This window comes from Bacillus sp. ISL-46, from assembly GCF_018613205.1.
This window is the reverse complement of record NZ_JAGGQR010000013.1, coordinates 57,672-115,342: the sequence shown is the minus strand read 5'-3', so window position 1 is coordinate 115,342 and position 57,671 is coordinate 57,672. Positions and strand designations below refer to the sequence as shown.

Below are 57,671 nucleotides of genomic sequence, written 5' to 3'. Positions count from 1 at the left end.
TAAAAAATTATTATAGAATGGAAGATCTATATTGGGCTCGAATATTTTACTGATTGGACAGTATGCTTTTGAGATTTATTATTGGTTAATCTTAATATCTATTTTCAGTTCCTGGTTTCCTCAGTTTCAAGCAACAAAGATTGGTATCTGGATTGCCAAGCTTGTCGAACCATATTTAGGATTATTCAGAAGGTTTATCCCCCCTCTTGGTCCGATTGACTTTTCACCGATCATCGCATTATTTGCCTTTAGATTTATCAGGCAATTTGCTTTAGAAGGTCTCCGTCAATCATTGAATGTCATCGGGGCATAAAAGCTATTAAAAAAAGGAGTTGCGCTGCAGCTCCTTTTTTCTATATCATCAATATCTCCCTGATATCCTCTTCAGTAAGAGTTGACATGACTTTCTCATCAGAATCGATTATTTCTTCTATGAGATGTCGCTTTTTATCTTGCAGTTCATTCATTTTTTCCTCGATTGTCCCTCGGGCAACCAGCTTGATTACCTGGACGATATTTTTCTGACCCATCCTGTGGGCACGATCGGCTGCTTGTTCCTCGACAGCCGGGTTCCACCACGTGTCATATAAAATGACGGTATCCGCACTCATCAAATTAAGACCTGTTCCTCCTGCTTTCAAAGAAATGAGGAACAAATCCCGTTCACCGCGATTAAAGCGCTCGCAGATTTCGACTCGTTCTTCAGATGGAGTCTGTCCATCCAGGTAAAAATAAGGCAATCCTTTCGCAGTTAACGCTCGGCCGATAAGATCAAGCATTTTCGTAAACTGTGAAAAAATTAATACTCTTCTTCCAGAAAGCTTGGATTCGTCAACAATCTGCAAGAGTTGTTCGAATTTCGCTGAATTCCCTTGATACCCATCGACAAACAAGACTGGATGACAGCAAATCTGCCGCAAACGAGTCAAACCCGCTAGGATTTTGATTCTATTTTTTCGAATCGTGTCCTTGTCCAGATGCTTTAATGTGTCATGCCTAAGTTTCGCCAAGTAGGCTGCATACAGCTTTTTTTGTTCTGGGAGCAGTTCTACAGACTCCAGCGACTCCATTTTTTCAGGAAGTTCGGCAAGGACATCCTCCTTCAACCTGCGCAGTAAAAAAGGACGGATTCTCCGTGCAATGTTTTTCCTTGAAAGCTTACTATATTCCTTTAGCCCAAGGAACAGTTCAGGAAAGACAACATGAAAAATTGACCACAGCTCTTCCACGGAATTTTCCACGGGTGTCCCCGTAAGTGCAAAGCGATGATTGGCCTGTAACATCTTTGCTGCACGGGCTGTTTGCGTCAACGGATTTTTAAAGGCTTGCGCTTCATCAAAAAACACCGTATGAAAGGATTGCTTCTCAAACCAACTGATCTCGCGGCGCAGTAACGGGTAGGAGATGATCATTACATCGACATCCTTCCCTTCCTTCAGAAGCTTGGTTCGCTCAGCTTTTGTTCCATCAATGACAGCGGCCTTAACCTGGGGAGCAAATTTCCTGATTTCACTTAGCCAGTTATACGTCAAGGATGACGGACAAACAACGAGGGCTGGCTGGTTATTTTTACGGATATCGGACTGAACTGACATAATAAAAGCGATGCTTTGAATCGTTTTTCCAAGTCCCATATCATCGGCCAGTATCCCGCCGAAGCCGTAGTATGCCAGAGTCTTCATCCATTTAAACCCATGCTTTTGATAATCTTTAAGGATGGGCTCTAAACTCGTTGGCACCTCAAACTCCAACCGGCCTGGATTGTGAAGGTGATCAAGGAACTGCCGAAAGGATTCCTCTAACTTAAACGCATGACTAACCTCAACCGTATCAAGAAGTTGAAGACTCTGCTCAATTGGTAAATCCAAACCACTGGCGAGATCCTTATTCTTGGCTAGTGGTGAGTAAAGAAAACGCTGAATTTCATCGAATTCTCTCGTCTGAAGCGAGAGCAGCGACCCATTAGGCATACGATAATATTTCCGTTTTTCCTCTAGTGCTGACAATACCTCACGTATTTGTCTTTCAGGAATGCCGTCCATTTCAAATTTAAATTCAAGCCAATTGGTTCGTTCTTTTTTGATCCTCACCCTAACCTGCGGGCGAAAATTCCCTCTAGAAATCCGATTTCTTACAGCCGTAGTCGCATAAATTCGGACCAGCTTTTGGAGCTTTGGAATGACATAGGTCAGAAAGTCATACTCCAGTTCTTCATTATGAAGAAAATATCCACCATCTGTCTTGGCAAACGAGCTATCCTCAAAGAGCTGGAGGATTTCATCTTCCTTTTCTACATCACGGATTACTAAAGAGCCAGATGGGAGATCTCTACTTTCCAATGGATTAATGATCCAATTTTCGTAATGAAATTCGAGTCCAGCTAGCAAGCGGTTTTTGACACGATCCAAGTAGAGTTTGGCCACGAGTGGTGTATTCATCAATTGCTTCGTGATCGTTTCTGCAATCGTAACCTGCCCTAGTTTTTTTAACCCTGGCGCAACCTTTTCCAGAAAAAAGCGGATTTGCTCTTGCGGAATGGGAATTTGATTGGTTCCTGAGGCATCCAACATCTTTTTCAGATCCGATAGGCGTTTATAGTCCTGATCTTCTAGTTGTTTTACTTTCCCTTCGTATAAAACGGAATGATAGGCACTTAAGAAAATCATCCGATGCAAGTTTTTAACCTTCAGTTGATAACCGTTTCCTTCCGCTTTTGTAAAATCAAACTGTAATGGCAGCGATTCGGCTGATAAGTGCAGACCTTGAAAGGTATGTCCCTCAGATTTCACCTTCACATAGGGAATTTTTATGAGGAACGGAAGCAGCCGTTCCCAAGAGGATGATGGAATGAACAGCATCTGATGTTGATTGGTGTCAGGCACCACATCCACATAAACCTTTTCATCCCGTAGTACTTGGATGAGCTGCTCCAAAATGGCATTGGTTTCTTTTTGAAAGCAATGGAGATTTGGATCGTATTGGAATGAGCTCGAAAGTGAGTAAGTCTTTCCCGTACTTACCCGCTCCAAAAACATTCGGATATTTTCCACCTCAGTTGACGCGACGGTCATTTCGATAGCGAATAGGTATCTTCCTTTGCCAACCTCCATGGGTTTACAGGTAAACTCGATATCAAGCACATTTCTTTTCTCAAAATGGAGTTGATGACCGCTTGAGCGGACAGGCTGATCCGTAAAAAGTGTCAGTAACCCTTCCGTCAGATCCTGATTAGTGGAATTGGAAACCATCGGGATGGTTCCTTTCTGTTGGTGCTCGTAAACTGCCAATAAAACGGCCGCAATATGCTGACAATCCTTTGTAAACGAGGCAAGCTTTGGGCAGCTGCATTCCGTTAAAATATCATCGTTGCCACTCGCTTCGATTGTCACATGGAAGTCTTCCTCACCTGTTACCGTAGCTTGACAACGGTCAGGTCGATATTGTTCAAATGTGACTTTATTCGTTTGATAAAAATAATCTCCTCGTTTGAAGGAGACAGTGCCACACATTTCTTTGATGAGTTTTTGATTTAATGGGATGTTCACGTGTCCTGCTCCTTCCTGAGTTTCTGCACCAATTAAGATATAGAACATTATAGCATACGTACTATTTTTTATAATTTACTTCAACATAGTAGTAGGAAGGAATGATAAGATGGTTGAAGTAAAAAAAGCGTCTGCTATTCATTTCTGAATGGCAGACGCTTGAAATATTAAAAGCCTACGCTCATCGTATCCGGATGGGACCCAGCACGGCTATCTTGATTCAATCCATCAATTTTGTCCATATCCTCAGTGGATAATTCGAAATCAAAAATATCCGCATTTTCAATAATGCGATGTTCTTTGATTGATTTTGGAATCGTAACCACTCCATGCTGTAAATCCCAGCGCAAGATGACTTGAGCAACAGATTTATTATATTTATGCGCAAGATCTTCTAGAACCGGTTCACTAAGAAGCTTCCCTTGTTTTAAAGGCGACCATGCTTCCAGTTGAATTCCTTCATTTTTACAATAGGCAAGAAGCTCTTTTTGGGTTAAGTGCGGATGGAACTCCACCTGATTTACCATCGGTTTAATCTCTGCAGAACTGATTAAATCTTCTAAATGGTGAACTTGGAAGTTACTTACGCCAATCGCACGCACACGCCCCTCTTTGTAAAGTTTTTCAAACGCCTTCCATGTTTCTTTATATTTTTCTTTACCTGGCCAGTGAATTAAATAAAGATCTAAGTAATCAAGTCCAAGTTTAGTAAGACTTGTTTCAAATGCCTTTAACGTTGATTCATATCCCTGTTCGGAATTCCAAAGCTTTGTCGTAATAAACAAATCCTCACGGGGAACGCCAGAACCCTTAATCGCCTGGCCTACACCTTCTTCATTCCCATAAATAGCGGCTGTATCAATGCTTATGTATCCGTTTTTGATAGCAGCTTTTACAGACTGAATAACCTCTTCCCCTTCGGTTACTTTAAAAACGCCTAATCCCACCCATGGCATCTTTACTCCATTGCTTAATGTTGTCGTATCTTTCAAATTTGTCGGCATCATTTATTCCTCCTTTAATTTGGTCGTTGTTATAATAATCACATAATTATTGAAAAAATTCCATTCTAAGGAATTGCTTTATTAATATGTAGCAACGTGTCGTTCATTTTGGTAAAATCATGTAAAAACGTTTGGAGGGATCCTCATGATTACCTATCCGCATTTAAAAAAAGGAGCAACCATCGGAGTAACCGCACCCTCTTCAGGGGTGCCGCCACAATTACATGAAATACTTAAACTTGCATGCAGCCGAATGGAACAACGAGGATTCAAGGTAAACTGTGGGGAAACAGCTTGGACTCAAAACAAGGCAAAATCAGCCCCAGCTCTAAAACGTGCGGCTGAATTTAATACCATGATGTGTGACAATGAAATTGACATCCTTATTCCGCCGTGGGGCGGCGAATTATTGATCGAGACTCTCAAACATATTGACTTTGAAAATATAAAAAATAAGTGGGTATTAGGATACTCAGATATTAGTGGATTATTACTAGCCATTACCTTAAAGACAGGTATTGCTACGGCGCACGGGACAAATATTGTAGATTTACGTGGGGAATTTATGGATGAAACGACAGCCATGTGGCAGTCGGTCTTGTCGACAAACAAAGGAGAATCTGTGATTCAACCTTCCTCTGAAAAGTATCAAAAGGAATGGCAGCATACCAATCCTTCTCCCTGTGTTTTTCATTTAACCGAACAAACCGCTTGGAATACTGTCGGGAACCGACCGGTTAGGATACAAGGTCGATTACTTGGCGGATGTATAGACATTATCAGACATCTTATTGGGACGCCCTTCGGTGATGTAGAAAAGTTTAGAAAACAACATATCAACGGTGAGCCCGTCATTTGGTATCTTGAGAATTGTGGAATGAATACGGCTGATTTGCGAAGATCATTGGTTCAAATGAGGTTAGCTGGGTGGTTTGAAAACTGTTCAGGATTGATGTTTGGCCGGAGTGATGCTAATAGGTCTGTGGAAAACTATACGGTGGAGGATGTCTATCAAGACCTTGCCGCTGAGCTTGATATCCCAATTATTTATGATATTGACTGCGGGCACCTCCCACCACAAATCACCTTCATCAATGGTGCTTATGGTGAGGTGGAAGTCTCTGAAAGGAAAGGAACCGTCTTACAATTTTTCCGGCCTTAATTTATTTGTGCCGAAAAAGCAGGGCTCTTAAGTCAAGTTTAGCCCAATCAAAAGTAAGCCATATTCTAAGGAAAAACTCAAATTAGGAGGATTACATGTTTTTATCCTATCCCATTTTAGCCGCCCTTTTAGGAATGTTTATTGCCCAATTTGTAAAAATTCCGATACACTATTTTGCTTCAGGAGAATTAAGATGGAACTTGATGTTTAGCACTGGCGGAATGCCTAGTTCTCATACAGCTACAATTATTTCATTAACTACTGCTATCGGTTTAACTTCAGGACTCCATTCTAATGAATTTGCGATTTCTGTGATCGTTTCACTAATTGTCATGCATGATGCTACCGGGGTTCGAAGACATGCAGGCTATCATGCAGAGGTTTTAAATACATTGTTAGTTGATTTCAATCTTTTAATTGATACCTTAAAAAACCCGAAGTTAAAGAAAACAGAGTCTAGAGAAAAGCTGAAAGAATTATTAGGTCATCAACCGGCAGAAGTATTTTTTGGATTGATCACAGGAATCATTGTTGGTGTGCTAACCTATCAGTTCTATCCGTTTAACTAGTCGTTTTGGAGTGTGCTCTAGGTTAAATTTGGCTGTTGCCATGACAGCCAAATTTTGCCGCTACTCTATCAACCTACAAGCATGGAAATTATATAATCACTGCCGCTTACGATAAGAACGCTTTGCCCCAATCCACTCATTATACCAGTGATAACCCTCAAGACATTATTACTCATCCTATATTTCCTTTTCTGTGTCCAACCATCAAGAACCATCGGGACATTTAAAAGGAGTCCGAGCCATAATGACAAATGTATACCCGCAATCAGCAAAAACGGGAAAAATAAATAGCCTAGCAAGATACCCGTACATCTTGCACATAAGGGGAGAGTATACCCCTTAATCGTAATACTCCGAGACTTCATCCGATGACAAGGAATGATATCTAGCAATCTCATTTTATTAATTACAATCCGGTCCACAATCACAATCCGGCCCACAATCCCCATCAAAGTCCGGAATACAATCACAGTCTGGAGTCCAATCGTATTTCTTTTTTCGATGTTTCTTTTTTCCATAATAAATCAAAATAAACAGCAACAGTAGTATTCCGGCACCAATAGCAATGGCCCCGACTGTTACTGTACCTTTTACCAATAAAGTGGTACCCACGACAAAACAAATAATCATCGCCGTTAATAATAGAAAAAACATCCCCATCACCTTTGTCATTTGGACTTAACTTTTATCATTTAATCTATTCCTGACTCCTTATCCATCCACTCAACTTTATAGAATTCTATCATTCTATTTCGCCTTTGAAGAGGGTCTTTCCTTCTTCCATTTAACTTGGTATTGCAAATGAGAAAAACCGCCAAAGACTGGTGTAAGCTTGAAGGTTTTTTGATGTTTAAGCTTCGATGGGTCCTAATGACCCTGTTTCAACTTTTCCAAAAATGGTTCTTTTTTCTTTATTAATTCACTTGCGAATCCCCAAACTAAAAATAAAATCGTAATCGATGTAGCTATTTTACTAAAAAAGTCAGGCCTCATTTCTTGCTATAAATTATTGAGTTCATTGATTTCTTTCTTTTAAAATATCCTGAATGATTTCCATATGGAATGCAGCCCATGCCTTTTCTCGAAAATGAAGGATGACACTTAAAGTTAAAATCATTAAATATGCAACCCCAAATATCGCCCAAAGTATGCTTCCATCTTTGAAAAGGAAGTCCATTAATGGTTTGGAAAATAGAAACAAGAGCCATGGGACAGAAGAAACAAAAATCGGTATAATCCCAGATCCATTCTTTTCCTTGATCATTCGATAATTAATTAATTGCAACATGCTGCTATCAAGTGATTGATACAGTCTTTGAACCTCTTCAATTTCTATGTATTCCCTCATATGTTTGGTGGATTCACCGTTGTTTATGGCTTTGTTAAGCCGAAGGTAAACTTTATGCGCATCGCCTCGAAATGAAAACATATCTTCTTACCTTCCCTATTTTTTATATTATTTTTCGCGACTGACAGGATAGTATGTAAAAATAGAGAAATGAATTATTTTTGCTTGTAACAAATTAGTTGTTAAAAAGACTTATAATTACAAATAGATGTAAGGAGGATGATTTTATGAATTACAAAATTATTGAAAGAGACAGTTTCCAAGTTATCGGAATCAAGCGGGAGTTATCATGTGTAAATGGTGAAAACTTAATTGAGATCCCCAAAATGTGGGCTGATGTTCATGCAGATGGAACCAACGATTTATTATTCCAATTGAATAATGGGGAAATTAATGGGGTGCTTGGAGTATGTGTCGATAAACGAGACACGCAGCAGCAATTAATGGATTACTGGATTGCAACGGAACATAACGGTGACACGCCAGAAGGTTTATTGAATCTCGTGATTCCAGCTTCAAAGTGGGGCGTATTTGAAGTTTACGGCCCAATGCCGAGGCAATCCAGAAAGTATGGAAACAAATATACTCTGAATGGTTTCCGTCAAGTCATTACAAGCATGCAGGCACACCTGATTTAGAAGTCTATTCCGCCGGAGATCCTTGGGGCCCTGATTACTACTCAGAAATCTGGATTCCATTAAAATAACAATTTTTTATTGTTAATCTTTTAACTAAACGTTTGGTTTTTCCAAGCAACGTCTATCAAGGGGTTCAGCGTTTTAATCAAACGTTTGGTTAGTTTTTTAGGTCGAATACCTCTATTAAAATTAATGAACGATTAGCATCTAGTTCATATTTTATTAATAATATAGCGTTAAAGTACATATTAGAGCGGATGGCATGTGTGGCCATCATGGTATTTGGCGTAGGCGGAGCCGATACTCAGGAAGAGCATCAGATCATAATGAAGCCTTTCTAAAAAACTAACTGATTGTTATAAGCAGTAACCTATGCTTTATAATAAGGCGGAATTCGCAGCCACTCATGCCGATCCAAATAATGTTTTACCGTTAAGCCAGCAGTAGTCTTCTTCAAAATAATTTTTGAAAAAATTAAACCAACATCTGCCCGAATAGATTCAGTAAGTCCTTTAGCAGCATAATTAACCCCCATAGCAAGATTATAGGACATTAAATTAGCCATTTCTTCATCATCTAATTTAGCACCCTCGGGTATACTCTTAAAATCTCCCACGGGTTTTTCCGGTGTCGATTGAGGAAAGGGAACCCCTTCTTTCATGAGAAACTCTTTAAGCTCGTCTCTAATCGGGATATGTACGGTTTCTCTTACATCCTTTAAAATTTGTTTTAATTCCGGATCTTGGGCAAGATTGTAACCGATTTCCTCATTACGCATTGTTGTTTCAGTGCCTAAAAGAAAAAACCATAGATTGGAAACCTCCATTACATTTAATGGTCTTTTCTCGCCGTCCATAAATGGTTCAAATACATCTTGAATTAATTCCAATAATTTCATGTTTTGAAGATCCCACCAAACTTTGATTTGTATGATGGTAGGATTTCCAATCATACTAATTAAAATACTTATTAAATAGTTTTTCTGCTGTACGGGTAGCTAATGCCTGTGTCGTAAGGGTAGGATTGACTCCGCCTAAACTATTAAAATGGACGCTGTTGTCAGCGATATATAACCGTTTCACTTGAAATGACTCGCAATTCTGATCAACGACGAAGCCGATTCGCATCGTACTTTCCAAGTGAATCATCATTCCTGCCGGCCAATTTGACCATATAATTTTTTTTGCCCCCGCTTTTCGTAACAAGTCTGCTCCTATTTTAACCAGCTCACTTCGTTTCCCGCTAGATTGTTGGGCAGGCTGATACGTCACAACAGGGACAGGTCCATTTTCATCACTAATTACCGGATCGAGAGTAATTCCATTTCGCTGATCTACTTTATCATCGGTACTTACTAAAACATTTAAGGTTCTACGGTAGGCGTCCATTGATTCTTTTAAATCATAACCGAAAAGACGCCCCTTGATATCCCAAGGATCGTCCATTCTAGGCGAGTGTAGGAAAGAGTATCCAGACTCACTCACCCCATAAAAAGAAGCTGTTAATCCCGGACTCATCCCAACCGACTGCAGTGCCCCAAGTCCGGGATAGTCGATCCTTGCTCCGCATGTATTTCCCACAAAGGGATTAATATCTGAAGTTCCCAATATAGGAATCAAATATACCGGATAACCAATCCATATAATGATTAACCAATCCTCTTCCTACCCATGGATTGTCAGGCAGTCCTGAATTTAACCAAAGTCTTGGGGTTTCAATGCATCCGGACGCCATCACAACGATTTCTGCCCTTAGATCCTCCTGCTCCCCCGTCCAGGTGTCCCTTATTTTTACTCCAACCGCATGCAGCCCTTTAGCAACGTTATTTTCTGTTAATATTTTTATAGCAAAGGCATTGGGTCTTATACAGACATTTCCTGTCTTTAAAGCAAGCGGAACATAACTGACATTAGTAGATCGTTTTGCAATTTTATCCACAGATGGGCCATGCGGACAACCGTTAATACAATGTCCCGAAAGAGTACAGCCTTCCATCCAGGATAGTTGCTCTACGGAGAGGTTTGGATTTGTGATGTTATCATTGGGAGGCAAAATGGCATTAGGCTGCGGCCTATATCCTGGAACGGTCACATCCAGTGTAGGAATCAAGTTCCACCCAGCATTTTTCGCACCATAATAAAATAAATCCTCCTTTGCCGTAGTAGCCGCAAAGTTCACCGGTAATGTCGCTTCAACCTTTTCATAATAGGGAATAAGTTCCCGATAAGATAGGGGCCAGACATTATCTATTGCGGCTGGATATGCTCGGGGGCAATTAGCCGTATAAGTCTGGGTGGTCCCTCCAACACCGGAGCATTGCCAAATAATGCCCTTCTGGTTAGCATTCCGAAACCATTGGGGGCGACTGCGATCCGCCGGGCCCCACCGATATCTTCCTGAAACTAAATCATTCATATTCATTTCATACTTGTTCAACAATTGTTTATATAGCATTATATCCAAATCAGCTGGTGTCGAACTGGATTCGGCTCCGGGCTGTGCATTTGGATGGGGCCACTTTTTGTTCCCGTACCAGGGGCCTGCTTCTAAAACCAAAACCTTTAATCCCATTTCCCCGAGCTCTTTTGCTATTACGGCTCCGCCGCCGCCTGCACCAATTACAATCACGTCCTGATTGGCCATTAGTCATCCACCTTCTTGTGTTGAATGGTTGCTAAGAATCCGCGAAAATCACGATATCCAAAAGACGGACCAGGGTAAAGAGTATGGAACCATCCATATGGAAAATATTCCACTCTTCTGGACTTAGGAGACAATAGTCGTGTTGTTCCGTAAGCTGTCCATTCCGAATAATGCCCAAACATAGGGAGTTCATTTAGGACATCCATCATATTTCGAACAAGTCCCGGATTATTTTTGTAAGGAATAGGCAAGTTTTCAAGATTAATTCCAAGCCGTTCTATCAGGGTAATAGCCCTTAACCTGTCGATCGGCGCAAGTGCTGAGAATGCACCGCCGCCAGGAAATGTATTTACATTAAGAGGATAAAGAATCTCCCCCGTCTGGATTAATTGAGCAGCACCCACGTCCAGCAATTCAGCAGTAGCTTTCGACATCGAACTACTCTCTGCAAAATTTAGTTGCGCTTTTACCGGGAGTGCAATCGAATGATCCAATATCCAAATGACATATTCATACACATGTAATTCCAGTGCCCCGGCCACTTGAAACGTTCCTAACGAATCTTTATATCTAAAATGGGGTGGAATGATAGCTTGAACTAGTGACTGGAAAGTGGATCGAATATAACGATTTATGGTTCGCTCACTTTCACTCGGTTCCGTTATTTTCCACCCCCTCTTAAAAGATTGAAGAATGATTACTAACCCTTCCTAATAATATTTATGTATTGGTTTTTCTATGTCAGGAAGTTTAACTATAGGTATGAACAACCCATCCAAATCAATACTTTCATGTGAAAATGGGGAGAACTTAACCGAGATAGCAAAAATGTACGCTGATGTTCATACCTCTATTAAAATTAATGAACGATTAACATCTAGTTCATATTTTATTAATAATTTAGCGTTATAGTACATATTAGAGGGGATAGCACGCGTGGCTATCATGGTATTTGGCGTAGGTGGAGCCGGTACCTTAGGAAGAGCACTAGTTAAACAGTAGCTCCCTTAAATATGTAAATCTTTTACTCACTTGTTTGATACATATGAAAACCCAACAGGAGTGCACCTCTTTAAGAAGGAGGTGTACTGTTTTTTATTGCCTGTTTCCATAATTAACGTTGGTATAACTCATTAAAAATGATATTTTATGTAAAATTACACTTACGTATTTGTATATTTTTGATTATTTAACGACTTTTCGCTTCAATGGGCGAATTTTTGAGTTCAATGGGCGAATTTTAGGTTTCAATGAGCGAATCCAGCTTGGGGTATCACTTGGATCGCTGCAGGTGGTGGTAACCAAAATAAATACTGCAAAAAGCTCGGGGACATATTGTCCTCAAGCTTTCATTATTTACCGATAAATTCCTGTGTCCAGTAATTACCTTGTGATACATAACCAACACCGATATAGTTGTAATTCGGGCTAAGGATATTCTTACGGTGACCTTCACTATTCATCCAAGCCTTGACTACTTCTTCAGGAGTTCGCTGTCCCATCGCAATGTTTTCACCTGCATATCGGTAGGTGATGTCGTATTTTTTCATCATATCAAACGGTGAACCGTATGTCGGGCTAGTATGGCTGAAGTAACCATTTGCAGACATATCACGGGATTTTTCATGGGCCATTTTGCTAAGTGTTACATCCACTTTAAGTGCTGGTAAACCATTTTTTGCCCGTTCTTGATTGGTTAGATCAACTACTTTTTGTTCATAAGCACTTAACGAACTTGTAGTTGGTGTTGAACTTGGTGGTGTCGCAGTTACCGGTTGTTGCTGCACAGGTTGTGGTGTCGCAGTTTGAGCAGGCTCCTGTGTTGGTACGGTTTGATTTGGTTGAGCCTGAACAGGCTGCTTTACTGTATTTTGTGAAAATGTAAATCCTAAACTAGCAAGATATTTTTCGACTACACTATTAATCTCATCCATATTTGACCCTTGGAATACATATACCTTTTCTTGCAGGGAAGGGCTAGTAGTGGCAGCATGGGCTTTATTTAATACCGGATTTGGCATCATTAACGCTGCCGCAGCTGCTACAGTTAGAATTGCTTTTTTCTTCATCATCGTTTCTTCCTCCTGTTTTGACAATTTGCCGATCTTTCGCAAATTCATCGTAACATATGGTTTTCGTCATATTTAAGGAAGGATTTTACAGGAATAAAATACAATTGGTTCTTTCGATAGCTTCAAATCTAATAATCTACTGATACTCCAAGTCTCTCGAGTCCATTATAAAAATTGAATTTTCTTCTTATCATTAACTAGATATCGGAAAAATTACCAATAATTATATAGTGAAATAGAGTTGACAACTCTTTAAACAACCACCTTTTTTAACAAATATTTCAGACAAGTATCGTATTTTACATTTATTATTTATGGCTAATCACTGGGGTAATTGCTTCATTACCAGTTAATACACTCACCATATTATCGGCAGCTAAATGAGCCATACTCATTCTTGTTTTCACACTGGCACTTCCAATGTGAGGCAGTGTAACCACATTCGGCAGGGATAATAATGGATGATCAATTGGAACTGGCTCCTGTTCGAACACATCCAGCCCAGCAGCCCAAATTCCCCCATTCTTCAATGATTGAAATAAAGCATCCTCATCGACAAGACCACCTCTAGCCGTATTGATCAAGATGGCATTTCTTTTCATTAGGGACAATTCTTCTTTTCCAATTAGGTGGTGTACCTCGGCGCTATAAGGCAGCAGAAGGCAGACAAAATCAGATTGCTGCAACAAATCCTTCATTTCCCTGTAGTGAATCCCCAGCTTTTCTTCTTTTTCCGACTTCCGTGTCCGGTTATAATAGAGAACATTCATATCAAAGCCCTTTGCCCGCTTGACGAGTGCTTCTCCAATTCTTCCTAATCCAATAATCCCTAAGGTTGCACCATAAATATCTTGTCCAGTCATCTGCATAAGGGACCATGCTCCCCATTCACCACTGCGCAGTAAATCAGATGACTCCACGACTCTACGTGCTGTCGCCATTAATAGCCCAAACGTTAAATCAGCCGTCGTTTCGGTTAACACACCAGGGGTGTTGGTTACGACGATTCCTTTCCTAGCAGCACCCAGGATATCGATATTATTATAGCCTACCGCTATGTTACTAATGACCTTTAACTGTTTGGCTTTACTTAGGACCTCTTCATCTATCTTTTCTGTTAGAAGACAGATAAGCCCATCCACATCTTCTATTTCTTTCAGTAAAACATCCCTTGGAACAGGGACATGTTCCTCGTGCCACATTCTCACCTGAAAATGATTTGAAAGTTTATCGATCATATCATCGGGGAGCTTTCTTGTAATATATACTGTTCTTTTCAAATCGTCCTCCACCTTTCCACCTGGCGAAATAGCCATACAATTTTACGATGTAAACTTTTCTAAGAAATGTTCAATAGCAATCGAGGATGTCCCTAATGCGGGAGCATTTTTTCCTAAGGAAGACAATAATAACTCATGACTGTTATTAAGTTTGTCATTACTTCTTGATAAAATAGAATTTCGAATCGAATTCAAAACCATAGGCAGAGCTTCAACAATGTCGTTTCGGATAATGACCGCTTGCGGATTAAATGTATTTAAGATACTTGTTAATCCAATCCCAAGGTAGAAGCCGAAATTTTGTAATGCCATTAATATATCCGGATCATTTTGGTTTGCTAGATTAATTAGTTCCTGATAGGAAGTGATGGTATCGTTATTCTGAAAAGTATGTAGTAATGCTTTTTCAGAGGCGTATAATTCCCAGCACCCTCGGTTTCCACAACTGCATTTAAGACCATTAAAATCGATAGTTAGATGGCCCATTTCTCCGGCAAACCCATTAACCCCTCGATATAAATCATTATTAATAACAATTCCGATCCCGATTCCAGTACCCACGCTAACGTAGATTATGTTTTCATAATTTTTAGCTGCCCCAAATACTTTTTCTCCATATGCACCTGCATTGGCTTCATTTTCAATAAAAACTGGTACCTGAAATTCCTGCTCAATGAGCGATTTTAAGTCAAGTTCATAATTCCATTGGATATTTGGAGTGAAAATAACCTTTTGCTCGGTATTGACAAGGCCTGGTACACATAAACCAATGCCGATTAACCCGTAAGGAGAATCTGGGATTTGATTAGTAAGGTCTTTAATCATCGAAAATAAAACATCCTTGTTCGTATCAAGCGAAGGTTTCTCTAGATGGTGATATTGATCTAGGACAATATTTCCTTTTAGGTCCGTTAAAATACCATTTATAGAATCAACACCTATATCGATTCCGATTGAATATCCGGCATTTTTATTAAAAACTAACATGACAGGCTTTCTCCCGCCGCTTGATTGCCCTTGTCCAATTTCAAAAATAAGGTTCTTTTCAATTAACGTATTTACTTGGGAAGAAACAGTGGATTTATTTAATCCGGTTATTTCAGATAATCTTGCCCTTGAAATCGGCGAGTTGGAAACGATTTCATTTAACAGTACCTTTTGATTCATTTTCTTCACTAACATTTGATCTGCAATAATCACAAGCTTACACCCCGTTTGTATAATGTATAAATTAAGTCTCGTTGATAATCGGTCGTTTTATTCCATTATAAATCAACAATTTACGAAAATATACAAAAAATCTTAAAAAAACTATTGATTAAAGCGCTTTAATTTTATAAGATGTAATCATGTTAGTTTATCCAAACAACAAACTAACATGAATATACATCTAATGAAGCTACATAGTTTTGAATTTCATTTTATTTCAGGAGGGAAAAAACATGACTCAAACACAGACGAATACTTATTTTGGAAGCGTAAACAAGGTGGCATATGAAGGAAAGGATTCTAAAAATCCATTAGCATTCAGGTATTACAACCCTGAGGAAGTCATTGACGGAAAAAAAATGAAAGACATTTTACGTTTTTCAGTGGCTTACTGGCATACCTTTACTGCAGATGGATCCGATCCATTTGGCGCCGCTACAATGGAAAGACCTTGGAACCACTTCACTGGAATGGATTTGGCTAAAGCTAGAGTAGAAGCTTCCTTTGAACTTTTTGAAAAGCTTGGTGTCCCATTTTTTGCTTTCCATGATCGTGATGTTGCGCCTGAAGGCAGAACATTAAGCGAAACAAATAAAAATTTAGATATCATTGTCGAAATGATTAAAGATTACATGAAAACAAGTAACACAAAACTATTATGGAACACAGCTAATATGTTTACAAATCCTCGCTTCGTCCATGGTGCAGCTACTTCTTGCAATGCTGATGTATTTGCCTATGCAGCAGCACAAGTGAAAAAAGGTTTAGAAACAGCCAAACTGCTTGACGCAGAAAACTATGTATTCTGGGGCGGCCGTGAAGGTTATGAAACATTATTAAATACCGACTTAAAACTTGAACTGGATAACTTAGCAAGATTTATGCATATGGCCGTTGATTATGCGAAGGAAATCGGCTATACAGGTCAATTCCTAATTGAGCCAAAACCAAAAGAGCCTACCACCCACCAATATGATACTGATGCAGCGACTACGATTGCCTTCTTAAGACAATACGGGTTAGAAGATTACTTTAAATTAAACCTGGAAGCAAACCATGCTACACTTGCTGGACATACATTCGAACATGAATTGCGTGTGGCAAGAACAAGCGGCCTTCTTGGTTCCGTTGATGCAAACCAAGGAAATCCTTTACTTGGCTGGGATACCGATGAATTCCCAACCGATTTATATTCTACAACCCTGGCAATGTATGAAATTCTACAAAACGGTGGTCTTGGCCGCGGCGGCTTAAACTTTGATGCCAAGGTAAGAAGAACTTCCTTTGAAGCAGAGGATCTAGTACATGCGCATGTAGCTGGAATGGATGCCTTTGCACGAGGTTTGAAAGTAGCTCATAAATTAATCGAGGATCGCGTTTTTGAAAATGTAATTGCGGACCGTTACAGCAGCTATACGAATGGAATTGGCCTCGATATTGTTCAAGGCAGAGCTAACTTCCACACACTTGAGACATATGCGCTAAACAATGACACGATTAAAAATGTATCTGGTAAAACCGAGCGCTTGAAAGCTTTGTTAAACCAATACCTATTAGAAGTCTAAAATGTGTAGTCCCTAATGCTTGTTAATAGACCCTTCAACTAAAGAAATCCCAAAGTGGTTGCGGGTCTATTTTTTGAGAAATATTTTAACAGAAGCAATTCCCTAGTTTTCCATTCCATAATAAAAGGAGGATAAAGACGGATTTTAGGATATGACTTTTTATCATTCTTCAGCAACTTGATAGCGCTTTTATGAACAATATACATAAAGAATGGTAGAATCTTAATTACCTAAAAATGTCTTTAAACATAACGATGGAGCAAAAAAAGAACTCGCTTTATCTTTTTGGAATTACGCTGGTTGCTGCCATTGGCGGCTTGCTTTTCGGATATGATACAGCCGTTATTTCTGGTGCGGAGGAATCATTACAAATCTATCTAATCGATAGCCTGCATTTAGGAGCATTCATTCATGGGGCGACCATTTCAAGTGCACTGATTGGTTGTATTATTGGCGGTTTCATTTCAGGTGTTTTTGCCTCGAGGTTTGGGCGGAAGAATTCTCTCATTATTGCTTCGATCTTCTTCCTTGTATCCTCCCTAGGGGCTGCCTATCCTGAGTTTCTATTTTTCGAAAAAGGAGAACCAACGATCGGTTTGTTAATCGCCTTTAACCTTTATCGGATTTTAGGGGGGATTGGTGTTGGTTTGGCTTCAGCCGTTTGCCCGATGTATATTGGCGAAGTGGCTCCTGCGAATGTGCGCGGCCGTTTAGTATCCTTTAACCAGTTTATGATTATTCTGGGGATGCTCGTTGCTTATTTCGTTAACTTTTCGATTTCAAGCGGAGAAAGTCAAGCATGGGTAAATGATATTGGCTGGAGATACATGTTCGCATCGTGTGGTGTACCAGCATTATTGTTTGGGTTATTCTTACTGATGGTACCTGAAACACCTCGTTATTTATCTTTGAAAAATCAAGATGATAAAGCACTTGCAATTCTTGCAAAAATTAATGGTTCTACCGCGGCAAAATCAATTTTGCAACAGATCAAACAAACGGTAGATGCTTCTTCTGAAAAACTATTTACTTACGGAAAAGCTGTTATCGTGATTGGAATCTTGCTTTCTGTGTTTCAACAGTTTGTAGGAATTAATGTTGCCCTGTATTACGCACCACGGATTTTTGAAAGCATGGGAGCAGGAAAAGATGCTTCGATGTTACAGACAACAGTTATGGGCTTAATCAACGTTGTTTTTACCCTTGTAGCGATTATGACTGTTGATAAATGGGGCCGTAAACCATTATTAATCATAGGTTCTGTTGGAATGGCGATCGGGATGTTTGGTGTTTCTAGTTTGGCCTATTTCGATGTCATCGGAGTGAGTACTTTAATTTTCATTATCGTTTATACTGCTTCCTTTATGATGTCTTGGGGTCCAATTTGCTGGGTATTGATTTCTGAAATCTTTCCGAATAATATACGTGGGCGCGCTGTTGCGATTGCGGTCGCGGCGCAATGGGCAGCGAACTATCTTATTTCCTCTACGTATCCAATGATGATGGAATATAGTGGCGCTGTAACCTATGGTTTTTACGGATTAATGAGTGTTCTTTCTGCCATTTTTGTTTGGAAGTTTGTACCTGAAACCAAAGGCAAGACATTGGAGGAAATGGAAGGAACTTGGAAAAAAACCGCATGATAACTGTCTCCAATAAGGGCTTTTGGAGACAGTTTTAATGTAAAGTCTGGTGTTTTGTCTCCAATGGAGGCTGTTAAAGACAGTTTTGGTTAAATTCCGGTAATTTTGTCCTCAAGAGGATTTTTTCAATCATCAAAGTAAGTTTACTAATATACAACTCTATAAAAAGTGAGGAGATCAATATGAAATATGTAATTGGGGTAGATTTAGGGACAAGCTCTGTGAAAGTTCTTCTCGTTGACCAAGAAGGCACCGTCAATTATTCGGTTTCAAAAGACTATCCGTTAATCCAGCAGCAGCCAGGATATAGTGAACAAAATCCCGAAGATTGGGTAGAACAAACAATTGCAGCATTACAGCAGTTAGTAACTGAATCAAACATAAAGCCCGACGATATTGAGGGTCTTAGTTTTTCCGGACAAATGCATGGGTTAGTCTTACTGGACGAAAAGCATCAAGTAATCAGAAACGCCATTTTATGGAACGACACTAGAACCACCCCGCAATGCAAGAAAATTGATCAGCAATTAGGCGGTAAACTGCTTGAAGTTACAAAAAACCCTGCTCTAGAAGGCTTTACCTTACCAAAGATTCTTTGGGTAAAAGAGAATGAATCCGAAAACCTAGAAAAAACAAACGTATTTTTACTTCCAAAAGATTACCTCCGCTATCGTTTAACAGGAAAAATACATATGGATTACTCAGATGCTGCAGGTACGCTGATGTTAGACGTTGTCAACAAATCATGGAGTGCCGATATTCTTCGCACATTTGAAATCTCTGCTGCCATATGTCCTCCATTAGTGGAAACTGAAGACTTCGTCGGAACGATCTTGCCAGAGATTGCGGAGCTCACTGGTTTATCTTCATCGACTAAGGTGTTCGCAGGTGGAGCAGACAATGCTTGTGGTGCGATTGGAGCAGGTATTTTATCCGAAGGAACGGCCCTTTGCAGTATCGGAACATCAGGTGTGTTCCTTTCATATGAGAACGATAAAAACAAAAATTACGGCGGTAAAGTTCATCTTTTCAATCATGGACAAAAAGACTCCTACTATACCATGGGTGTCACGCTTGCAGCTGGCTATAGTTTGACATGGTTTAAGGAAACCTTTGCCAAGGATCAATCCTTTGACAGTCTATTAGATGAAGCTGCCGGTTCGACCATCGGTGCAAATGGTCTAGTCTTTACTCCTTTCTTAGTAGGTGAACGCACACCCTATGCGGATGCAAAAATAAGAGGAACATTTACTGGAATTGACGGCTCCCACAACAAAGGTGACTTTACTCGAGCGGTCATTGAAGGGATTGTTTTCTCGATTAATGAGAGTGTCGAAATCTTCCGCAATTATGGTAAAACCATTGATACTGTTATTTCTATAGGCGGCGGTGCGAAGAGTGAATTATGGCTGCAAATACAAGCTGATATCTTTAACGCAAGAGTCGTGAAGCTACAAAACGAACAAGGCCCAGGTATGGGGGCAGCGATGATTGCGGCAGCTGGATTGAATTGGTTCACCTCTCTTCAAGAATGTGCAGAGGTCTTCATTAAAGCCGATAAGGTATATGAACCAAAACCAGAAAACGTTCAGCGCTATAAGGAATTCTATCAAGTGTACAAAGATATATATCCGCATACTGTTGCGATTAATCATCAATTATTTGTTCTTCGAAAAGGGAATTAAAGAGGGATTATGATGAAGCTAACTGAAACTGTTTTTGGTACATTGCATGGAAGAAAGGTAAAATCTTATACCATTACAAATGCGAATAGAATGGAATTAACCTGTATTGACTATGGATGTATTATTACGGAAATTAATGTTCCAGATAGTCAAGGGAATTTAGAGAATGTTGTGTTAGGTTTTGACACTTTGCAAGAGTATATCGATCACTCCCCTTATTTCGGTTGTGTGATTGGCAGGAATGCCGGCCGGATGAAAAATGCGTCCTTCGAAATAGATGGAGAGTGCTATAACTTGTCCAAAAATGATGGAGAAAACAATCTTCATGGCGGACCGAATGGTTTTCATAACGTTATTTGGGATTCTAGAATTGAAAACAAAGAAAATGAAATCAATATTATTTTTTCCTATACAAGCCCAGATATGGATGAAGGCTTTCCTGGCAATCTACACGTTACCGTCACTTATACCTTCAATGAAGATAATGAGTTATTGATTACCTATCAGGCTGTTTCTGATAAAAAAACAATCGTCAATTTAACCAATCATTCTTATTTTAATTTAAGCGGTAATTTAAAAAGAACTATTCTTGATCATGAGTTAAAGTTAAAAAGCGATGCATTCTTAGAACTAAATGCCTCTCTTCTTCCATCTGGCAAGGTTATCCCTGTGGATGGGACAGTATTTGATTTTAGAGAAGGTCAAAAGGTAGCTCAAGGAATTGAATCTCACCATCCGCAAACGGATATAGTTGGTGGCGGGTTTGACCACCCCTTCCTCCTTAGTGCTCAGAATCATAAGCAAATCAGTTTATATGATCGGGAAAGCGGACGGAAACTAGAAATTGAGACAGATGAGCCCGCTGTTGTCTTTTATACTGGCAATATGTTAGGGAATGATTTTTCGATCAGAGGAAAACAAGCGGAAAAGCATTTAGGCTTATGTCTTGAAACACAGAAACCACCTGGTGACCACAATTTCCCTTCCTTAATAGTAGAAAAAGATCAAGTTTACACATCCAAGACAAAATACATTTTTCATTGTATAGGAAATTATAAAATTATTAATGGTGAATAACTTGAAATAGTTCCCTGAATCCAGCTCCAGCTCCAACCGCCAATTAAAATGCGGACAGTGCCTGACACTGTTCACATTTTATAATATCGAGAAGAATGGCAGGATGATCATACAAATGGTGAGGAAAAAAACAGCCACTGCACTCATCTTTTGTTTTCCCTTCCATAAGGAGACTGCAAACCCAATAGTGTATATAGTAATACTAAAAAGACTAACGTAAATAAATAGGCCCATCCTTATTCCCTACCTTTTCGTTGGTTTTGCTTGTTTCCCATAATCAATAATTTCAATACTCGGGTGCACCCTTATGTCCGCATTTAGGTACGATTTTCGCCAATTGAATTTTTTAAATTCCTGAATGGTTCCAAAATACCTTCGAGAATACATGGATAAGGTATATGGTGCACCTTTTAATTTAGTTTGGGATTTTTTAAATAACCTTTCATTTACTTTTTTGAAATGATTAGCTATTTGTTTTTTGATTATTTGCTGATTTTTTTTCTCTGCATAGTTGGTCATTGATGGGTTTGACATAATTTCAATCTTTAATGGTATCGTTATATCAATCTTTAGCCTAGCACCCTTCACGTTCATTTTTACTTTATTACTTTTTATTTTTAAGACTCTAGCTGCGAATTGCTTATGATTATTCAAAAAAGGATCTGGTATATCCATCAATATATCTTTGATGTCCGTTGTATCATCAAGAATATTAACTGTGCGTGTTTCTTGACCGTTTAATTTCCCTATCATCACTCCATTCCTGAAGACTGCGGACCCAATAAATTGTGTATCATCAAGTTCCCCTGATGCATCCACTTGTCCTGCCATGTATTCATCTTCACTTTTTATTTTAGGATTCTTTGCCCTTTCGGCTGTTGTGTACATCCCCAAAAAGTGGTCAGTCTCTCTTTCCAATGTGGTAAAAAAGCGGAATAGAGTAGAATCTGGAATGAAACCATTTTCAATCCCGTGATCGACCATGAATTGAAAGTACTTATGTGGCCTTGTTTCCATTTTTGGACGATTATTTACAAAATACTCACTTGCCTTTTCTTTCGATACTGCTAAATAACTACTCAAGCGAATCTCTTTATCTTTTACGACGTCGTAAAAGATTGTAATAAAATTTTTGTCTTTTGCAAATTCCTCGGAAACCACAATAATCTTTAATAGTTCATAACTAATATTACGGGAGATGATGGCATTGCCTGTCGCTTTTGCCGCAATGAAATCATTGGCATCAAACGAGACAATTTCTCGCGGCTTTTCTGTTGAACCGCCGCCCCCTTGCATAGTCCCTACTTCGGGATTGGCAAGTAACATGGTGACTTTGATTTTTCCGTCTTGTTTGGAGTGATCTAATCCTAGTCCGATCACATAGGCTTTATCTTCAAGTTCCTGACGATCCCAACAGCCTGTTAATGTGCTAACAATGACTAGAAGCAATAATAATTTACATACTGTTCCTGTTTTTTGCATGTTTAAATTCTCCTTTTACCAATGCGACCAACCATAAAATGATTGGAATGGTGATAAACGCAGGTCCAGAAGCATATGAAATAATCGGTTTAATACCAAGACTGACATCAATAGGTGATTCCGGAATGGATCCAACCAATAAATAAAGCGTCGCAAGTGATGGAATCAGGAATTCAAAGTCTTTAATTTTAAATAGATGACCAAACATAAGGGCATTGATGTACAAAAATGCTGTGAAACGAATAAATGCCGCCAGTAACCATATGACGAAAAAGATGATTTCGATATTCGGAATAAAAGTTCCCAGTGAAATAAAACGAATGGCTGTGTGGAATGGATAACCAATTCCTTGTAAGGCTGTATCAAACAAACAGATGTAAACCATAATAGCGACACTCAATTGGAAGCTGACATAAACTAAGGCAATCCATGTTCCTTTTCGAAATTCTTTGCTTGATTTGATGTAAGGTATAATCATGGCAAACAGAAAAAGTTCAGAAAAAAGGGATAGATTAAGTGTGCCTTGCTTCAGAATTTCTAGTTTTCCAGGACCCCAAATAGGGAAAAGGGGTTGCATACTGCTTTCTTGAGTACTTAAAAATAAGGCAAGATACAAGGAAATGACTGCATAAAAAATGATAAGATAGGCAACCGAACCGATATGCTGAATTCCTTTTTTCGCCCCATAGGTACAAACGGCCATTAACAGGGCATAGATAATTACATTAGGTGTTGTTGGAAAATAAAACGTCTTAATGATATTTGTATATGTTCTTGAATCGAACGAAATCGCAAATGAGTTGATGACAAATATCAGAAGGCAAACAAAAAACCCAATATATCGTCCGAGTAATTTTTGAATAACCGAAAACAGATTTTTGTCTTGAAACAATGACATAGTCTTTATTAATAAAAAGAGCGGGATAAAAGCGATTCCAGCTGTTATGATTGGGATCATCCATGCTGCGTTTTGGACCTGATTATACAGTTTAGCAGGTGTGTCTTCACTTGCTTTCGAACCCACCATTAAAATAGCGATGGACACATATTCACGAATACCAAGTTTTCCAGGTTGCTGCTTCATATGATTTTTTATCCCTTTCTTTGTTTGACCATATCCTTTGGTTTTACATACCCTGGGCGAAACCTTTCTTTAAAGGGAACATGACGGATAAGTAAGTCCTTTGACGAGGAGGAATGTGGCGTCATGGGTGCAAAGTAAGGAGTGCCAAATGAGTTTAATGAAACTAAATAAAAGAGTCCAAGGATAAATAAAGAAGCGGCTCCATAAATACCGAGAAAGCCAGCTGCAAAGATAAACAAAAAGCGAGTGATCCGGATAGCAAAATTCATGCTCACATCACTGATAATAAAAGAGCTTAAGCCACTTAAGGCAATAACTATGATTACAATTGGACTAATAATATTGGCTTGAACAGCGGCTTGGCCTAAAATTAATGCACCTACAATCCCAATCGTTGGGCCAATTGGGGATGGCACCCGTAATCCGGCTTCTCGAATAAGTTCAAAAGCAATTTCCATCATTAAGATTTCAATAATAGATGGAAAAGGGACTCGTTCCCTAGTTCCAGCAATGGCCATTAATAAATCAGGCGGGATCATCCCTACATGATAATTTGTAATCGCAATATAAATAGGAGAGGCAAAAACGGCGACAAATAACGCTTGAAATCGCAAAATCCTGATAAAGTTACCATATGGTGTACGTAGGTAATGATCTTCAGGTGAATGGAACAATGCCCAAAAGGTACAAGGCAGTACAAGACAGCTTGGTGAATTTGACATTAACAAAATAACGTGACCTTCTTCAATGAATGAAGCTGCCCGGTCAGGTCGTTCCGTATATAATATCGTTGGAAATAAGGACCTCGGTCGTTCCTCTATGTATTGCTCTAAAATACTTAAATCGAGAATCCTATCGGTATCGAGCGAAGATAACTTATCTTTTATGGTTTGAAGTAGTTCATCATTTGCCAGGTCCTTTTGATAGACAAGAAATACATCGTTTCTTGATCGCTTTGTAATTATCTTAGTTTCCACGATAAGATTTTCATTTTTAATCTTTTTACGGATTAAGGCAATATTGTCAACTACCTTTTCGTTAAAAGCTTCTTTTGCTCCTTTTACAATCACTTCATTATCTGATTTTTCAATGGAACGTCCTCGAGTTTTCGTGGTTTCAAATAGGTAGCATTGAGAATCGCCTTCCACAAAGAGTGCTGTGATTCCACCACAAATGAATTCAGTAATTTCTTCAATATTGGTGGACGTCTTTGCCATTGGGTATGAAACAATATCTGGAATCTTTACTGAAGGTTGCTCGTTTCCCAATAATTTTTCCAATATGCTTTCTTTAATATGCTCTAAGTCGACCATTGTACTGATGAAAATGATAAAGGCACGGCGATTTAGGGCACGGATGGTAAACTCGCGAACTTTGATATCCGTATTTTTAGGAAAGCTGAAAATGGACTTAAATGTCGCTAAATTTTGATCAAAATGGCTGCTGATATCTTGTTTTTTTAAATCAATCTCCTGTGAATTGGACTTTTCCTGAAATTGTGGTTCCGTATTAAATGTCTTGAATAGTGACTTTAAGACCTTTTTTCTCATTATAAAACCACCCCCAATTTTTATTTAGTTTTCCAGTTTTAGGGGTCTTTATGTACGAATGGCAGGAACAACCTTACTTTGTTTTCACAGTTGTTCAGAAGGTAAAATAGGAGGGTCTAGTTTGATTTTTCGATTTAGAGATATTTTTGAAATGACAGAAGAGAATTCTGCCAACCTTTTGATTTCATTTGCGGGTAATTCCATAGAAACACCGTTAAAGGCAGTTGTATATTTGTGTCTTACGGTATAGGGTACTTGGTGGTTATCTAATAACTCGTGAAGTTCCTTTTGAAACGTTTGATGACTTTCTTCTACCTGCTCCTTCGCTTCCTCTATTGTTAATGCAATCCCCTTTGCTTCCGCTTCAATAACAGCTACTTTCGCTGGTTTTGTTTTAAATTCAATGATAATCGAAGTGGTTTGTTTGCTTGAGAGGTCAATGGCAGGATCTACATGAACTGAAGGGGTCATCGTTTCTTCCATCACCTTTCCTTTATCTAAAGTAAAATTATTCTCAAAACTACTTGCCTGACATTCACTCATAATAGTCAGGACGGCAACTGCCAAAATGGCTCCACTATAACACTTCATCATAATCTTTGCGTCTCCTTTTTAAACTGAAAGGAATTTTACCCTATAGTATTCACCCACCCTGTCGCAAAAAATAACTGCCTATCACTCAGATCAAGAGACAGGCAGCTTTCGTTTAATAATATTTATATTACCCCGTAACCTTACTTGGGTAGGTGATTTTGATCATAAGGAAGGTGTGGCACTTTTTTAGGAGTATAGTTAATGACATCTGAAGAATATATCTCGATGGTTAACTTGTTTCCTTCTGTTTTTGATTGTATTAGAATTGGTTGATTGTATTTATTTTTAAAAACAAAATCTGGTCCATTCCAACTTACGGTGGCATCCCGCCCAGGTGGAATGTATGTTACCTTTCTGCTGTGTGAGGAACGCTGAGTAACTTCTAATCCGGCATTATCTACTGCATTAAATAGGGTAGATGATACCTGACAGATTCCACCGCCAATATCTTTTGCTAATTCTCCTCTTAGGATCACTGGTGCAGGCAAGTATCCTTTTCCTGCTGTTCTTTTTCCAACAACTTTATTAAAGGAAAATATTTCACCTGGGAAAAGAACAAAATTGTTAATAGCCTCTGTTGCAAGATAAATGTTATTGGTTCGTCCTTTGTTAGACGTGTTGAAGGATGTTACATATTTTCCGATTTTTTCATTTTGAATATTTCCAAGTAATTCACTGTCAACTCTAGGATAAATGGCAAGTAAGGGGACCTCTATTTTAGATGAACCATTGTTAAAATAATAAGAAAAAACTTTTTCTGTGAACCTCTGACGATATAAGCGGTAACCAACATGTTCGGGTATAATTTTTCCGGACTCATCTTTCATTGCATTTTTAGGCATTTTAGAAACATGTTTGTCAATTTGATCCATACATTTTTTTAACTTTTCTGTATTAATAATAGGAACTCCAGGTAAGTTCATCGATAAATCAGTACAATTAACAACCGATAAAGGGTGCCCGTTGTTAGTGATTAATAAACTGTCTGGCATATTCACTTGTTGAGATAAAAATAATAGCCCAAATAACCATGTAAAATTCATTTCCAGGATGCCTCCTTTCATTTAATATGAATTGAAACCATCCATTTCATACAATTTACGTTATTCAAGTTTATAACAAAGTAAGGTATGATTTTAAGGTGCTCCTGCTGCAACAGCAGTTGAACGATCAGTCATTTGGTATTTAAGTGAAAACCTCGAATTAAGCGTTGCCAAAAAAGGGCAAACTCCCACTACTACACCGTAATGGAAGTCTGATCCCATCTGGTTTTTTTGGTTATTTCCACTTCAGCAAGAAATAACAAAATAGAGCGGTTCAATAAGGACACTCTATTTTGGGAGAAATTTTCATTGACATTCATTTTCATTTGTTTTAAAGTAACAAAGTCAAATTAAATAACAAAATTCATTTGTTTGTGGACTTTTCTAGAGATATCTCTATTTTCGCCACACAGCTTTCATATGAGAGCTGTGTGGCTTTTTTTATGGAATGAAAGGAGTAGGAAAAATGAAAACTTGGCAATATACACTAATTGTTTTTTTAGGGGGCTGCTGTTACGGAGTATTATCGACCTTTGTAAAGCTTGCTTACTCGGCTGGTTTTACCGTGACACAGGTAACAGGAAGTCAATACTTACTTGGGACCTTGCTAATCTGGGGGGTCGCTCTTTTTTCGAAAAAGAAAAAACTTTCTCTACCTCAAATAGGTAAATTACTTTTATCAGGAATTCCAGTTGGTTTAACAGGTGTATTTTATTATCAGTCACTGCAAACCCTGGATGCTTCACTTGCGATCATCTTTTTATTTCAATTTGTATGGATTGGCTCTTTAATTGAGTGGATGGTTTATAAAAAAATACCAAGTAACGGGAAAATGGTTTCGATTGGTATTTTAATCATTGGCTCCATTTTAGCAGCCGGCATTATTACAGAAGGCGGCGTTCAAATATCATGGCAGGGGACAGTTTGGGGTCTACTTTCCGCTTTAACGTATACCGCTCTCATCTTTCTTAGCGGCTCCGTGGAAAAAGATACACCACCCGTGCAGAAAAGTGCTCTACTTTCCACTGGCGGTTTGATCACTGTTTTTTTATTTTTCACGCCAACGGATTTATTCCATTTACCAGTTTTAATGGGAGTAGCACCGTATGGAGTGTTCCTTGGGCTATTTGGCGTAGCCTTGCCACCACTCTTATTTTCTATTGGAATGAAGTATATCGGCCCAGGACTTGGAACGATATTAACAGCCTCAGAACTTCCGGTTGCTGTTATCTTGTCATCGCTCGTCTTAGCCGAAAACGTAAGTTTGTCACAATGGCTCGGAGTGGCCCTTATTTTAGGCGGTATTGTGGCGGGCAATGTTAAAATGCCCACAACTAAAGTGGAATCAGTCTCATTAGAAAGTGAATCTTTGACATAAGATGCCGAGTGGGAATCCCCACCCGAAAAATTCATAATAAAACTTACGAAGAAACAGGATGATAAGTAAACTATTTCCATGGCAAAAATCAGTTAAGTTTTAACTTTTACTATTACTATATTTATGAAATGAGGAAAGCACTTTTATCAAATAGTGGCGTAAAACCCCTTTCTTCAGAAATGGGGATATACGCCATATTTTTTCTTTTTACTATCAATTACTATTCCATAGTAGTATAATGAGCATATAGAACAAGTGTTCTGATAGGAGGTGAAAAAATAAATGGAGCCCCATAAAAAGAACATGAAAGAACAGAAGAAAAAAGAATCGAAAGGAGATATTGTCATTCGGAAATTTCCGCTCCGCTTAACCGACGAGGAGAGAAGATTAGTCGATACTTTACGTAAGGAAGCAGCAAATCTGTGGAATGACTGCTTAGATCTCCATTGGTGGCTATATGATGCCTATCAGGTTTGGACAAGTGCATCTGAAAAAAAGCAATGGTACAATGCCACCACCCATAAAATACACTCGCAAACGATTCAATCGATCATTGAGTTACATGAAGAAACATGCAAAAGAACAAGGGAGTTACGGGCAAAAGGTGAGAAACAGTGGCGGTACCCTTGGAAATACAAAAAGTTCTTTTCAGTTAAATATAAAAAAACTGCGATTACATTGTCCGGTAAAAAGCTCAGGTTTAGCAATGGAAAACAACAATCCCCCTTAGTGATCCCTCAACCGAAGCACATTGATTTCCATACGATAAAAAGTGCCGAAATCGTTTGGCACAAAAATCACTACTGGATGCATATAGCAGTGGAAGTACCAAAACAAAAGCAGGTTCAAGGTAAAAAGGAAGCAGGCTGCGATTTAGGGCTCATCCATGCGGCCGTCTTAAGTAACGGAAAAATCCACCTCATTGTAACAGGAAGAGAACTTCGCTCGTTACAGCGCTACAGAAACAAAAAGTTGAAAGAGTTTCAGAAGCTGATTAGCCAGAAGAAGCCAGGTTCGAATAAAAGGCATAAACTCATTTTGCGTAAACGCCGTTTTTTAGAAAAACTAGAACGGAGAATGGAGTATCTATTGCATTCTATTTCGAAAATGGTAACGAATTGGTGTGTGGAAAACCAAATTAAAACACTCTATATAGGAACACCGGATGGCGTTCAAAAGAATACGAAAAAGGAAAGGAAAACCCGTAAAGAAATTCGTCAACAATTGTCCAATTGGAGTTTTGGGCAATTAATCGGAAAAATAAAATACAAACTAAAACTTCGAGGAGTCAAAGTCCAACTTGTGGAAGAGTCCTATACTTCCGGCACGTGCCCGTCATGTGGAGAATTCCGCAAACAAAGGAATCGAAACTTCGACTGTCATTGTGGCGCGGAAGGACATCGGGATGTAATAGGCGCCATGAATATTTTGGACAAGTCTATCAATAAACAGCTAACGAAAAATCGGGAACTACCTAAAATTGAAGATACAAAGTATCGCCGAGTCCTTTTAGCTCCCATTGTCTCGCACAATGAGGCTCAAAGGGCAGTGGCGTAGTGCCTATGATTGGGCTGCGGTATGTAGTTTTTACTACATGTCGTAATGAACTGGAGAAGTAGTAAGACCTGGAAGTCCCGGCCGAAAGGCGGCTTTGATGAAGGTTTAAAAAAGAATCCCCTGGATTTATCCATGGGGAGAAGTCAATCTTCCATTCTCTTGATCATGTGCTGAATCAAGTCAATATTGTTATCAATGAAGTTCAATCTTTCTCGGGCAGTAGTGGACCATTCTGAACTATGATTCATAGATGCGGTAATATGCCGATAGCTAAATGTATATCTCGAATAAAGTTCAGAAATCACAAAGCTTATTCTGAGTTTGGTTTTCTCCTTTTTTGCTATACTTTCAAGGTCATCATTTAACCAAATAGGAGCATTCTCAATCGCTTTATTTACTAAATTTAATTCATAATCTTCGTTTATCATCGGTGTATCTCCTTTTAAAAATAGGTTTATAAAGTTCTAAATTATTCTAACAAATCACGCACTTTCATTTCAATGGCTAGTGACTACCTATCGTTAGCACATTTCGTATGTTTGAATTCAGTATCTGCGTGTGATACAACCGTATCCTTAGAAGGTATACGTTTAAGTTTCCTTTGGTGCCTGCAAATATGCAGAGATTATTGAAAAACTAGGCTGGTGGAATGCTTAGCAAATAACTGGCTTAGTTTCACAAACAAACAAGATTTACAAATTTTATTAAAAGTAAGTAAATAGGCGAACAGTGAATGTCACTGTTCGCCCTAAGTTTATATTTTATTTTTCCATTGAATCGAGCCTGTATCACTATGAGGATGACAATTCGACTTTAATCTTTTGTATTCATTTTCTAACTCTGTTAAAGGTAACTTCAAAAGCAGTTCTTCACTATCAAAGATTTTAAAGGTAAGCAGAATGTTAATTAATGTTTTCCTTCTTTGTTCCACAGCATTTCGAAGTATATTTTCCATGAAATCCTCTCCTTTATTTGCTTTAGAGAAAAGTTTACTTAGCAATCCAATCATTCAAATTAAAATCTTTTTACCAAATGATTTTTCCACTTTCGTGAGTTCCAGTTTTCATCCATTTTGCATTCTTGCCATTCTGTTCACAATCGCTGTCTATAAAAATACTTTTTCTCGTAAAAAATGTTGTTATAACTCAAGGAGACTCATATTTTGTGTAAAATTACACTCTGTTTGGTTGAAATTTATCTCGCCTTCAATTCAATGGGCGAATTTTTGAGTTTTATGAGCGAATTTTGAGCATTAATGAGCGAATTATTGACTTCAATGGGCGAATTTTGAGCCTTAATGGGCGAATTTTAAAAAAACAATCTTTTAGAAATAAGCGATAAAAATAGAAATATTAACGATTTTTTACCTGGTTATAATTAGGATGCCATTGAAGCCAATACTTATCCAAACACAATTGACTCTCTAATCGTCTCAATCTTTAATTTAGATAAAAAAAGAGACTTCTCATGGGTACGAGAAGTCTCTATCCGAATAGTCGACTAGTGTTTGAATTTTTATAAACAAAAAGAAGACACTTGAATTTGTGTCTCCAGTTGACTGGCTAACTATGTTTATTTTATTAACAAGTGCAAATGCATTTCGATTCATCGCTTTTAATTCCGATAATACTTATCTGATTACTTAATATGATATTAACATCCTTGGATTTACCCTGTCAATCAATAATTGGAAAATTTACAATTTTTTTCAGGTCTATTTTTCTCGTAATTTTACACTGTAGTGCCGCATCGATCTAGGTATCCCTTTTAATTCAAGGAATCCACTATAAATTAAATGCCGGATTCGATATTCTAAATGCGTATCCCCATAGCTGAAGCTAGGGGTTTCGAAAGAATAGGCTTTAAAGCCGCATTGTCTTTACAAGGGCTACCACAAGTCCCTCTACTACATCAGGCCTGGGCCTTCAGCTTTGCCTTTCTTTTCTTCATGATGATTATTTTTCGTGGGGATTGGAGGAACTGTTTTCTTTCCAGTCCTTCGAAGACATCCTTGGTATGTTTACGGACAATATTAAAAGCTCCATTCACATCGGCATGGATCAAAATCTTAGAACCTTTGATTTTGTAAAAAGCTCGACTGCTTCTATACCCGCTAAAATTAGTTTGGTGCTCTTCCCCGTAAGTTGGAATCGGGTCATGATTCAAGAAACTAGATTTAGAGGTATAGCTTTCTCTCCGACAATGACTTGAATTCCATGTCGTTCTGCTTTGTATCGAATCATTCCTATGAAAGTGGCATATGGGATTTGTATGAAGGTTTGTTTTGTAGTCTTTTGCATATCAACCTCCATCTTCCAACCCTCATTTTTACCTATGATGATTGTATCAATGGTTCTTTCTTGAGCAATCTCGACCACTTTTGCACTGGCCATATGTAAAAAATCCATGACTCGATTGTTTCTTTTTCGGTCTAATGGAAATTAATCTTGTCGTGTGAAACTTCCCTTCCTTTGGTCCTTTTCCATTTCGAAGGATACTCATGTATTTGGCTCTTAATTTGTTATAGTATTGATTGATCGATTTTAACCATTTGCCCTTGATAAGCAGAGGCTTTAGCCCCGTGTTATCGATGATAGTTGCCAGGTTATCTACTCCTAAATCAATACCCATTACTCGTTTCGGCTCAAATACCCACTCATTTAATTGTTTTTCGGATCGTTTGATCTCCTTTTCCTGTTCACTTTTAAAAACAACTTCCATTACATACCGCCCGTAGGACGGGACAATCCGCACTTGTTGTAGTTTACCATCAGGGGACCAGCCCCCTTTAAATATATTTCAATAACCTTCTAAAAATCCCTCTTTCTCGATTATTTACACTCTATCAACATTCTAATCAAACAATTTATTAGTTTTAGGTGTCAGGCACCATGTGAATTTTTCACATGGTGCCTGACACCTTTACGAAGGATTCCCCACTCAACGACAATGAAATTAGCTATTAGCCCTACCCATATATTTACATTTAAAACTTCCTCGACCATCTTCTCTCTCCCATCAGGAAGGGAGAAGCCATTTAACGTGTAATAGGTTAGCAGCAAAACTGGCACCACTATTCGGCCGCTTACTGCTACTAACGTGACACCAAAACTTCGAATCATCCATTTGTGATGATCTGCAAATTGTTTTCTTATTGCGGTTTGATATCCTTTCCAGCTGGTAAATAGCCAGATGAGCGATAAGACTAGAAACGAAGTGGCTTTCGCGAAATTTTCAATATAAGAAACATATACTAGTCCAAGCACTCCGCTAATTAATACACTGCCTACATACGCTCTTCCGAGATAGCGATGGACTTTTGGTTTTTTGATTCGAAAATGTTCTAAGAATTGAAAAAAACCGGATAGTAACGCCACACATGCCGTTACAATATGAGCAACTAACAAAGGAAATTGCATGCCAGCCGATGTGATAGATACTCGGCTATTGGCGGGATTTAGTGTTAAATAAGGAACCACAAAAGGAATGATGACTCCTAATGAGATAATAAATAAAATCCACCAACTTTTTTTAGGTTTCACTACTTACACACTCCAGACTATTCAACCGAATCTCTTCTGCTGTTCCCTTTTTTCTTTCCTAATTTCTTAATCATGTCTCTTCTCCCCTTCATCTTCAAGCAAGGTTCGATGCTTTTTTCTGTTTTCGCTGTCCCCATGGTTTAAAAACTGAAATCACGAACATCGCACCAAGCGAAATAATCTGAAGGATAATTCCGATCCATAGCTGCCACTTGTTTACTGTGGACGATGGATCCATAAGAGCGTTTAGCCCTCCACTAGTTGTCAACGTTACCGCTTTTAGCGTTAAGGTATACATTGCGAAAGGACCCAATAGAATCGAGAGGACCGTCAAACCTTCTTTGACGATAATCCAGTAAAATTTGAACAATCCCCACTGCGTCAGCACAGATAGTAATATTCCCGTTACCACCGTGCCAATCGTGGATGCACGAACCGATGTCTGGGCTAGCATATGCATACTTATATAACACGCCTTGAGCACACCAGCATCGTTCGTGTTAGCCGCGGTTATACTCAAAATTAAAAAAACAATGGCCACCCCGAACATGATCGCTGCAAATAATAAATGTAAGATGATCAGCCATCTTCTCTGGGTAAGATTCAATTTCCTCATACCATTCACCCCTTGTTATACATTAAACCGATACCCGACACCCCAAATCGTCTCAATATATTGAGGATTGGATGGGTTCGTTTCAATTTTTTCACGTAATTTGCTAATAAAAACTGTTACCGTGGCGTTGTCTCCCATGGAATCCAGTCCCCAGATTTTTTCAAACAACTCATCTTTTCTGAACACACGGTTCGGATGTATGGCTAAAAATAGTAATAGGTCAAACTCTTTCGAGGTAAACGGGATTTCCGTTTCATTCACGAACACTTTTCGAGATAACTTATCCATACGAATTCCTCTGATTTGAATTTCGTCTTTTTGTCTCCCCAAGTTATCAGTCATTAACCGGTCATAACGGGCAAGATGCGCTTTGACCCGTGCGATCAGCTCGCCGACACTAAAGGGCTTGGTCATATAATCATCTGCACCGAGGCCGAGGCCGCGTATTTTATCGATTTCTTCCTTTTTGGCGGAAACCATTAAAATTGGGATGTTTTTCGCTTGTCGAACGTGCCTGCAGATTTCAAATCCATCTGTATTGGGAAGCATAAGGTCGAGAATGATCAAATCATATTCCTCTTCCAAGGCCTTTTTTAGACCTAAATCCCCGCTTGTAGCAAGCTCCACTTCAAAGCCGCTTGCTTCTAAATAATCTTTTTCCACTTCCACAATGACCTGATCGTCCTCGATAATCAAAATTCGTTTCACTCGTGCTCACCCTCATGATTGTATCTTTGGCAACGTAAAATACATGCTGGTCCCTTCCCCTAATTGACTTTCGGCCCAAACGTTTCCTCCTTGCCCTTCCACCATTTGTTTGACAATGGCAAGACCGAGTCCTGAGCCTCCTGTATCTGTATTCCTCGATGGATCTACCCGGTAAAATCGATTGAAAATATGGAGAAGTTCTGCGCTGTCAATTCCAGGACCGTTATCGCGAATGTGTACCGTTGCTTTTGCCTTGTCGTCGAACAATTCCACCTTAATTTCCTTTTGTTGCTTGTTCATATATTTTAAGCTGTTGTCGATTATATTCATCATTACCCTGCTCAGCTTTTCATGGTCTCCCATAACGAGAACCGGTCTGTCGCTGACGGAAGAGAACGTAATCTTAATATCCTCCATTCGCGGGTCGAGACGTAATTCTTCGATAAAATTCCGCAAATACCCTTGAATGTCCATTGGCTCCACATGAAATGGCAGTCGTTTTAGATCAAGCTTAGAATACAACATCAATTCGTCAATCAAATGATCCATATCTTCTGCCTTTTTCGCAATCATATTCATATATTTATTTCTTTTCGGAACTGTATCCGCGATACCATCTTGAATGCCTTGAACGCAAGCTTTAATTCCGGTAATCGGTGTTTTTAGGTCATGTGAAATATTAGAAATGAGTTCTTTCCGGTTCTCTTCATACTGTAATTGAAGGTCAATAGACTCGAGCAAGCGTGCACGCATTTCTTCAAATGAAGCCCCCAATTCTCCGATTTCATCTTTGCGTTCCAACTTCACCTCGTAATCCAGATTCCCTTTTTTAATTTGATCCGCAGCATGTTTTAAAGTATACAAAGGTTTGATAAAACTGCGGGAAACTAAAATGGTAAGAACACCATTGGTTAGTCCAATGACCAGAAGTAGTGACAAAACCAGCATCGGGAAAAACTTTTTTGCTTCCATGAAAAAAGGATATATATCAGAAAGTATATATACCGTACCGGAAACGCGATTGCTAAAGGTGATATTGTACTTTTCCACAGTAAAACGACTTTTTCCCCAACGATTTTGAGACTGACTTGTTTGCAGCTCCTGAACCTCAGTTTTTAGGTCAAGACTGTTCACGAAAGGGGAATTGTAACTAACTTGATTATTCTTCATTACCACGAGTCCTGAATGGAATCGATTCAATTGTTCGTCCGTGCTTTTCAGGAACTCGTTGTCGTTGAAGCGATCAGGGTCTGTTTTTGTCATAAACTTCACGCCTGCAATCAGGTCTCGGCGTTGATTGGCCATTTCCCAAAAGGCTGGCATCCCCTTACCATCCCCGGTTCCTGCCATATCCTTATAAAAAGCTAAAACAAGCGTAGTTGCAATTAAGGCAAACAACACGATAGGAATAAAGGTCATGGCCATATAGGATAACAGTAGTCTCGTCTTAATCGACATGAGCAAATCTCCTTAAATCTGTTTTTTCTCGAACAGAATGAACCCAGATACATCTCCAAACTAGGCTAGCCAACGCTTTCTGTTATTTATCATAACCGGGAATTATAAATCCCTTCTAAACCAATCCTAAAAAAAGTATAAAAATTATTTGAACAGTGTAGTTGATTCCAAAAAGGACTATCATTGAATTAGCTCTATGTATAAGACCAATTGAAACCGATAACCCTATCTTTGCATTGAGTGAACATTTAAGCTAATTACTGTTTGTTTTTAAGGAGGCAAATCATGGAAAATGTATTTGATTATGAGGATATCCAATTGATTCCGGCAAAAAGTGTCGTAAATAGCCGCTCTGAGTGTGATACCACAGTATCCTTAGGCGGGCATACATTTAAGCTGCCAGTGGTGACAGCAAATATGCAGACGATTATCGACGAAAAGATCGCGATTTACTTAGCGGAAAATGGTTACTTTTATATCATGCATCGTTTTGAACCAGGTAAGCGATTATCTTTTATTAAAGATATGAAATCACGTGGGTTAATGGCATCTATCAGTGTTGGAGTTAAAGAGGAGGAGTACCAATTTATCCAACAATTAGCGGAGGAACAGATTTCACCCGAATTCATAACCATTGATATCGCACATGGTCATTCCAATGCGGTTATTAAAATGATTCAGCATATTAAGAAGTACATACCTAACAGCTTTGTGATTGCAGGAAATGTTGGAACTCCAGAAGCAGTCAGAGAATTAGAGCATGCCGGTGCGGATGCGACGAAAGTTGGGATCGGACCTGGGAAGGTATGTATCACTAAGATTAAGACTGGATTTGGGACAGGCGGCTGGCAATTAGCTGCACTGCGTTGGTGTGCAAAGGCAGCAAGTAAGCCGATTATTGCCGACGGAGGGATCCGCACGCATGGTGATATCGCCAAGTCGATTCGTTTCGGGGCAACCATGGTGATGATTGGCTCCTTATTTGCTGGGCATGAAGAATCCCCAGGTGAAACGATCGAGAAAGATGGTAAGTGTTATAAAGAATACTTTGGTTCTGCCTCGGAATTTCAAAAAGGGGAAAAGAAAAATGTAGAAGGCAAAAAAATGTTTGTTGAGTACAAAGGCTCTTTAAAAGAAACTTTGATAGAAATGGAGCAAGACCTTCAATCCTCTATTTCTTACGCAGGAGGAAATAAGTTAGCAGCCATCCGTAATGTAGATTATGTGGTTGTTAAGAATTCAATCTTTAATGGGGATAAGGTCTATTAAAGGGTTTGAAGAATTTTGTATAAACTATTAGTGGTTAAAATGGAAAAGGGACGCCAAAAGCGTCCTTCATCTGTTGTTAAACAATTTCATTGAATTACGAAAAATAGCTCACTTCCCAATGAACCCTTTGGGCAATGCTGAATAGCTTCCGCTTAGCAAGTGAATTTTGATGATATTGAACTAGTTTTGATCGACTTCCTCTTATCCTGAAAAGCTAGTAAATTCTGCTTTCCTATTAGATTGAACAGCCGCTCTTTCAACCGCTTCGGTCACCATTTTATGAACATGTAAATCTAAAGGATGCGGAACCAAATCTCCAAGTTTAGTACATGCTGCGATCGCTTCAGCGGCAGCGACTAGCATAGGATGGGTGATTTTACTAGCTTGCGCGTTTAAAGCTCCTCGAAAAATACCAGGAAATCCAAGAACATTGTTAACAGAGCGGCCATCTGCCGCATATGCAGCTCCCGCCTGCAGGGCTAATTCCGGTTCGATTTCCGGTTTGGGGTTTGATAATGCTAAAATCACCTGCCCTGGGCGTACCCATTGCTGTTGAATCAGTCCAGGAACACCTGTAGTGGCGATAACGATATCACAGTTCCTCATTAATAGTTCAATGCTATCAACGGGATGACCGCCATAGTTCTCTAACCTCGCCTTCGCATCCGGAGATAAATCTGCTCCAAATACAGCCTTTACTCCGTATGCCATAAGCATTCGAGAAATCGCCAACCCTGCTGCTCCAAGGCCAATCTGGCCAACTTGTGCATTTTTCAAGTCAATACCGGCACTTCTACACGCTGATATCGTGGCAGCCAGGGTAACGACAGCCGTTCCATGCTGATCATCATGCATTACCGGAATATCCAGCTCCTTCTTAAGTCGTTCTTCGACCTCGAAACAGTGTGGAGACCCTATATCTTCGAGTAAAATACCACTATAACCCGGAGCAATATTTTTCACTGTCCGTACAATCTCATCCGGGTCTTTCGTATTAAGAAGAATCGGAATCCCATTAATACCGGCTAATTGGTCGAAGAGAACAGCCTTCCCCTCCATAACTGGCATTCCGGCAACAGGGCCGATGTCTCCCAGGCCAAGAATCGCGGTTCCGTCAGTAACGATCGCTACCGAATTACCAATACTCGTATAAATTTTTGCTTTATCCGGTTCTGCCTCGATAATTCGGCAAACATCGGCCACACCTGGTGTATAAACTCTTCTTAAATCAGCTAATGTTTGAAGATTCACTTTACTTTTCATATGAATTTTCCCTCCTTCATGTGCATGAAGGACTTCATCTGAAACAGCATGAAGATGAATTCCCCCGTCTAACCGGGAGAGAGCGTCTGCCAATTCTTCTATCTGCTCCTCATGATCGACCTGAACAGTAATATTACGTATTGTGTAATTTGGACCTACCTTTACCGTTTCTATTTCCCCTATATCTCCACCTGCAAGACCAATTGTCGTTGCTACTTTCCCGAGATTACCGGGGAAGGAAGGTGTTTCTACCATCAATGTTCGAATAATTTGTTTGCTAATCATATCTAATTCCTCCAAAACTACTTGTCTATGAATGGGCAAGGGAAGAAGTGACTCCCATTTTCCTCTTTGATCGTTAACATTTTATACAATTTCTTTTGACCATTTAAATAAATGATTCCCTATTCGTAATATAAGAGTTGATATACATAGAACGACAAAACACTACAAAAACTAACAAAGGTAATTTATACCCATTACTGAATATTTGATATATTATAAATTTAACTGGAAATCACTCTACATATGACAGGTAAGCAGGAGGGAGAGGTAACCTTTATTTGTTAATAATTTAAAGTTCCAATTTGGGGTGCCTTCATCTATAGCCAGAAGCACATAAAAAAGAAAAAAAGGCCATTTTAGAGTTCTGCAATTAATCCTCTTGAATGAGCCTCTTCGATTCGAAATAAAGAACTTGAATAAATTTTTTCGTATTAATTCGTGTACTGGAAGCAGTAGCTTTAGGATTCTTTTGTAATTCTGTCATCTTCTTGCGTACAATCGTAAAATCAAAAAACTTAGAAGCATAATTTTCGAACTTAGCGTTGGAGAAATCTGATAAACCGAGCGAAGCTAAATGATTTAACGATTGGTAAATCGTTCTTCGTACCCGTTGTTCAGAGGCTTTTACTTCCCGCTGGATATCAATTTGTGCCGCGGGCGTCCCAAGCTTTCTTAAAGTAATTTGCACAAAAATCTCTTTAAGCGGAGGAAATTGTTCGAACGTATGATGTTGTTCATATTGATCTAAATATTGGAGGATATCCAGTAAATCTTTGCTGCCGTTTTCACCTAAGATACCTAATTCAGATAAGAGAAACTCTCCAGCCGTTACAATACTAGTTTTCTTCAATACATTTGCCGTTTCCTGTTTTGGCTGCTGTAAATTAAACACGGTATTTAATGATTTTTGAATCTCTGAAATCGACTTTTCTAACTGGATTCGCTCCATTACTTTTCGAATAACGCTTAACACTTCAATGCGATTAATTGGTTTTGAAATATAGTACTCAACACCAAGGGAATAGGCTTCACCTATTAATTCTTTTGATTCCACTTGTGAAATCATAATAATTTTACCTAAGAATTCCCCTTTTAAGCGGCGAATGGTTTCAAGTCCATCACAAACAGGCATTAACAAATCGATAAATAGAATATCCACATACTTAAGGATCATTAAGTTTTTTTCGAGCATGAAGCCATCTTCGGCTTCTCCGATAATATCTCCCAGATCCTCATCCTCGATTATTTGTGCCAGCATGGAACGATGCACCTCATCATCATCAACGATATAAAAATTCATAAAGTTTACCCTCTTTCAACTAGGCTATATAACGGAATTTTTATGGTAAAAAGTGCTCCCGAATTTTCTACAGTATTTTGGAGATCAACACATCCCCCAAGTTCTTCGGTAATTTCTTGTACATAGGAAAGACCAATACCTGTTGATGGCGTGCCTGCCTGATCAAATTTTAAAGTATACCCTGGTTTAAAAATCAAGCTTTTATACTTTTCGGGAACTCCGGGACCATTATCCTCTACTTGAAACCATACAAACTGATTTACCAGCTTTAAATAAATAGCTATTGTTCCTTTCTCCTTAATAGCTTCTACCGCATTTGCCACTAAATTATTGATCAACGATAAAACGAGATATGCATGATATTCCGGATGTTCACCATTAATTTTATAGCGAAATTCAATCTTCTTTCCTAATGAGCTTGCGTATTTTTCATTTGTTCTAATAATGATCAGGACAAGTTCATGTATATCCATGTAATCTGAAAACTTTTCATCTTCAATCAACTTGAATAGTCCTGCAAAAATCCGTTGATTGTCTTTTTTTATATCATGTACTTCTCCAGCAATCCGTAAAGCCCTTTTGCTAAATTCCTCCAAGGAAATTCCTGTTTGTTTCATATGATTATTTAAGTCCCGATATAAATCGTACGATGTGATTGTAGTATTTTCCGCGTTTTGCAATACTTTTTTTAGCTGAACGGATTCCACATACAAATTGGATAACAACATTAATAAATACTGATTCTTTTGACGAATTTGCCTCTCTCTTATTTTCCCTTCATATAACTTCATCATACTAAAGAAGGAAAGCACAAAAAAGCTTCGGAAAATGGCTATGATAAAGATCTGGACTAGTTTTGACAAAGTCAAATAGTCTCCAACAGCCACATGCCGAAACATCAGTTCCGTTAAACTGGCTATGATTTCAATGGTAATGCCTAATACTCCTATAATCCAAGGACGGTTGTGGAACTGATTTATTTTTAATAAGTAAAACAGGAACACGAACGCAAAATAATAAAGGGAGGAAGGATAGCGTGTTTGTACGGAAGCGAACAAATCGAAATGATCCTGTGTAAGCCAGTCCAATCCTACCCGAAAGGAAAAAATAGACAGCGCTGTGCCAATACCTAGTAAAATAGGTGAAATGCCCCGCAAAAATAATAGTGAAAAGAATATAATGGGCGTACCCAGACTAACACGGAAGGTATCATGAAAAGGATAAAATTTTAGCTCTCCCGCTAACGGAACAGCAACTATAACAAAAATGAAAGTATATAAATTCCTCTCAAACAATTGATTGATTTTCAAACGATTCACTTCCTAAGATTTTAAACAGATATAAACATAAATAACGAATCCAACACAGGCAAATACCACCTATATTGAATTCGTTATGAGGTTTAGAAAAGTATACAATGGTGAAAAACAAAAGACAACTTCGTTGTTAAAAGATAAAGTTTATCCTCTGTCCAAAAGCGATGCTCCGGAAATGCCTGGGTTTGTCATTTCGTAAGGGTTTAAAATCAGATCAAGCTCTTCCTCTGTCAATACATCATATTGCAAGCATAATTCACGTACTGGTTTACCCGTTAAAATTGCCTCTCTTGCAATACGCGCTGCTACTTCATATCCAATATGGGGATTAACAGCCGTAATGACTCCCACACTTTTTTGAACATATTCTTTTAACTGTTCCGTATTTGCTTCAATCCCTGCCAGGCAGTAATCCGTAAACGTACGGAATGCATTGTTCATGATGCTGATTGATTCAAGCAAGTTAAAGACAAGCACAGGTTCCATTACATTTAATTCAAGCTGTCCTGCTTCGGAAGCCAGGCAAATGGTATGATCATTGCCAATAACTTGAAAGGCAACCTGGTTGATCAGCTCCGCCATGACCGGGTTCACCTTCCCCGGCATAATAGATGAACCAGGCTGACGGGCTGGTAAGGTGATTTCCCCAAGTCCTGCACGGGGACCTGATGCCATTAACCTTAAATCATTGGCGATTTTGGACATGTTCATCATACATACTTTCAGTGCGGCCGATACCTCCGTGTAAGCATCCGTATTTTGAGTGGCATCGACAAGATGTTCAGCCCCAAAAAGCGGCAATTCGGAAATAGCGGCTATGTGCTTAACCACATTTTCGATATAACGGGGATCTGCATTTAAACCTGTACCCACTGCCGTTGCCCCCATATTGATTTCATATAAATGCTGACGTGATTGCTGGATCCGTTTTATATCGCGCTCTAGGACACGGCTGTAGGCTTCAAACTCCTGGCCAAGACGGATTGGAACGGCATCCTGAAGATGGGTTCGTCCCATTTTAATTACATGATCAAATTGCTGCGCTTTCTGTTTAAAAACGGCCAGCATTTGATGCATCTTATCCAATAGCTTTTCCATTAACTGAAGTGTAGCAATATGGATCGCGGTCGGAAACGCATCATTTGTAGATTGAGACATATTCACATGACTATTCGGACTCACATGCTTGTACTCGCCTTTTTCTTTCCCAAGTAATTCAAGTGCACGGTTAGCAATGATTTCATTCATGTTCATATTCATCGATGTTCCTGCGCCACCTTGAATGGGGTCCACGATAAAGTGTTCATGCCACTTACCTTCTATAATTTCATCTGCTGCCTGTACAATGACCTTGCCGATTCCATCATATAAACGTGTTGTATCCATATTGGCTAAAGCAGCCGCTTTTTTGACAATAGCCAATGCTTTAACTAACTGCTCATGAACACGATAGCCAGTAATCGGGAAATTTTCAACTGCCCTTAGTGTTTGTATGCCGTAATAAGCATCTGCCGGGATTTCTTTTGATCCTAAAAAGTCCTTTTCTATTCGTACTTGAGTACTTTCCTTGGAAGCTAACATGATATTCCCTCCTATGCTCAATAAAATTATGCTACATTTGACTCTTTAGACTCTTTAGACTCTTTAAAGGAGTCCACATATTGATTTGCTTTTTCTTGGTCAAATTGTCCTTCCCATTTTGACATCACGATTGTCGCCAATGAATTTCCCAGTACGTTAACTGCCGTCCTAATCATATCCAAAATACGATCAATACCTGCAATGAAAGCAACGCCTTCTAAAGGAAGTCCCATTGTACCAAGTGTGGTTAAAATGACCACAAACGACGCACCAGGAACACCAGCCATTCCTTTTGATGTAAGCATTAACACAAGCAGCAACGTAATTTGCTGCATGATGGATAAATGAATTCCATACATTTGTGCTACGAAAAGTGAAGCAAGAGCCTGATAGATGGATGAGCCATCCAGGTTAAAGGTATAGCCAGTCGGGATGACAAAGGAAGTGATTGATTTTGGGCAGCCAAACTTCTCCATCTTATCCATAATTCTTGGTAAAACGGCTTCAGAGCTTGCGGTTGTAAACGCCAGAATCAACTCATCTTTAAGTACCTTCATGAGAAGAAAAATGCTTGTCCCAGAGATTTTCGCAATAACACCAAGAACAACGAGGACAAAAAATACCATTGTTACGTAAACAGCCAGCACCAGTTTTCCCAAAGGAAGTAACGAGGCAGCGCCAAATTTTGCAACGTTCACCCCAATGAGTGCAAATACTCCAACAGGAGCAAATTTCATAATAAGATTCGTTACCCAAAACATTGCTTCTAATATACCTTCAAAAAATGTCAGAACAGGCTTTCCTTTTTCTCCTATTGCTGCAATTCCCAATCCTAAGAAAACAATAAAGAAAATAATTGGAAGTAAATCACCTTTAGTGATAGATTCAAATACGTTTGTCGGAACAAGATGTACAATCGTATCTGCTACACTCGGAGCTCCAGTCGTTTCCATTGTTTCTTCATACTTTGAAATGTCATTTGCCTTAAGACTGCTTGTATCTACACCAGCCCCCGGCTGAAATAGATTTGCCGCCAATAATCCAATCGCAATAGCTAAAGTTGTAACGCTTTCAAAATAAAGAAGAGTTTTTCCGCCTAACTTTCCTAATTTTTTGATGTCGCCCACACCGGCAATTGATACGATTAATGCAGCGATGACAATTGGCACTACTATCATCTTAATCAGATGGATAAAAATGTCCCCCATAGGACCTAAAATGGCTATCGCTGTCTCGTTACCGTAAAAAATGACACCAACGATAATCCCGAGTATAAGAGCAATAAATATTTGTGTAGCCAACCCAAATCTTTTCATAGAAAAACTCCCCCTTATTTGTGTAAGCATGTTTTGTATCTTAATCAGAACACTTTGCAGGCTCTGTTTTTTACTTTATTAGCAAACCTACTTGATTACACAAAAAACTACAAAAAGTCTAAAATAAAAAAATATTTTTTTAATAATTAATATTTTCTTGCTTTTTTTGGAGATGGTATGATCAAACAAAATAAGCCGTTCCTGTACAAGATTTATGTCTTGTACAGGAACGGCTTATTTTGGGCATTTCGCAAATGGAATTGATCTATCTGCAAGTTGGACCACCTTATCCACAAGTTCATTCTTTCTTTGGTTTGTTTCAAACGTTTGTTTAGTTGTACCCCTCTTTAACTACTTTTGAAGTTCAGATATTTTATTCCCTTTCGCAAAAGGCCAAGTGAGTTTTGGTACCTTATGACCCTCACCGCTGCCGCCAAATTTAAATACGACAATCCCGCCGACAATAACCAGCACACCGACCAACTGATTGAAAGTAAACGGAACCTTATTCAGACCTAGCCAGCCTAATGTGTCCCCTAATAGAGCAACCACGAGCTGTGATGTCAGTGCGATAGCGATGGCATAGGTTGGTCCCAGCCGCTTGATCCCTTGAACGAGACAAACAACCACTCCCACTCCGATCAGACCGCTGAACCAGTACCAAGTCTGCATATTTTGTAAGTGAAATAACTTTCCCCCTTCAAAGAGGAGCCCAAACGTCAATGAAGCAAAGAATCCCATCCCTAATACTAAGGTAGTCGTTGCCCAAGATCCCGCCCGTTCATTAACTTTACTGTTAAAAATATTTTGCAAAGCTACCAGCGAACCGGCAATAATCGCAAACAATAATCCTAGAATCATCCGATTTCTCTCCCTTGTGTTGATATTTTTTAAGGCTATTCGTAAATATTACCCCCGGCGAGATCCCTTAATCCATTCCTGTCCTTAACTAAAATGGAACCTCGATTACGCTCAATTAGACCATCTTCACAAAATTGTGTGATGACCCGATTTAAATGACGATAGCTCGTGCCAATTAAATTGGCGGCATCCTTGATACTGATGCTAAGTTGGTTTTTATTAAGTGAATCGGATTCATCAAAGGATACAGACAATAGGTAACTAGCCAAGCGCACCTCTACGGGATACATGATATTAAAGCTCATCGAATGGTTTTTCAGTTGGAACTTCCTCGTAATAATATCCAATAAAAATTGCAGGAGCGGTGCATGGTCACTTCCATATTTCTTTAACCAACGATGGTGAATACCAATCATCCAAACAGGCGATACCGCCTCAACTGTGTTAATAATGTCAATGCCCCGTACATACTCAATATCGCCGATCACTTCAAGCGGTTTCTTAAAAGAAAGAATGAGTGTATTACCTTCTGGCGAGCTGGTGTAGATTTTAACCTTCCCTTTTACTAGTACATACAAATACTGTGATGCTTCACCCTGGGAACAAATGAGCTCGCCTTGCTCAAAGCTGTACAGCGACAAATGGGGAATTAATGATTCATGAAAGATCGATTCTAGTTGATATGTCTGGATATACGCGTCCAATTGCTCCTGATCATTCAGTTCTTTCACTCTTTTTCACCCTCCGCCTTTCACCTTCTACATTCCAAAAGACACTTATTAAGACCTTAGTATCACCACACCAACGATCATCATCCCAATGCCGATAAACTGTGGCAGCTTCATCTTCTGCTTTTCCAGACCAAACCATCCGTAACTGTCTATGATAAATGTCAGCGTAAGCTGTGCTATCAGGATCGCCGAAATACTAAGGGTCACACCGATTCTCTGAATAGAGGTGACATTACTGAAAATAACAATCGCTGCAAAGGCGCCCCCAATCAAATATAATGGCTTCACTTGTTTGAAGCCTTGCCCTTTTCCGTCTCGAACGAACATGAAGATAATGAGAGCCATTATAAAACCAGTGAACTGGGTAATAGTTGCTGCTTGCCACGTGCCAATGTCTTCACTAATCCGTGTATTGGCAATCCCTTGTAGGGTAATAAATGCCCCGCCTAATAATGCAAAGATAATCCCCTTCATTGTTTTCTCCCCTAATTTAGATTTCTCTACTATATTAAAGGCTATTTCCAAGTAGTTTGAATAGGACATATGTCCTCAACTCATAATAGAATGTGTTATTTTCATTTTTTAATTAATGTACCCTTTTGTAAGCCGTAGAAAAAAGTGTATCTGGTAAACTAATTTAATAGTGGTACACTTGAGGGAACGTTCTATTAAAAAAGGAGCTTAGAAATTACTACTTATATCTAAATAATTTTATAATAATTAAAAAATATTTTTGAGGTGAATAAACATTGGATTTTCATTCAAATTCGAACCAACAATTAGAAAAAGTTGATGATGAAGAATATAAAGAAAGAGATTACGCTACTAGACAAAAAACAGAAGAGGAACCGGAAGAAAGAGGATTTAAACAATGGATTATGGGATGGAAAAAGAAAAAAGTAGATGAAGATGAAGATGGCGAAGCGAGAGTAGATTCACCATCCAGATCCAGATCCTCAAATAAGAAAAAGAAAGGGAGGATGATCTCATTAAAACTAGTCTTTAAGATATTTGTAGTAGCAGCTGTTTGTTACAACTTCAATTTCATTTGGAATTTTATGAAAGATCCTATTGGTAATTTTACGTTTTATCATACATTATTTGTACTAGGAATATGTGCAGGTATTAATTTAATTGCCGTTTGGATTCTGTTTTATAAAAGTTCGTTTATGAGATTTTATCTTTCCTTATTAGCAATTTTAGGAGCGTTTGGGTATTACTTTTACGTTAATTACACTAATCACTCCTTTATGGGGAATAATATCAAAACTTCGTTGCTTGTTATGATATCAGTTTTCATCGTCATTAATCCTAAAGTAAATTATTATCTGAAAAGCATCGTACTTCTGTTGATACCTAGTATAGGTATATATTTAAGTGGTAATAAATTCGCACTAGTATGGGCTTTATTGTTGAGTGCGGGATTTGTACTATTATTTAGAGTGTCTAAATCAAGAGGAAAATCAAAATCAAATAAAAAGGAAAGTCGCGCAAGAAGAAACCAAAAGCAATCCGCATAATATTTATTATTGGTAATTAGAAAATGCTGGTTATGGCAGTATATTTATTGAATGAAAATAAGCCGAAAATGTACAAGTGGTGAATAAAAACTTGTATTTTTTCGGCTTATAAAAATTTAAAAATGGAAGAAAACCATTGTTAGCTTAATTAGAAACTAACCATAGCAAATATGAGCTTCATCAAGTAAATCCAGTGGCAATTATTAAAAAAATGATTTATCTAATTCCTTATTTGAAATAACCCGAAATCAAAATGTAAATATTCTGTCACTGTAATACAGTTGATGTTAGGCATTTGAAAGTATAAACTTTATTTACTATTTGAGGAGTGATTAAAGTGAAAACAGTAACTGTGGATAAGCTAACATTCAAGAAAAATTTATCGATGATTGAGCAATTTGCAATTAAAGATTTCCTGTTTAAATGGGTTGGTCGACCAACAGAAGGATTGGATGATTTTCTACCACTTGAGTACACAGAAAATGTCTTTGCCAAGATGGAGGCAAAACAGGTAACTGCTTTACTCATTAACGGGGATAAACATTTCAGATATGCCACAATAACAGAAGACAATCAAATGGTAATAGGAGTTTTAGATTCGAATGAAGAGTTACATCATAGAGTCATTTCTCTGGATGAGGTTTTAATAGGCAAGAACTTGTAAGGTGCTTACCGCTAAACTTTTATCTAGCTTTCTTCTCGGTTAATGACTTGAATTCCATGTCGTTCTGCTTTGTATCGAATCATTTCTATGAAAGTGGCATATTTGTATGAAGGCTTGTTTAGTGGTCTTTTGCATATCAACCTCCATCTTCCAACCCTCATTTTTTCCATTGATGATTGTATCAATGGTTCTTTCTTGAGCAATCTCCACCACTTTTGCACTAGCCTTATGTAAAAAATCCATGACTCGATTGTTTCTTTTTCGGTCTAATGAAATTAATCTTGTCGTGTGAAACTTCCCTTCCTTCCTTTCTTCTTTTCTTCCTTTTTAGCACAGATTGTAAAATTGGGGCCCTTCTTCTGAAAAATATGGAAGTAGCTCTGTTACATTTAACTCCTTCTCTGTTCACTATGATATACTTTAAAAAGTTTGTTTTAAGAGTGGGAGGTTCTATTAGTGGAGTTACTAAAATCATATACTCAAACAAAATCGACCTATGTATTTTGGCTCGTTACGGGGATTATACTAGTAGCATTTAATTTGCGCCCCGCCATCACATCATTAGGGCCGTTAGTTGGAATGATTCAGGAAGATGTAGGACTAGCACATTGGAGTACAGGTTTATTAATGAGTTTGCCATTACTTGTTTTTTCCATCATGTCACCCATCGTACCAAAGCTCGCCAATCGATTAACAAATGAGGTGACTTTGCTTATAGGTTTGTTCACTCTATTAATCGGTATAGGTCTAAGATCCATCCCAATGACGTTTTTCCTTTTTAAGGGGACTCTTTTTATTGGAGTGGGTATAGCCGTTGGCAATGTTCTTTTACCAGCCATCGCAAAGGACAAATTCCCACAGCACTTCGGTCTTATGACAAGTGTTTATTCTACCTCAATGGGATTGTTTGCCTCATTAGCATCAGGAGTTAGTGTTCCTTTAGCAGACGGCATGCACCTTGGCTGGCAGGGAGCTTTAATTGTTTGGTGTATTCCGATCGTGCTAGCTATCTTGGTGTGGGCCTTTCTTTTCAAATATAATCATGGAAGTCAAACAGATATAAAAAGGCTTAGTTCTAAATCTAATCAAATCTGGCGTTCACCACTTGCGTGGCAAATCGCCATTTTTATGGGGTTTCAGTCTTTTTTATTTTATGTAACGATTTCTTGGTTACCAGAAATCCTGCATAGTCAAGGAATGAGTATGGAGAAAGCAGGATGGCTGCTTTCAATCACCCAAATAGTCGGACTACCCTTCAGTTTCTTCATCCCTGTCATTGCAGGACGTTTTCAATCACAAAAATGGATCGCATTCCTGTTAAGCCTATGCTCAATTATTGGTTATGGAGGTTTACTGTTGGGCTCATCCTATCCCATTTTAATTGCTAGCATTATTTTCATTGGGATGGCTTTGGGAGGAATCTTTCCATTATCTCTAACCTATATTGGACTTCGCACCAAGAATGCCAGCCAGGCTGCAGAGTTATCTGGAATGGCACAATCAACTGGATATATCCTTGCAGCAGCGGGCCCCTTTTTTATTGGATATTTATTTGATCAGACCCATTTATGGACAGTTCCACTTAGTGCACTCATCCTTATTTCTTTAGTCGTTATGGTATTTGGGATGTTAGCGGGTCGCAATCGATTCGTATAAAAAGCGAACAGTGCCAGGCACTGTTCGCTTTTTGTGCATTTTACTATATTTCACATGACATTTGATGTATTTGCATTTGATAGGTCGGAATTTTCAATCTTTTTAGGACGGACGGCCAGCCAAACTAGTCCACCGAAAACAAGAAGGATTAGCCCGCATAACTGGAACGCATACTGGAATCCAACGGCTGGACTTGCTGAGTGTTCAATGAAATAACCTGTTACATAGGGTCCAACAATCCCACCCAATGAAGTAATCGCCATAAACCACCCTTGAATTTTACCTTGATGTTTAGGTGCAACCAAATCTACTAGAATCGCTGGTCCCATAACCAAGGTAATACATCCAAATGTTAACCCAAGTGATAATAATACAATGGCAAGAAGATTAGAGCTAACCATTGCTCCGAAAAAGTAGCTGACTGCTCCAGCTAACATTACTGGTCCAAGGACAAAAATCCGTCCCTTTACCATACTTTTCGTCTTATGATAAAGTCGGTCAGAAAGGGTTGAAAAGGTAATTTGCGAAAGAGTAATCATAATCCAAGGCAATGCGACGACAATTTTTAACGTACCTTCGCTGAGGTGGCGGACATTTTCCAAATAATTAGGAAGCCAGTTCAGCCCAATCGTAAAGGACCAATAAGTGGCAAAACCACATAAGGCAACGAAGATGAAATTTTTTGAAAACAAGGCAGAGGTGAATTTTGTTTCGTTTTGGATAGTGGATAACTGGGCACTGCCTTTTGCTACAACCAACTCAGTATCTGTAACCGCTTTCTCTTTTGCGATCCATAACCACACGATAATCCAAATAAAGCCTACTACTCCAGTTGAGATAAACGCCGAGCGCCATCCATAACTCATGATGAGATGCATTAAGACCGGCGCTGAAATGGCGACACCAAGCGGTCCGCCCACTGAAACCAAGGTTAATCCAATCCCCAATTTTTCCTTTGGAAGATACTTTGAGGCAGCTGTCATCGCTAAAGCGTAGGAAGGTCCTTCCCCAGCCCCTAATATGATTCTTGTTACCAATAAATAAGTAAAGCTGCTGACAAAGATCGTTGAGAATTGAACGATGGACCAAATTGCGACCATACCAGCAATGACTTTTTTCGCTCCAAATTTATCCGCAAGACTGCCGCCTAAAACAGCTGAAAGCGAATATAGTAAGAAGAAAGCACTCCCGACAACTCCCCATTGCTCTGGCGATAATCCTAATTCCTTGATAATTGATACTGAGGCAAACCCAATAATCGCCTTATCTGCATTACTAATGACCGTTAATAAAAATAACAGGAAGATGATCACCCATGTTTTTTTTGATACTGCACTTTTCTTTTGCTCCATATAAGGACCTCCTTGAAATTTCTCCCTTTTTCCCTCGTTCGTTTTCATAGAATGATACCAGTTTGACTTCAAGTCCTTTCCACCCCATCAATGAAAAAGTCCTTTTAGGTCATTACTTAAATGTAACTTCCACCTTACCAATATGTGAAAATCCAGCAGTGAACCGATCCCCTTTTTCGGCCACTACTGCTGCAGATAATGCCCCTGATAAAATCACTTCTCCTGCTTTCAAAACAACCTGGTATTCGGATAACTTATTTGCCAGCCAGGCCACACATTTGGCAGGATGGCCTAGTACATCTGAACCATATCCTGTATTGATCAGTACACCATTTTTAAACAAATTCATTTCAATCGATGGTAAGTCAATATCCGTTAACGAGAATCGCTCCTCACCAATAACAAACAATCCGCTTGATGCATTATCGGCAATCGTGTCTGCTAAGGTAATCTTCCAGTCGGTTATCCGGCTGTCGACGATTTCTAAGGCTGGGGCTATATACTCTGTCGCATCTAGGACATCCTCAATAGTTACAGATGGACCTTTCAAATCCTTGCTGAGAACAAAGGCAATCTCGCCTTCTACCTTTGGCTGGAACATGGCATCTAAGCTGATGATCCCGTTATTACTTACTTCCATAGAATCCAATAGATGGCCGTAATCTGGTTGATCCACACCTAACAGCTGCTGCATGGCAACAGAGGTTAGCCCAATTTTTTTCCCAACAATACGCTGTCCATCTCCAACCTTCTCATTAATTGCGAGAAGTTGGACTTGATACGCCTCATCAACGGATAATTCTTGATACAAATCAGTAAGTGGTGTAATGGATTGCTTAGCAGCTTCTGCCTGCTGCAAAAGCTCATATACATGTTGAACACGATGAATGACTTGATTGCTCATAGTAAAAACTCCTTTTGTAAAAAAATAAAGCACTATTTCATAGATTCAAAAACTGTTAACCTATGAATCAATCAATAGCGCTCTCAAAGTGTCGTCTTATTATTTTGTTACCAAGGATGCGTCGTTTTGATTAGCAGCTTCTTTTCCATTTTTCAATAAGAAGTCTATTAATACAGTGTTAAACTCTTCAGGTTTCTCCCACTGCGGCCAGTGTCCGGCATCTTTGATGACAACCAACTCACTATTTGGAATCATATCCTGAATCGGTTTGGCTTCTTCAACGGTTGAAGTTGGATCATGGTCTGTCCATGCTAACAATGTCGGAACATTGATTTTACCGCACCATGATGGATCCCAGCTGTACAGCTTTCTAACTTCAATATCCTGCAGGCAGACGATATGATGAACGGCCTCTTGGTAAGATGGCTGTGTATAGATTTTGTAACGAGATTCAATTAGTTCATCGTTTACTTGGCTCTTATCATACATTAACCACTGAAGTCTTGTTTTTACATTTTCATAGTTGGCTTCAAGAACCGCTTTTAACGTGGAGTCCTTCAGCTTTTGCATAACTTCAGGTTTGTTATTAACGTTGCCTGGCGTGTTTAACACCATTGCTTTCACATACTCTGGATGTTCAGCTGCAAACCAGGCAGCGACCCAGCCACCTAATGATTCACCTGAAAGATATACCTTTGATAACCCTAATGCTTGAATAACACCCAATAAATGCTCGCTATAATAATCAATTCCGTATGGGCGATCTGGTTTAGCGGTATAGCCATGTCCAACCATATCGATGCAAATCACACGGAAATGTTCACTTAACCCTCGAATGTTTCGGGCATAAGCCTCAATATGGCCACCCGTACCATGAAGCAAAATCAAGGGCTCTCCTGTTCCAGCTTCTAGTACTCTCGTTTTAATATCGCTTGCATTAACATAATAGAGTTTATATTCCAAATCAGCTAAGTCTGTCCAGATTGTCATTTAAATCTCCCCTTTTTAAAAATAATAGTTACATAGTGGTGTTCTACCTTTTCCATCACTGATGTTGTTGAACCTTTCAATTTCGAGAGTGGTTCCCGCTGCTAACCTTAAATGCTTACTTTGTCTTCAGATGCTTGTTCAGGATGATTTTGGTCAACCGGCTGACTAAACTGAACAATCGCCATACCCGTTACCCATTCCGGAATTGGCTCATAGCATGCGACACTTGCATCAAAGCTTTGCAGTACACCAAGCAGGACCAGCCAGTTGTGAATTTCCTGACCGCCATTACCTAAATGCTCCTCAATATAATCCGCACTCCAGTTTCTTAATGCAGTAAATTCCTTCTCGGTAATCAATCGTAAAAATTCACGGTCCATTTGTTCATTAACGGGCCCTGATTTAATTCGTGTGACATTTGTTTCCCGTAACTTTAAATATTCATCAAGCTGGTCTATTTCCTGACGGCCATTTTTTAAGACTTGTATCAAGGATTGGTCTTCTGGTTTTTCACTCTCAATCTTTGGAATCGGCACCCAGTGAGATAAACCACCCGAAGCGACAATCGCAACCTTAAGATCTTTATCCCATGACTCAATCGCTTTACGAATCACTTCGCCGACTTGGAAACAGCGGTCCATCGTTGGCAGCGGCGGCGCCGACGTATTCACAGCTATTGGAACCACTGGAATTTTTAAATCTGGATTTAAGAAGTAAATTCCTTGTGTATGGCCATGATCGACTTTCATTTTTAACGTAAAGGCAAAATCAACATTGCTTTCTAAACCGGTGTGAAGGATATGCTTCGCTAAGTCTTCTTGCACAGGGATATGGTATTTCGGCAGCTGCCAGTCTCCCCAGCCTTCACATTCGCCTATCCCAATGGTAAATGCAGGCATTTGGTCGTAGAAATAACTATTGAAATGATCATCCGATATCAATACAATCACGTCTGCTCCTGAATCTTCGATTACCTTTTTCATTTCAGACGCAGTTTGGAGGAAGTGCTGTCCTTTATCTCCGCCTCCCGCTTCATTTGTCATGATCATCGGACTATGCGACATTGCGACGCCTGCAATAATTTTAGCCATTTGATCCTCTCCTTTTTTAAGATATCCTTAATTTCCTAGACTCAGCTATTTCTTTATGCCAAATAATGGATAGTTTCCCCTTTAAAAATAAAGGCATAACATCGATACATTTGAGCGTTGTACCATCATTCATTACTGCTACTTTTGTTTGAAAAGAACCTCTTTCATTTTTTATGGTAACCTTATAGCTTCCTGGACCTGGAAGAGTATAATAGGGGTAAAGTGTGAATGATATTTCATCCCATTCGCATGGAGTTTCATAGAATCGACCGAGTAAATCGTGCAGTTCTGCAACCTTCCCGTTTAACAGCCGATCACGAATACAGGTGGAACTTATTTTCTCGCCCCGGAGCTCTACCTTTGCTACCTTGGTGACATCAATTCGTCCGCCTGAGTCCTGTTTTAACCGTTCCAAATTACCCGCACCACGAGAGCCATATGAAAAATCAAATCCTGCGACTGCATGAACGACACCAAGACCATTCAAGTATTGCGTAACAAACTGTTCTGGTGATAATCCGGCAAACTCTTTATCAAATTCAACAATATAAAACGTATCGACTCCCAGGTTCCGAAGCTTCGCCTCTTTTTCCGCAAGCGGCATTAAATAATGGACGTGAATTTTCCCATTGGAGATAACGGTTTTCGGATGTGGGAAGAAACTCATGACAGCTAAAGGCACTTGTTTTTCGCCTGCCTTTTGATAAGCGGTATTGATGACTGCACAATGTCCATGATGGAGACCGTCGAAACAACCAAGGGCCATCACATTTGGCCTCGCCTTTTCCTGCCATTCTGCCAAATTACTCCGGTTTACATGAATTGTTTCCATAACAGTCTCCTCTCATCATCCTTAGATTGTCACAGGCAATACTTCTACTAATGAACGGTACTTTCCATTATAAAAAATCAGTGGTTCTGCATCTTCAAGGTGAATATCCGTTACTTTGCCAATAAACAAGGTGTGGTCCCCTTCAACATGTTCAGCTGATACTTCACATGCAACTTGTGCAACGGCACCAGATAATACCGGCTTTCCATCAAGGCGGTCAAAGACCACTTCCTTGTGCTCCTTCAATTGTCCAGCGAAAATCATCGAAAGCTCTTGCTGGTCAGCGGCTAAGATATTCACAGTGAAAATCTTGCTTTCTTTTATTTTGTTTAAGATTTTTGCCTTTTCTCCGATAGAAATAACGATAAGTTTTGGGTCAAGCGACACAGACATGAACGCATTCGCTGTCATTCCGTGAACGTCTCCCTCTACTTCTGTTGCAATAACGGTTACCCCTGTGGCAAACTTACCCATTGCACTGCGAAACTGACGATCATCCATTTTAAAAATCCTCCTCTGATAAAAATTTCTATAAAGCTTGTTATCTATGATTCGTACCCTTCGAATTTAACCTCTAACTCCACTGTTAAAACCAAATAACTCCTGACCATATGCAGCAACCGCATCTTCGTATAAAGAAGTTTTATGTGTGGCAACGGCGATGATATCCCTTAAGAACAATTCCATTGGTCCGCCTTTATAAAGAGCGCCTCCGCCAAGAGTTAACAGAGATCTTACGGCAATATCCGTGCAAATCTTAATCGCTTTTGTGCGAATCGCAAAGAATTCAGATGGAGGAGTCATACAGCCATCTGTTTCATAGTTTTCAAGCAGATTAATATATTTTTCTAGCAAAGCTTCCGCCACGTGGAAATCTGTTGTCATTTCGGCTAATACCCGCTGACTTCTTGGTGACTCACTTTCCCTTACTCCATCCATTAAGCGCACACGTTTTTCAGTAAGCACTTTAAATTCCTTAAGTATCCGTTCTGCCCCGCCCAGGGCCATGTAACCGAATCCCAAATAGAAGGAAGGAAAGAATGGGACATGATAAAAAGGATAGTCTGTGTCATATTCTTCTAGCGGTGGTCTTCTTGTAAGCTCTGCTTGATCTAAACGTAAAATCCGCTCCATTGGGACATACACTTGATCGGCAATAATTTGGTTACTGCCTGATCCTCTTAAGCCAAATGTATCCCAGTTATGGACCACTTCCACCTCGGATGTTTTTAGCATTGGCAAACAATATACAGGTTGTTCGCTGTCAGGGAACTGAATCATAACCCCAACACCAACCCAATCACTATAATTGACACCACTGACAAAACTCCACTTGCCACTGATACGATAACCATCGCCATCCCGTTCTGCTTTTCCTAATGCAGCAAAGATATCGCAAATTAATCCGCCCTGATGAATGATTTCGTCTGCACCCTTTTCAGGAAGAAAAGCTGGAAGCATATTATGAAGCGGATAAAGATAGGTAAGCCAAGCTGCTGAAATATTGTAATTCGCCACCTTACGAACGACCTTAGCAAACGTTTTCAAATCTGCCTGTGGTCCGCCATATTTTTTTGGAAGCATCATCCGTGAAATTTGCGTTTCTTTGATGAGGTTCACCACATTTTGTGATATAGTCGCATTTTTCTCTGCTTCTAATGCTTCTTGCTCTGCCAATTTTCCGATTCGTTCCGCTCCGGCTAGTAAATCTTTAACTGTGACATCTTCCCCTTTTAATACAAAACTTGCCATCGTTCTACACCCCTTCTGTTTGATTGGTTGAGAAAAATAATAGGTTATGGACTAACGTCCGTTGGTCAATTTAGCTGGCATCGCTTACATTTGAAATCGAACTAGGTTTTTACTATTTCAACCTTGTAAATAAAGTTTATATAATTTGGAATTTTCATACTAGGGCAAAAAATGTCTATGTTTTTTAATTTACTAGACAAAATTTGTTCATCACAGAGAAATCAACGGTGGAAAAAGGCAGAAGAAAAACCACCCGGCTTAATCCGGATGGCTCTAATCTAATGTGAGTTCCCCTATGGCAATCAACGATTTTATAATCAGTAGTAATTGATGCATTTCATCTGAATCGCGAAGGTCTTTTTCTAAAAAGCTTTCGATCCGGCTGATCCTATGCCGGAGCCCGCTCATCGATAAAGACAAATCACTCATCGTTTGCTCAAGCTTCCCCCCATTCAACAAAAAACTATACAAAGTTTTTAGAAGTTCGAGGATTTTTGGATCTGTCATGTTATATAGAGGTCCTAATTCTTGCTCTG

Annotated in this window: 54 protein-coding genes and 2 pseudogenes (1 of these 56 only partly in view); 14 read left to right on the top strand and 42 right to left on the bottom strand. The window is 39.1% G+C overall.

The features are described 5' to 3' along the window. The first annotated feature begins 31 nt into the window (after positions 1 to 31). Positions 32 to 313: a YggT family protein gene (locus tag J7E67_RS07580; RefSeq protein WP_088085596.1), complete on the top strand. Its 282-nt coding sequence runs from the start codon at positions 32 to 34 to the stop codon at positions 311 to 313. Between the two features lie 40 nt (positions 314 to 353). On the opposite strand, the gene J7E67_RS07575 is transcribed toward J7E67_RS07580, so the two are convergent. Then, positions 354 to 3,545 carry a DEAD/DEAH box helicase gene (locus J7E67_RS07575; protein WP_214715771.1) on the bottom strand — a complete coding sequence of 1,064 codons (3,192 nt, stop codon included), beginning with the start codon at positions 3,543 to 3,545 and terminating at the stop codon, positions 354 to 356. A gap of 167 nt (positions 3,546 to 3,712) precedes the next feature. Next, a complete protein-coding gene (locus tag J7E67_RS07570; protein ID WP_214715891.1) occupies positions 3,713 to 4,549 on the bottom strand; it encodes an aldo/keto reductase in 837 nt (278 codons plus the stop codon). 145 nt (positions 4,550 to 4,694) lie between these two features. On the opposite strand from J7E67_RS07570, the gene J7E67_RS07565 reads away from it, so the two are divergent. Continuing rightward, a complete protein-coding gene (locus tag J7E67_RS07565; protein ID WP_214731309.1) occupies positions 4,695 to 5,711 on the top strand; it encodes a S66 family peptidase in 1,017 nt (338 codons plus the stop codon). A gap of 95 nt (positions 5,712 to 5,806) precedes the next feature. Next, positions 5,807 to 6,280 carry a divergent PAP2 family protein gene (locus J7E67_RS07560; protein WP_214715774.1) on the top strand — a complete coding sequence of 158 codons (474 nt, stop codon included), beginning with the start codon at positions 5,807 to 5,809 and terminating at the stop codon, positions 6,278 to 6,280. A gap of 68 nt (positions 6,281 to 6,348) precedes the next feature. Here J7E67_RS07560 and J7E67_RS07555 read toward each other — a convergent pair whose 3' ends face one another. The 3 genes from J7E67_RS07555 to J7E67_RS07545 all read right to left on the bottom strand — a co-directional run bounded on the left by J7E67_RS07555 (position 6,349) and on the right by J7E67_RS07545 (position 7,709). Then, positions 6,349 to 6,645 (bottom strand): DUF2085 domain-containing protein, encoded by a 297-nt coding sequence (locus J7E67_RS07555; protein ID WP_251026634.1) that lies wholly within the window; start codon positions 6,643 to 6,645, stop codon positions 6,349 to 6,351. A gap of 37 nt (positions 6,646 to 6,682) precedes the next feature. After that, on the bottom strand, positions 6,683 to 6,934 hold the full coding sequence (locus J7E67_RS07550) for a hypothetical protein (protein WP_214715776.1): 252 nt from the start codon (positions 6,932 to 6,934) through the stop codon (positions 6,683 to 6,685). A 361-nt stretch (positions 6,935 to 7,295) separates the two neighbouring features. Beyond that, complete coding sequence (locus J7E67_RS07545; RefSeq protein ID WP_214715777.1) at positions 7,296 to 7,709, bottom strand: hypothetical protein; 414 nt, start codon at positions 7,707 to 7,709, stop codon at positions 7,296 to 7,298. Between the two features lie 146 nt (positions 7,710 to 7,855). Between J7E67_RS07545 and J7E67_RS07540 the strand changes: the two are divergent. Continuing rightward, a pseudogene (locus J7E67_RS07540) lies at positions 7,856 to 8,326 on the top strand (GyrI-like domain-containing protein); the annotation flags it as partial. Between the two features lie 310 nt (positions 8,327 to 8,636). On the opposite strand, the gene J7E67_RS07535 reads toward J7E67_RS07540, so the two are convergent. From J7E67_RS07535 to xylR, 7 genes are all read right to left on the bottom strand, one after another. Next, positions 8,637 to 9,164, bottom strand: coding sequence for a DUF3231 family protein (locus J7E67_RS07535; RefSeq protein ID WP_214715779.1), 528 nt, complete (start codon positions 9,162 to 9,164; stop codon positions 8,637 to 8,639). A 55-nt stretch (positions 9,165 to 9,219) separates the two neighbouring features. Continuing rightward, positions 9,220 to 9,885, bottom strand: coding sequence for a GMC oxidoreductase (locus tag J7E67_RS32060; protein ID WP_308160655.1), 666 nt, complete (start codon positions 9,883 to 9,885; stop codon positions 9,220 to 9,222). Then, positions 9,854 to 10,909: a GMC family oxidoreductase N-terminal domain-containing protein gene (locus J7E67_RS32055; protein ID WP_308160656.1), complete on the bottom strand. Its 1,056-nt coding sequence runs from the start codon at positions 10,907 to 10,909 to the stop codon at positions 9,854 to 9,856. Before J7E67_RS32055 ends, J7E67_RS32060 begins: the two co-directional genes overlap by 32 nt. Further along, positions 10,909 to 11,451, bottom strand: a complete 543-nt coding sequence (locus J7E67_RS07525) for a hypothetical protein (protein ID WP_214715780.1) — start codon at positions 11,449 to 11,451, stop codon at positions 10,909 to 10,911. The genes J7E67_RS32055 and J7E67_RS07525 overlap by 1 nt, the downstream gene beginning before the upstream one ends. A gap of 810 nt (positions 11,452 to 12,261) precedes the next feature. Beyond that, positions 12,262 to 12,978: a CAP domain-containing protein gene (locus tag J7E67_RS07520; protein ID WP_214715893.1), complete on the bottom strand. Its 717-nt coding sequence runs from the start codon at positions 12,976 to 12,978 to the stop codon at positions 12,262 to 12,264. 311 nt (positions 12,979 to 13,289) lie between these two features. Then, positions 13,290 to 14,261: a 2-hydroxyacid dehydrogenase gene (locus tag J7E67_RS07515; RefSeq protein ID WP_214715781.1), complete on the bottom strand. Its 972-nt coding sequence runs from the start codon at positions 14,259 to 14,261 to the stop codon at positions 13,290 to 13,292. A 42-nt stretch (positions 14,262 to 14,303) separates the two neighbouring features. Then, on the bottom strand, positions 14,304 to 15,461 hold the full coding sequence (gene xylR, locus J7E67_RS07510; protein ID WP_214715782.1) for a transcriptional repressor XylR: 1,158 nt from the start codon (positions 15,459 to 15,461) through the stop codon (positions 14,304 to 14,306). 242 nt (positions 15,462 to 15,703) lie between these two features. Between xylR and xylA the strand changes: the two genes are divergently transcribed. The 4 genes from xylA (at position 15,704) to J7E67_RS07490 (ending at position 21,440) form a co-directional block, all read left to right on the top strand. Beyond that, complete coding sequence (gene xylA, locus J7E67_RS07505) at positions 15,704 to 17,035, top strand: xylose isomerase (protein WP_214715783.1); 1,332 nt, start codon at positions 15,704 to 15,706, stop codon at positions 17,033 to 17,035. A gap of 254 nt (positions 17,036 to 17,289) precedes the next feature. Then, positions 17,290 to 18,678, top strand: coding sequence for a D-xylose transporter XylE (xylE, locus tag J7E67_RS07500; RefSeq protein WP_214715894.1), 1,389 nt, complete (start codon positions 17,290 to 17,292; stop codon positions 18,676 to 18,678). 182 nt (positions 18,679 to 18,860) lie between these two features. Continuing rightward, positions 18,861 to 20,363 (top strand): xylulokinase, encoded by a 1,503-nt coding sequence (gene xylB, locus J7E67_RS07495; protein WP_214715784.1) that lies wholly within the window; start codon positions 18,861 to 18,863, stop codon positions 20,361 to 20,363. 12 nt (positions 20,364 to 20,375) lie between these two features. Beyond that, positions 20,376 to 21,440 carry an aldose epimerase family protein gene (locus tag J7E67_RS07490; RefSeq protein WP_214715786.1) on the top strand — a complete coding sequence of 355 codons (1,065 nt, stop codon included), beginning with the start codon at positions 20,376 to 20,378 and terminating at the stop codon, positions 21,438 to 21,440. 243 nt (positions 21,441 to 21,683) lie between these two features. On the opposite strand, the gene J7E67_RS07485 is transcribed toward J7E67_RS07490, so the two are convergent. The 5 genes from J7E67_RS07485 to J7E67_RS07465 form a co-directional block, all read right to left on the bottom strand. After that, positions 21,684 to 22,922, bottom strand: a complete 1,239-nt coding sequence (locus tag J7E67_RS07485) for a Ger(x)C family spore germination protein (RefSeq protein WP_214715788.1) — start codon at positions 22,920 to 22,922, stop codon at positions 21,684 to 21,686. Beyond that, positions 22,897 to 24,006, bottom strand: a complete 1,110-nt coding sequence (locus J7E67_RS07480) for a GerAB/ArcD/ProY family transporter (RefSeq protein WP_214715790.1) — start codon at positions 24,004 to 24,006, stop codon at positions 22,897 to 22,899. Before J7E67_RS07480 ends, J7E67_RS07485 begins: the two co-directional genes overlap by 26 nt. A gap of 8 nt (positions 24,007 to 24,014) precedes the next feature. Further along, positions 24,015 to 25,556 carry a spore germination protein gene (locus J7E67_RS07475; protein ID WP_214715792.1) on the bottom strand — a complete coding sequence of 514 codons (1,542 nt, stop codon included), beginning with the start codon at positions 25,554 to 25,556 and terminating at the stop codon, positions 24,015 to 24,017. Positions 25,557 to 25,640: 84 nt separating this feature from the next. Beyond that, positions 25,641 to 26,150, bottom strand: coding sequence for a protease inhibitor I9 family protein (locus J7E67_RS07470; RefSeq protein ID WP_251026619.1), 510 nt, complete (start codon positions 26,148 to 26,150; stop codon positions 25,641 to 25,643). 140 nt (positions 26,151 to 26,290) lie between these two features. Continuing rightward, positions 26,291 to 27,193 (bottom strand): VanW family protein, encoded by a 903-nt coding sequence (locus J7E67_RS07465; protein WP_214731307.1) that lies wholly within the window; start codon positions 27,191 to 27,193, stop codon positions 26,291 to 26,293. Positions 27,194 to 27,659: 466 nt separating this feature from the next. Between J7E67_RS07465 and J7E67_RS07460 the strand changes: the two genes are divergently transcribed. Together J7E67_RS07460 and J7E67_RS07455 are read left to right on the top strand one after the other, a co-directional pair. Further along, positions 27,660 to 28,571, top strand: coding sequence for an EamA family transporter (locus J7E67_RS07460; RefSeq protein ID WP_214715793.1), 912 nt, complete (start codon positions 27,660 to 27,662; stop codon positions 28,569 to 28,571). Positions 28,572 to 28,853: 282 nt separating this feature from the next. Next, positions 28,854 to 30,128: an RNA-guided endonuclease InsQ/TnpB family protein gene (locus tag J7E67_RS07455; protein WP_214715794.1), complete on the top strand. Its 1,275-nt coding sequence runs from the start codon at positions 28,854 to 28,856 to the stop codon at positions 30,126 to 30,128. Positions 30,129 to 30,271: 143 nt separating this feature from the next. Here the strand turns inward: J7E67_RS07455 and J7E67_RS07450 are convergent, their stop codons facing one another. From J7E67_RS07450 to J7E67_RS07410, 9 genes and pseudogenes are all read right to left on the bottom strand, one after another. Further along, the gene (locus J7E67_RS07450) at positions 30,272 to 30,556 is read right to left on the bottom strand and encodes a hypothetical protein (protein WP_214715795.1); all 285 of its coding nucleotides are present in this window, start codon (positions 30,554 to 30,556) and stop codon (positions 30,272 to 30,274) included. A 326-nt stretch (positions 30,557 to 30,882) separates the two neighbouring features. Beyond that, a complete protein-coding gene (gene fbpA, locus J7E67_RS07445) occupies positions 30,883 to 31,083 on the bottom strand; it encodes a Fur-regulated basic protein FbpA (protein ID WP_214715796.1) in 201 nt (66 codons plus the stop codon). 759 nt (positions 31,084 to 31,842) lie between these two features. Beyond that, positions 31,843 to 31,950: pseudogene (locus J7E67_RS07440) on the bottom strand (DUF3658 domain-containing protein); the annotation flags it as partial. A 340-nt stretch (positions 31,951 to 32,290) separates the two neighbouring features. Then, a complete protein-coding gene (locus J7E67_RS07435) occupies positions 32,291 to 32,521 on the bottom strand; it encodes an IS200/IS605 family accessory protein TnpB-related protein (RefSeq protein ID WP_214715797.1) in 231 nt (76 codons plus the stop codon). Continuing rightward, entirely contained in the window at positions 32,475 to 32,849 is a 375-nt protein-coding gene (locus tag J7E67_RS07430) for a transposase (protein WP_214715798.1), read from the bottom strand. The genes J7E67_RS07435 and J7E67_RS07430 overlap by 47 nt, the downstream gene beginning before the upstream one ends. A 161-nt stretch (positions 32,850 to 33,010) precedes the next feature. Then, positions 33,011 to 33,670, bottom strand: a complete 660-nt coding sequence (locus J7E67_RS07425; protein WP_214715800.1) for a DUF2306 domain-containing protein — start codon at positions 33,668 to 33,670, stop codon at positions 33,011 to 33,013. Positions 33,671 to 33,764: 94 nt separating this feature from the next. Further along, a complete protein-coding gene (locus J7E67_RS07420) occupies positions 33,765 to 34,286 on the bottom strand; it encodes a hypothetical protein (protein WP_214715802.1) in 522 nt (173 codons plus the stop codon). Between the two features lie 15 nt (positions 34,287 to 34,301). After that, positions 34,302 to 34,994 (bottom strand): response regulator transcription factor, encoded by a 693-nt coding sequence (locus J7E67_RS07415; protein ID WP_214715804.1) that lies wholly within the window; start codon positions 34,992 to 34,994, stop codon positions 34,302 to 34,304. Between the two features lie 12 nt (positions 34,995 to 35,006). Further along, a complete protein-coding gene (locus J7E67_RS07410; protein ID WP_214715806.1) occupies positions 35,007 to 36,452 on the bottom strand; it encodes a sensor histidine kinase in 1,446 nt (481 codons plus the stop codon). A gap of 285 nt (positions 36,453 to 36,737) precedes the next feature. Between J7E67_RS07410 and guaC the strand changes: the two genes are divergently transcribed. Next, a complete protein-coding gene (gene guaC, locus J7E67_RS07405; protein WP_214715809.1) occupies positions 36,738 to 37,721 on the top strand; it encodes a GMP reductase in 984 nt (327 codons plus the stop codon). Positions 37,722 to 37,922: 201 nt separating this feature from the next. Here guaC and J7E67_RS07400 read toward each other — a convergent pair whose 3' ends face one another. The 8 genes from J7E67_RS07400 to J7E67_RS07365 all read right to left on the bottom strand — a co-directional run bounded on the left by J7E67_RS07400 (position 37,923) and on the right by J7E67_RS07365 (position 46,848). Beyond that, a complete protein-coding gene (locus tag J7E67_RS07400) occupies positions 37,923 to 39,269 on the bottom strand; it encodes an NAD-dependent malic enzyme (protein ID WP_214715811.1) in 1,347 nt (448 codons plus the stop codon). 370 nt (positions 39,270 to 39,639) lie between these two features. Further along, complete coding sequence (locus J7E67_RS07395; protein WP_214715813.1) at positions 39,640 to 40,569, bottom strand: response regulator; 930 nt, start codon at positions 40,567 to 40,569, stop codon at positions 39,640 to 39,642. Between the two features lie 5 nt (positions 40,570 to 40,574). Continuing rightward, on the bottom strand, positions 40,575 to 41,888 hold the full coding sequence (locus J7E67_RS07390) for a sensor histidine kinase (protein ID WP_308160660.1): 1,314 nt from the start codon (positions 41,886 to 41,888) through the stop codon (positions 40,575 to 40,577). Positions 41,889 to 42,029: 141 nt separating this feature from the next. Continuing rightward, positions 42,030 to 43,466, bottom strand: a complete 1,437-nt coding sequence (gene aspA, locus J7E67_RS07385) for an aspartate ammonia-lyase (protein ID WP_214715817.1) — start codon at positions 43,464 to 43,466, stop codon at positions 42,030 to 42,032. Positions 43,467 to 43,492: 26 nt separating this feature from the next. Beyond that, positions 43,493 to 44,782: a cation:dicarboxylate symporter family transporter gene (locus tag J7E67_RS07380; protein ID WP_214715819.1), complete on the bottom strand. Its 1,290-nt coding sequence runs from the start codon at positions 44,780 to 44,782 to the stop codon at positions 43,493 to 43,495. A gap of 351 nt (positions 44,783 to 45,133) precedes the next feature. Beyond that, on the bottom strand, positions 45,134 to 45,643 hold the full coding sequence (locus J7E67_RS07375) for a DMT family transporter (protein ID WP_214715820.1): 510 nt from the start codon (positions 45,641 to 45,643) through the stop codon (positions 45,134 to 45,136). A gap of 35 nt (positions 45,644 to 45,678) precedes the next feature. Next, on the bottom strand, positions 45,679 to 46,374 hold the full coding sequence (locus J7E67_RS07370; RefSeq protein WP_214715821.1) for a Crp/Fnr family transcriptional regulator: 696 nt from the start codon (positions 46,372 to 46,374) through the stop codon (positions 45,679 to 45,681). Positions 46,375 to 46,422: 48 nt separating this feature from the next. After that, positions 46,423 to 46,848 (bottom strand): DMT family transporter, encoded by a 426-nt coding sequence (locus tag J7E67_RS07365; RefSeq protein WP_214715822.1) that lies wholly within the window; start codon positions 46,846 to 46,848, stop codon positions 46,423 to 46,425. Positions 46,849 to 47,123: 275 nt separating this feature from the next. On the opposite strand from J7E67_RS07365, the gene J7E67_RS07360 reads away from it, so the two are divergent. The 3 genes from J7E67_RS07360 to J7E67_RS07350 all read left to right on the top strand — a co-directional run bounded on the left by J7E67_RS07360 (position 47,124) and on the right by J7E67_RS07350 (position 50,214). Next, positions 47,124 to 47,894 (top strand): hypothetical protein, encoded by a 771-nt coding sequence (locus J7E67_RS07360; RefSeq protein ID WP_214715823.1) that lies wholly within the window; start codon positions 47,124 to 47,126, stop codon positions 47,892 to 47,894. A 337-nt stretch (positions 47,895 to 48,231) separates the two neighbouring features. Continuing rightward, positions 48,232 to 48,558, top strand: coding sequence for a CBS domain-containing protein (locus J7E67_RS07355; RefSeq protein WP_214715824.1), 327 nt, complete (start codon positions 48,232 to 48,234; stop codon positions 48,556 to 48,558). A 456-nt stretch (positions 48,559 to 49,014) separates the two neighbouring features. Further along, a complete protein-coding gene (locus J7E67_RS07350) occupies positions 49,015 to 50,214 on the top strand; it encodes a CynX/NimT family MFS transporter (protein ID WP_214715825.1) in 1,200 nt (399 codons plus the stop codon). 50 nt (positions 50,215 to 50,264) lie between these two features. Here the strand turns inward: J7E67_RS07350 and J7E67_RS07345 are convergent, their stop codons facing one another. The 8 genes from J7E67_RS07345 to J7E67_RS07310 form a co-directional block, all read right to left on the bottom strand. Beyond that, the gene (locus J7E67_RS07345) at positions 50,265 to 51,566 is read right to left on the bottom strand and encodes an MFS transporter (RefSeq protein WP_214715827.1); all 1,302 of its coding nucleotides are present in this window, start codon (positions 51,564 to 51,566) and stop codon (positions 50,265 to 50,267) included. 112 nt (positions 51,567 to 51,678) lie between these two features. Further along, positions 51,679 to 52,470 carry a 2-keto-4-pentenoate hydratase gene (locus tag J7E67_RS07340; RefSeq protein WP_214715829.1) on the bottom strand — a complete coding sequence of 264 codons (792 nt, stop codon included), beginning with the start codon at positions 52,468 to 52,470 and terminating at the stop codon, positions 51,679 to 51,681. A 99-nt stretch (positions 52,471 to 52,569) separates the two neighbouring features. Further along, positions 52,570 to 53,460 (bottom strand): alpha/beta fold hydrolase, encoded by an 891-nt coding sequence (locus tag J7E67_RS07335; protein WP_214715831.1) that lies wholly within the window; start codon positions 53,458 to 53,460, stop codon positions 52,570 to 52,572. A gap of 107 nt (positions 53,461 to 53,567) precedes the next feature. Next, positions 53,568 to 54,551 (bottom strand): DODA-type extradiol aromatic ring-opening family dioxygenase, encoded by a 984-nt coding sequence (locus tag J7E67_RS07330; protein WP_214715833.1) that lies wholly within the window; start codon positions 54,549 to 54,551, stop codon positions 53,568 to 53,570. 16 nt (positions 54,552 to 54,567) lie between these two features. Next, positions 54,568 to 55,383, bottom strand: coding sequence for an FAD synthetase family protein (locus tag J7E67_RS07325; RefSeq protein ID WP_214715835.1), 816 nt, complete (start codon positions 55,381 to 55,383; stop codon positions 54,568 to 54,570). Positions 55,384 to 55,404: 21 nt separating this feature from the next. Further along, positions 55,405 to 55,884, bottom strand: coding sequence for a flavin reductase family protein (locus tag J7E67_RS07320; protein ID WP_168241969.1), 480 nt, complete (start codon positions 55,882 to 55,884; stop codon positions 55,405 to 55,407). 66 nt (positions 55,885 to 55,950) lie between these two features. Next, the gene (locus J7E67_RS07315) at positions 55,951 to 57,135 is read right to left on the bottom strand and encodes an acyl-CoA dehydrogenase family protein (protein WP_214715838.1); all 1,185 of its coding nucleotides are present in this window, start codon (positions 57,133 to 57,135) and stop codon (positions 55,951 to 55,953) included. A gap of 273 nt (positions 57,136 to 57,408) precedes the next feature. Next, positions 57,409 to 57,671, bottom strand: the final stretch of a protein-coding gene (locus J7E67_RS07310) for a XylR N-terminal domain-containing protein (RefSeq protein WP_214715839.1). It continues 1,606 nt past the right edge of the window; only the last 263 of its 1,869 coding nucleotides appear in the window; the start codon falls outside the window, past its right edge; it ends in the stop codon at positions 57,409 to 57,411.

What these genes read in the sequence shown, in the direction of transcription:
- guaC (WP_214715809.1), top strand. Translation starts at nt 36,738, where the DNA reads ATGGAAAATGTATTTGATTATGAGGATATCCAATTGATTCCGGCAAAA.
- J7E67_RS07330 (WP_214715833.1), bottom strand. Translation starts at nt 54,551, where the DNA reads ATGGCTAAAATTATTGCAGGCGTCGCAATGTCGCATAGTCCGATGATC.
- J7E67_RS07365 (WP_214715822.1), bottom strand. Translation starts at nt 46,848, where the DNA reads ATGAAGGGGATTATCTTTGCATTATTAGGCGGGGCATTTATTACCCTA.
- J7E67_RS07315 (WP_214715838.1), bottom strand. Translation starts at nt 57,135, where the DNA reads ATGGCAAGTTTTGTATTAAAAGGGGAAGATGTCACAGTTAAAGATTTA.
- J7E67_RS07395 (WP_214715813.1), bottom strand. Translation starts at nt 40,569, where the DNA reads ATGAATTTTTATATCGTTGATGATGATGAGGTGCATCGTTCCATGCTG.
- J7E67_RS07465 (WP_214731307.1), bottom strand. Translation starts at nt 27,193, where the DNA reads ATGAATTTTACATGGTTATTTGGGCTATTATTTTTATCTCAACAAGTG.
- J7E67_RS07375 (WP_214715820.1), bottom strand. Translation starts at nt 45,643, where the DNA reads ATGATTCTAGGATTATTGTTTGCGATTATTGCCGGTTCGCTGGTAGCT.
- J7E67_RS07435 (WP_214715797.1), bottom strand. Translation starts at nt 32,521, where the DNA reads ATGGCCAGTGCAAAAGTGGTCGAGATTGCTCAAGAAAGAACCATTGAT.
- J7E67_RS07475 (WP_214715792.1), bottom strand. Translation starts at nt 25,556, where the DNA reads ATGAGAAAAAAGGTCTTAAAGTCACTATTCAAGACATTTAATACGGAA.
- xylE (WP_214715894.1), top strand. Translation starts at nt 17,290, where the DNA reads ATGGAGCAAAAAAAGAACTCGCTTTATCTTTTTGGAATTACGCTGGTT.
- J7E67_RS32055 (WP_308160656.1), bottom strand. Translation starts at nt 10,909, where the DNA reads ATGGCCAATCAGGACGTGATTGTAATTGGTGCAGGCGGCGGCGGAGCC.
- aspA (WP_214715817.1), bottom strand. Translation starts at nt 43,466, where the DNA reads ATGTTAGCTTCCAAGGAAAGTACTCAAGTACGAATAGAAAAGGACTTT.
- J7E67_RS07320 (WP_168241969.1), bottom strand. Translation starts at nt 55,884, where the DNA reads ATGGATGATCGTCAGTTTCGCAGTGCAATGGGTAAGTTTGCCACAGGG.
- J7E67_RS07490 (WP_214715786.1), top strand. Translation starts at nt 20,376, where the DNA reads ATGAAGCTAACTGAAACTGTTTTTGGTACATTGCATGGAAGAAAGGTA.
- J7E67_RS07480 (WP_214715790.1), bottom strand. Translation starts at nt 24,006, where the DNA reads ATGAAGCAGCAACCTGGAAAACTTGGTATTCGTGAATATGTGTCCATC.
- J7E67_RS07430 (WP_214715798.1), bottom strand. Translation starts at nt 32,849, where the DNA reads ATGGAAGTTGTTTTTAAAAGTGAACAGGAAAAGGAGATCAAACGATCC.
- J7E67_RS07565 (WP_214731309.1), top strand. Translation starts at nt 4,695, where the DNA reads ATGATTACCTATCCGCATTTAAAAAAAGGAGCAACCATCGGAGTAACC.
- J7E67_RS07485 (WP_214715788.1), bottom strand. Translation starts at nt 22,922, where the DNA reads ATGCAAAAAACAGGAACAGTATGTAAATTATTATTGCTTCTAGTCATT.
- J7E67_RS07450 (WP_214715795.1), bottom strand. Translation starts at nt 30,556, where the DNA reads ATGATAAACGAAGATTATGAATTAAATTTAGTAAATAAAGCGATTGAG.
- J7E67_RS07345 (WP_214715827.1), bottom strand. Translation starts at nt 51,566, where the DNA reads ATGGAGCAAAAGAAAAGTGCAGTATCAAAAAAAACATGGGTGATCATC.
- J7E67_RS07420 (WP_214715802.1), bottom strand. Translation starts at nt 34,286, where the DNA reads ATGAGGAAATTGAATCTTACCCAGAGAAGATGGCTGATCATCTTACAT.
- J7E67_RS07335 (WP_214715831.1), bottom strand. Translation starts at nt 53,460, where the DNA reads ATGACAATCTGGACAGACTTAGCTGATTTGGAATATAAACTCTATTAT.
- J7E67_RS07470 (WP_251026619.1), bottom strand. Translation starts at nt 26,150, where the DNA reads ATGATGAAGTGTTATAGTGGAGCCATTTTGGCAGTTGCCGTCCTGACT.
- J7E67_RS07340 (WP_214715829.1), bottom strand. Translation starts at nt 52,470, where the DNA reads ATGAGCAATCAAGTCATTCATCGTGTTCAACATGTATATGAGCTTTTG.
- J7E67_RS07550 (WP_214715776.1), bottom strand. Translation starts at nt 6,934, where the DNA reads ATGTTTTTTCTATTATTAACGGCGATGATTATTTGTTTTGTCGTGGGT.
- xylA (WP_214715783.1), top strand. Translation starts at nt 15,704, where the DNA reads ATGACTCAAACACAGACGAATACTTATTTTGGAAGCGTAAACAAGGTG.
- J7E67_RS07570 (WP_214715891.1), bottom strand. Translation starts at nt 4,549, where the DNA reads ATGCCGACAAATTTGAAAGATACGACAACATTAAGCAATGGAGTAAAG.
- J7E67_RS07455 (WP_214715794.1), top strand. Translation starts at nt 28,854, where the DNA reads ATGGAGCCCCATAAAAAGAACATGAAAGAACAGAAGAAAAAAGAATCG.
- J7E67_RS07555 (WP_251026634.1), bottom strand. Translation starts at nt 6,645, where the DNA reads ATGAAGTCTCGGAGTATTACGATTAAGGGGTATACTCTCCCCTTATGT.
- fbpA (WP_214715796.1), bottom strand. Translation starts at nt 31,083, where the DNA reads ATGGAAAATATACTTCGAAATGCTGTGGAACAAAGAAGGAAAACATTA.
- J7E67_RS07400 (WP_214715811.1), bottom strand. Translation starts at nt 39,269, where the DNA reads ATGATTAGCAAACAAATTATTCGAACATTGATGGTAGAAACACCTTCC.
- J7E67_RS07560 (WP_214715774.1), top strand. Translation starts at nt 5,807, where the DNA reads ATGTTTTTATCCTATCCCATTTTAGCCGCCCTTTTAGGAATGTTTATT.
- J7E67_RS07410 (WP_214715806.1), bottom strand. Translation starts at nt 36,452, where the DNA reads ATGTCGATTAAGACGAGACTACTGTTATCCTATATGGCCATGACCTTT.
- J7E67_RS07535 (WP_214715779.1), bottom strand. Translation starts at nt 9,164, where the DNA reads ATGAAATTATTGGAATTAATTCAAGATGTATTTGAACCATTTATGGAC.
- J7E67_RS07380 (WP_214715819.1), bottom strand. Translation starts at nt 44,782, where the DNA reads ATGAAAAGATTTGGGTTGGCTACACAAATATTTATTGCTCTTATACTC.
- J7E67_RS07520 (WP_214715893.1), bottom strand. Translation starts at nt 12,978, where the DNA reads ATGAAGAAAAAAGCAATTCTAACTGTAGCAGCTGCGGCAGCGTTAATG.
- J7E67_RS07460 (WP_214715793.1), top strand. Translation starts at nt 27,660, where the DNA reads ATGAAAACTTGGCAATATACACTAATTGTTTTTTTAGGGGGCTGCTGT.
- J7E67_RS07325 (WP_214715835.1), bottom strand. Translation starts at nt 55,383, where the DNA reads ATGGAAACAATTCATGTAAACCGGAGTAATTTGGCAGAATGGCAGGAA.
- J7E67_RS07545 (WP_214715777.1), bottom strand. Translation starts at nt 7,709, where the DNA reads ATGTTTTCATTTCGAGGCGATGCGCATAAAGTTTACCTTCGGCTTAAC.
- xylB (WP_214715784.1), top strand. Translation starts at nt 18,861, where the DNA reads ATGAAATATGTAATTGGGGTAGATTTAGGGACAAGCTCTGTGAAAGTT.